The organism is Mesorhizobium subarcticum (assembly GCF_055456085.1).
Genome location: NZ_CM144237.1, coordinates 3,626,379 through 3,678,871, shown reverse-complemented (window position 1 = coordinate 3,678,871; position 52,493 = coordinate 3,626,379). Strand labels below are relative to the sequence as shown.

Annotated in this window: 59 protein-coding genes and 1 tRNA gene (2 of these 60 cut by a window edge); 34 read left to right on the top strand and 26 right to left on the bottom strand. The window is 63.5% G+C overall.

The features are described 5' to 3' along the window. From ACZYHG_RS18005 to ACZYHG_RS17995, 3 genes are all read left to right on the top strand, one after another. On the top strand, window positions 1-191 hold the 3' portion of the coding sequence (locus ACZYHG_RS18005; RefSeq protein WP_464609704.1) for a GFA family protein. It extends 265 nt beyond the left edge of the window; the window shows 191 of its 456 coding nt (coding positions 266-456); the start codon falls outside the window, past its left edge; its stop codon occupies window positions 189-191. A gap of 126 nt (window positions 192-317) precedes the next feature. Further along, window positions 318-554: a DUF982 domain-containing protein gene (locus tag ACZYHG_RS18000; RefSeq protein ID WP_464609703.1), complete on the top strand. Its 237-nt coding sequence runs from the start codon at window positions 318-320 to the stop codon at window positions 552-554. Window positions 555-565: 11 nt separating this feature from the next. Further along, window positions 566-811: a DUF982 domain-containing protein gene (locus ACZYHG_RS17995; RefSeq protein ID WP_464609702.1), complete on the top strand. Its 246-nt coding sequence runs from the start codon at window positions 566-568 to the stop codon at window positions 809-811. 83 nt (window positions 812-894) lie between these two features. On the opposite strand, the gene ACZYHG_RS17990 is transcribed toward ACZYHG_RS17995, so the two are convergent. After that, a complete protein-coding gene (locus ACZYHG_RS17990) occupies window positions 895-1,029 on the bottom strand; it encodes a hypothetical protein (RefSeq protein WP_464609701.1) in 135 nt (44 codons plus the stop codon). A gap of 83 nt (window positions 1,030-1,112) precedes the next feature. Further along, on the bottom strand, window positions 1,113-1,415 hold the full coding sequence (locus tag ACZYHG_RS17985) for a hypothetical protein (protein WP_464609700.1): 303 nt from the start codon (window positions 1,413-1,415) through the stop codon (window positions 1,113-1,115). A 124-nt stretch (window positions 1,416-1,539) separates the two neighbouring features. Between ACZYHG_RS17985 and ACZYHG_RS17980 the strand changes: the two genes are divergently transcribed. Beyond that, complete coding sequence (locus ACZYHG_RS17980; protein WP_464609699.1) at window positions 1,540-2,436, top strand: alpha/beta fold hydrolase; 897 nt, start codon at window positions 1,540-1,542, stop codon at window positions 2,434-2,436. 1 nt (window position 2,437) lies between these two features. Here ACZYHG_RS17980 and ACZYHG_RS17975 read toward each other — a convergent pair whose 3' ends face one another. Then, window positions 2,438-2,974 carry an MgtC/SapB family protein gene (locus ACZYHG_RS17975; RefSeq protein ID WP_464609698.1) on the bottom strand — a complete coding sequence of 179 codons (537 nt, stop codon included), beginning with the start codon at window positions 2,972-2,974 and terminating at the stop codon, window positions 2,438-2,440. Window positions 2,975-3,130: 156 nt separating this feature from the next. On the opposite strand from ACZYHG_RS17975, the gene ACZYHG_RS17970 reads away from it, so the two are divergent. The 4 genes from ACZYHG_RS17970 to ACZYHG_RS17955 all read left to right on the top strand — a co-directional run bounded on the left by ACZYHG_RS17970 (window position 3,131) and on the right by ACZYHG_RS17955 (window position 4,919). Then, window positions 3,131-3,613: a pyridoxamine 5'-phosphate oxidase family protein gene (locus tag ACZYHG_RS17970; RefSeq protein ID WP_464609697.1), complete on the top strand. Its 483-nt coding sequence runs from the start codon at window positions 3,131-3,133 to the stop codon at window positions 3,611-3,613. Between the two features lie 532 nt (window positions 3,614-4,145). After that, on the top strand, window positions 4,146-4,442 hold the full coding sequence (locus tag ACZYHG_RS17965) for a hypothetical protein (RefSeq protein WP_464609696.1): 297 nt from the start codon (window positions 4,146-4,148) through the stop codon (window positions 4,440-4,442). 92 nt (window positions 4,443-4,534) lie between these two features. After that, a tRNA-Gln gene (locus tag ACZYHG_RS17960) sits at window positions 4,535-4,608 on the top strand. A 104-nt stretch (window positions 4,609-4,712) separates the two neighbouring features. After that, window positions 4,713-4,919, top strand: a complete 207-nt coding sequence (locus ACZYHG_RS17955; protein WP_464609695.1) for a hypothetical protein — start codon at window positions 4,713-4,715, stop codon at window positions 4,917-4,919. Window positions 4,920-4,951: 32 nt separating this feature from the next. Here the strand turns inward: ACZYHG_RS17955 and ACZYHG_RS17950 are convergent, their stop codons facing one another. Both ACZYHG_RS17950 and ACZYHG_RS17945 read right to left on the bottom strand, forming a co-directional pair. Further along, the gene (locus ACZYHG_RS17950) at window positions 4,952-6,043 is read right to left on the bottom strand and encodes a sensor histidine kinase (protein ID WP_464609694.1); all 1,092 of its coding nucleotides are present in this window, start codon (window positions 6,041-6,043) and stop codon (window positions 4,952-4,954) included. A gap of 106 nt (window positions 6,044-6,149) precedes the next feature. Then, entirely contained in the window at window positions 6,150-6,380 is a 231-nt protein-coding gene (locus ACZYHG_RS17945) for a hypothetical protein (protein WP_464609693.1), read from the bottom strand. A gap of 269 nt (window positions 6,381-6,649) precedes the next feature. Here ACZYHG_RS17945 and ACZYHG_RS17940 point away from each other — a divergent pair, with 269 nt between their 5' ends. Next, window positions 6,650-6,955, top strand: a complete 306-nt coding sequence (locus ACZYHG_RS17940) for a hypothetical protein (protein WP_464609692.1) — start codon at window positions 6,650-6,652, stop codon at window positions 6,953-6,955. A gap of 135 nt (window positions 6,956-7,090) precedes the next feature. Continuing rightward, window positions 7,091-8,092, top strand: a complete 1,002-nt coding sequence (locus tag ACZYHG_RS17935) for an aldo/keto reductase (RefSeq protein WP_464609691.1) — start codon at window positions 7,091-7,093, stop codon at window positions 8,090-8,092. A gap of 436 nt (window positions 8,093-8,528) precedes the next feature. Here the strand turns inward: ACZYHG_RS17935 and ACZYHG_RS17930 are convergent, their stop codons facing one another. Both ACZYHG_RS17930 and ACZYHG_RS17925 read right to left on the bottom strand, forming a co-directional pair. After that, a complete protein-coding gene (locus ACZYHG_RS17930) occupies window positions 8,529-9,059 on the bottom strand; it encodes a dihydrofolate reductase family protein (RefSeq protein ID WP_464609690.1) in 531 nt (176 codons plus the stop codon). 100 nt (window positions 9,060-9,159) lie between these two features. Further along, a complete protein-coding gene (locus ACZYHG_RS17925; RefSeq protein WP_464609689.1) occupies window positions 9,160-10,074 on the bottom strand; it encodes a LysR family transcriptional regulator in 915 nt (304 codons plus the stop codon). Between the two features lie 201 nt (window positions 10,075-10,275). On the opposite strand from ACZYHG_RS17925, the gene ACZYHG_RS17920 reads away from it, so the two are divergent. Further along, window positions 10,276-11,013, top strand: a complete 738-nt coding sequence (locus tag ACZYHG_RS17920; RefSeq protein WP_464609688.1) for an SDR family NAD(P)-dependent oxidoreductase — start codon at window positions 10,276-10,278, stop codon at window positions 11,011-11,013. Window positions 11,014-11,165: 152 nt separating this feature from the next. Beyond that, complete coding sequence (locus ACZYHG_RS17915; protein ID WP_464609687.1) at window positions 11,166-11,804, top strand: glutathione S-transferase family protein; 639 nt, start codon at window positions 11,166-11,168, stop codon at window positions 11,802-11,804. Between the two features lie 391 nt (window positions 11,805-12,195). On the opposite strand, the gene ACZYHG_RS17910 is transcribed toward ACZYHG_RS17915, so the two are convergent. Then, window positions 12,196-13,047 (bottom strand): MEDS domain-containing protein, encoded by an 852-nt coding sequence (locus tag ACZYHG_RS17910; protein WP_464609686.1) that lies wholly within the window; start codon window positions 13,045-13,047, stop codon window positions 12,196-12,198. Window positions 13,048-13,231: 184 nt separating this feature from the next. Between ACZYHG_RS17910 and ACZYHG_RS17905 the strand changes: the two genes are divergently transcribed. The 5 genes from ACZYHG_RS17905 (at window position 13,232) to ACZYHG_RS17885 (ending at window position 17,283) form a co-directional block, all read left to right on the top strand. After that, window positions 13,232-14,950 (top strand): putative bifunctional diguanylate cyclase/phosphodiesterase, encoded by a 1,719-nt coding sequence (locus ACZYHG_RS17905; RefSeq protein WP_464609685.1) that lies wholly within the window; start codon window positions 13,232-13,234, stop codon window positions 14,948-14,950. A 283-nt stretch (window positions 14,951-15,233) separates the two neighbouring features. Continuing rightward, complete coding sequence (locus ACZYHG_RS17900; RefSeq protein ID WP_464609684.1) at window positions 15,234-15,698, top strand: Hsp20 family protein; 465 nt, start codon at window positions 15,234-15,236, stop codon at window positions 15,696-15,698. Between the two features lie 73 nt (window positions 15,699-15,771). Then, complete coding sequence (locus ACZYHG_RS17895) at window positions 15,772-16,251, top strand: hypothetical protein (RefSeq protein WP_464609683.1); 480 nt, start codon at window positions 15,772-15,774, stop codon at window positions 16,249-16,251. 13 nt (window positions 16,252-16,264) lie between these two features. After that, window positions 16,265-16,540 (top strand): SDR family oxidoreductase, encoded by a 276-nt coding sequence (locus ACZYHG_RS17890; protein ID WP_464609682.1) that lies wholly within the window; start codon window positions 16,265-16,267, stop codon window positions 16,538-16,540. A 137-nt stretch (window positions 16,541-16,677) separates the two neighbouring features. After that, window positions 16,678-17,283 (top strand): TetR/AcrR family transcriptional regulator, encoded by a 606-nt coding sequence (locus ACZYHG_RS17885; RefSeq protein ID WP_464609681.1) that lies wholly within the window; start codon window positions 16,678-16,680, stop codon window positions 17,281-17,283. Between the two features lie 62 nt (window positions 17,284-17,345). Here the strand turns inward: ACZYHG_RS17885 and ACZYHG_RS17880 are convergent, their stop codons facing one another. From ACZYHG_RS17880 to ACZYHG_RS17855, 6 genes are all read right to left on the bottom strand, one after another. Next, complete coding sequence (locus tag ACZYHG_RS17880) at window positions 17,346-18,179, bottom strand: SGNH/GDSL hydrolase family protein (protein WP_464609680.1); 834 nt, start codon at window positions 18,177-18,179, stop codon at window positions 17,346-17,348. Between the two features lie 322 nt (window positions 18,180-18,501). Continuing rightward, window positions 18,502-19,599, bottom strand: coding sequence for a hypothetical protein (locus tag ACZYHG_RS17875; protein ID WP_464609679.1), 1,098 nt, complete (start codon window positions 19,597-19,599; stop codon window positions 18,502-18,504). Between the two features lie 103 nt (window positions 19,600-19,702). After that, window positions 19,703-21,664, bottom strand: a complete 1,962-nt coding sequence (locus tag ACZYHG_RS17870; RefSeq protein ID WP_464614722.1) for an AI-2E family transporter — start codon at window positions 21,662-21,664, stop codon at window positions 19,703-19,705. Window positions 21,665-21,869: 205 nt separating this feature from the next. After that, window positions 21,870-22,943, bottom strand: coding sequence for a D-alanine--D-alanine ligase family protein (locus ACZYHG_RS17865; protein WP_464609678.1), 1,074 nt, complete (start codon window positions 22,941-22,943; stop codon window positions 21,870-21,872). Between the two features lie 15 nt (window positions 22,944-22,958). Beyond that, on the bottom strand, window positions 22,959-23,576 hold the full coding sequence (locus ACZYHG_RS17860; protein ID WP_464609677.1) for a C39 family peptidase: 618 nt from the start codon (window positions 23,574-23,576) through the stop codon (window positions 22,959-22,961). A 100-nt stretch (window positions 23,577-23,676) separates the two neighbouring features. Then, window positions 23,677-24,192 carry a hypothetical protein gene (locus ACZYHG_RS17855; protein ID WP_464609676.1) on the bottom strand — a complete coding sequence of 172 codons (516 nt, stop codon included), beginning with the start codon at window positions 24,190-24,192 and terminating at the stop codon, window positions 23,677-23,679. Between the two features lie 157 nt (window positions 24,193-24,349). Between ACZYHG_RS17855 and ACZYHG_RS17850 the strand changes: the two genes are divergently transcribed. Continuing rightward, on the top strand, window positions 24,350-24,862 hold the full coding sequence (locus tag ACZYHG_RS17850; RefSeq protein WP_464609675.1) for a hypothetical protein: 513 nt from the start codon (window positions 24,350-24,352) through the stop codon (window positions 24,860-24,862). 194 nt (window positions 24,863-25,056) lie between these two features. After that, the gene (locus tag ACZYHG_RS17845; protein WP_464609674.1) at window positions 25,057-25,965 is read left to right on the top strand and encodes a protein-L-isoaspartate O-methyltransferase family protein; all 909 of its coding nucleotides are present in this window, start codon (window positions 25,057-25,059) and stop codon (window positions 25,963-25,965) included. Window positions 25,966-25,980: 15 nt separating this feature from the next. On the opposite strand, the gene ACZYHG_RS17840 is transcribed toward ACZYHG_RS17845, so the two are convergent. From ACZYHG_RS17840 to ACZYHG_RS17830, 3 genes are all read right to left on the bottom strand, one after another. After that, window positions 25,981-27,150 carry an aminotransferase-like domain-containing protein gene (locus ACZYHG_RS17840; protein WP_464614721.1) on the bottom strand — a complete coding sequence of 390 codons (1,170 nt, stop codon included), beginning with the start codon at window positions 27,148-27,150 and terminating at the stop codon, window positions 25,981-25,983. Between the two features lie 169 nt (window positions 27,151-27,319). Continuing rightward, on the bottom strand, window positions 27,320-27,772 hold the full coding sequence (locus tag ACZYHG_RS17835; RefSeq protein WP_464614720.1) for an N-acetyltransferase family protein: 453 nt from the start codon (window positions 27,770-27,772) through the stop codon (window positions 27,320-27,322). Window positions 27,773-27,974: 202 nt separating this feature from the next. Continuing rightward, window positions 27,975-28,730: a pyridoxamine 5'-phosphate oxidase family protein gene (locus ACZYHG_RS17830; protein ID WP_464609673.1), complete on the bottom strand. Its 756-nt coding sequence runs from the start codon at window positions 28,728-28,730 to the stop codon at window positions 27,975-27,977. 35 nt (window positions 28,731-28,765) lie between these two features. Between ACZYHG_RS17830 and pdxR the strand changes: the two genes are divergently transcribed. Next, a complete protein-coding gene (gene pdxR / locus ACZYHG_RS17825; protein ID WP_464609672.1) occupies window positions 28,766-30,184 on the top strand; it encodes a MocR-like pyridoxine biosynthesis transcription factor PdxR in 1,419 nt (472 codons plus the stop codon). 206 nt (window positions 30,185-30,390) lie between these two features. Here the strand turns inward: pdxR and ACZYHG_RS17820 are convergent, their stop codons facing one another. Beyond that, window positions 30,391-30,885 (bottom strand): hypothetical protein, encoded by a 495-nt coding sequence (locus tag ACZYHG_RS17820; protein ID WP_464609671.1) that lies wholly within the window; start codon window positions 30,883-30,885, stop codon window positions 30,391-30,393. Between the two features lie 111 nt (window positions 30,886-30,996). On the opposite strand from ACZYHG_RS17820, the gene ACZYHG_RS17815 reads away from it, so the two are divergent. Further along, complete coding sequence (locus tag ACZYHG_RS17815; RefSeq protein ID WP_464614719.1) at window positions 30,997-31,596, top strand: DUF922 domain-containing Zn-dependent protease; 600 nt, start codon at window positions 30,997-30,999, stop codon at window positions 31,594-31,596. A 12-nt stretch (window positions 31,597-31,608) separates the two neighbouring features. On the opposite strand, the gene ACZYHG_RS17810 is transcribed toward ACZYHG_RS17815, so the two are convergent. Then, window positions 31,609-32,142, bottom strand: coding sequence for an RBBP9/YdeN family alpha/beta hydrolase (locus tag ACZYHG_RS17810; protein WP_464609670.1), 534 nt, complete (start codon window positions 32,140-32,142; stop codon window positions 31,609-31,611). Between the two features lie 108 nt (window positions 32,143-32,250). Between ACZYHG_RS17810 and ACZYHG_RS17805 the strand changes: the two genes are divergently transcribed. Next, window positions 32,251-32,730 (top strand): Lrp/AsnC family transcriptional regulator, encoded by a 480-nt coding sequence (locus ACZYHG_RS17805; protein WP_464609669.1) that lies wholly within the window; start codon window positions 32,251-32,253, stop codon window positions 32,728-32,730. Window positions 32,731-32,740: 10 nt separating this feature from the next. Here the strand turns inward: ACZYHG_RS17805 and ACZYHG_RS17800 are convergent, their stop codons facing one another. Continuing rightward, window positions 32,741-34,273, bottom strand: a complete 1,533-nt coding sequence (locus ACZYHG_RS17800) for an acid phosphatase (protein WP_464609668.1) — start codon at window positions 34,271-34,273, stop codon at window positions 32,741-32,743. 241 nt (window positions 34,274-34,514) lie between these two features. Here ACZYHG_RS17800 and ACZYHG_RS17795 point away from each other — a divergent pair, with 241 nt between their 5' ends. Then, entirely contained in the window at window positions 34,515-35,738 is a 1,224-nt protein-coding gene (locus ACZYHG_RS17795) for a cytochrome-c peroxidase (protein ID WP_464614718.1), read from the top strand. 213 nt (window positions 35,739-35,951) lie between these two features. Then, on the top strand, window positions 35,952-38,354 hold the full coding sequence (locus ACZYHG_RS17790; RefSeq protein ID WP_464609667.1) for a putative bifunctional diguanylate cyclase/phosphodiesterase: 2,403 nt from the start codon (window positions 35,952-35,954) through the stop codon (window positions 38,352-38,354). A gap of 22 nt (window positions 38,355-38,376) precedes the next feature. On the opposite strand, the gene ACZYHG_RS17785 is transcribed toward ACZYHG_RS17790, so the two are convergent. Beyond that, window positions 38,377-39,081 (bottom strand): SDR family oxidoreductase, encoded by a 705-nt coding sequence (locus tag ACZYHG_RS17785; RefSeq protein ID WP_464609666.1) that lies wholly within the window; start codon window positions 39,079-39,081, stop codon window positions 38,377-38,379. A gap of 127 nt (window positions 39,082-39,208) precedes the next feature. On the opposite strand from ACZYHG_RS17785, the gene gcvA reads away from it, so the two are divergent. Both gcvA and ACZYHG_RS17775 read left to right on the top strand, forming a co-directional pair. After that, window positions 39,209-40,108 (top strand): transcriptional regulator GcvA, encoded by a 900-nt coding sequence (gene gcvA / locus ACZYHG_RS17780; RefSeq protein ID WP_464609665.1) that lies wholly within the window; start codon window positions 39,209-39,211, stop codon window positions 40,106-40,108. Window positions 40,109-40,217: 109 nt separating this feature from the next. Continuing rightward, on the top strand, window positions 40,218-41,348 hold the full coding sequence (locus ACZYHG_RS17775) for an NAD(P)/FAD-dependent oxidoreductase (protein ID WP_464609664.1): 1,131 nt from the start codon (window positions 40,218-40,220) through the stop codon (window positions 41,346-41,348). Window positions 41,349-41,497: 149 nt separating this feature from the next. Here the strand turns inward: ACZYHG_RS17775 and ACZYHG_RS17770 are convergent, their stop codons facing one another. Further along, window positions 41,498-41,971 carry a MarR family winged helix-turn-helix transcriptional regulator gene (locus ACZYHG_RS17770; RefSeq protein WP_464609663.1) on the bottom strand — a complete coding sequence of 158 codons (474 nt, stop codon included), beginning with the start codon at window positions 41,969-41,971 and terminating at the stop codon, window positions 41,498-41,500. Between the two features lie 126 nt (window positions 41,972-42,097). On the opposite strand from ACZYHG_RS17770, the gene ACZYHG_RS17765 reads away from it, so the two are divergent. Both ACZYHG_RS17765 and ACZYHG_RS17760 read left to right on the top strand, forming a co-directional pair. Beyond that, window positions 42,098-42,913: a p-hydroxycinnamoyl CoA hydratase/lyase gene (locus ACZYHG_RS17765; protein WP_027057723.1), complete on the top strand. Its 816-nt coding sequence runs from the start codon at window positions 42,098-42,100 to the stop codon at window positions 42,911-42,913. A gap of 29 nt (window positions 42,914-42,942) precedes the next feature. After that, window positions 42,943-44,463: an AMP-binding protein gene (locus ACZYHG_RS17760; RefSeq protein ID WP_464614717.1), complete on the top strand. Its 1,521-nt coding sequence runs from the start codon at window positions 42,943-42,945 to the stop codon at window positions 44,461-44,463. Window positions 44,464-44,468: 5 nt separating this feature from the next. On the opposite strand, the gene ACZYHG_RS17755 is transcribed toward ACZYHG_RS17760, so the two are convergent. Next, window positions 44,469-45,188: a 3-keto-5-aminohexanoate cleavage protein gene (locus ACZYHG_RS17755; RefSeq protein WP_464609662.1), complete on the bottom strand. Its 720-nt coding sequence runs from the start codon at window positions 45,186-45,188 to the stop codon at window positions 44,469-44,471. 177 nt (window positions 45,189-45,365) lie between these two features. Between ACZYHG_RS17755 and ACZYHG_RS17750 the strand changes: the two genes are divergently transcribed. After that, window positions 45,366-45,554, top strand: a complete 189-nt coding sequence (locus ACZYHG_RS17750; RefSeq protein WP_027057719.1) for a hypothetical protein — start codon at window positions 45,366-45,368, stop codon at window positions 45,552-45,554. A gap of 14 nt (window positions 45,555-45,568) precedes the next feature. Here ACZYHG_RS17750 and ACZYHG_RS17745 read toward each other — a convergent pair whose 3' ends face one another. Next, a complete protein-coding gene (locus tag ACZYHG_RS17745) occupies window positions 45,569-47,662 on the bottom strand; it encodes an EAL domain-containing protein (RefSeq protein WP_464609661.1) in 2,094 nt (697 codons plus the stop codon). A 327-nt stretch (window positions 47,663-47,989) separates the two neighbouring features. Between ACZYHG_RS17745 and ACZYHG_RS17740 the strand changes: the two genes are divergently transcribed. After that, a complete protein-coding gene (locus ACZYHG_RS17740; protein WP_464609660.1) occupies window positions 47,990-48,439 on the top strand; it encodes an ester cyclase in 450 nt (149 codons plus the stop codon). A gap of 70 nt (window positions 48,440-48,509) precedes the next feature. Here the strand turns inward: ACZYHG_RS17740 and ACZYHG_RS17735 are convergent, their stop codons facing one another. Together ACZYHG_RS17735 and ACZYHG_RS17730 are read right to left on the bottom strand one after the other, a co-directional pair. Then, window positions 48,510-49,046: a hypothetical protein gene (locus tag ACZYHG_RS17735; RefSeq protein WP_464609659.1), complete on the bottom strand. Its 537-nt coding sequence runs from the start codon at window positions 49,044-49,046 to the stop codon at window positions 48,510-48,512. A 115-nt stretch (window positions 49,047-49,161) separates the two neighbouring features. After that, window positions 49,162-49,488 (bottom strand): DUF1330 domain-containing protein, encoded by a 327-nt coding sequence (locus tag ACZYHG_RS17730; protein WP_027046421.1) that lies wholly within the window; start codon window positions 49,486-49,488, stop codon window positions 49,162-49,164. 177 nt (window positions 49,489-49,665) lie between these two features. Here ACZYHG_RS17730 and ACZYHG_RS17725 point away from each other — a divergent pair, with 177 nt between their 5' ends. The 4 genes from ACZYHG_RS17725 to ACZYHG_RS17710 form a co-directional block, all read left to right on the top strand. Beyond that, window positions 49,666-50,358, top strand: coding sequence for a winged helix-turn-helix transcriptional regulator (locus tag ACZYHG_RS17725; protein WP_464609658.1), 693 nt, complete (start codon window positions 49,666-49,668; stop codon window positions 50,356-50,358). Between the two features lie 65 nt (window positions 50,359-50,423). Continuing rightward, window positions 50,424-51,536, top strand: a complete 1,113-nt coding sequence (ada, locus tag ACZYHG_RS17720) for a bifunctional DNA-binding transcriptional regulator/O6-methylguanine-DNA methyltransferase Ada (RefSeq protein WP_464614716.1) — start codon at window positions 50,424-50,426, stop codon at window positions 51,534-51,536. A 12-nt stretch (window positions 51,537-51,548) separates the two neighbouring features. Further along, window positions 51,549-51,776, top strand: coding sequence for a hypothetical protein (locus ACZYHG_RS17715; RefSeq protein ID WP_464609657.1), 228 nt, complete (start codon window positions 51,549-51,551; stop codon window positions 51,774-51,776). A gap of 324 nt (window positions 51,777-52,100) precedes the next feature. Next, window positions 52,101-52,493, top strand: partial view of a methylated-DNA--[protein]-cysteine S-methyltransferase gene (locus ACZYHG_RS17710; protein ID WP_464609656.1) — the 5' portion only. It continues 153 nt past the right edge of the window; only the first 393 of its 546 coding nucleotides appear in the window; its start codon is at window positions 52,101-52,103; its stop codon lies beyond the right edge, outside the window.

Sequence of the window (52,493 nt, the reverse complement as noted above, 5' to 3'; positions counted from 1 at the left end):
GCAGCCTCGATGTCGCGCCGACCGACCTCGCCCCCGAATACGAATTGTGGATCACCCGGCGCGAGACCTGGCTGCATGCTCTGCCCCGCACCGAGCAGTTCGAGCATGACCGGCCCCATGATCGGACAATGCCGAATGACGCCGATTCGCCGGCGCCAAGACCTTTGTCGGACGCCGTCGCGCACGATTGAAAATTCATCTTTCGGGCCCGGAACCCTCCCCTGTCGGCGACGTTATCCGGCGGCTCTTCAGTGCACCGTTCTCCCGAACAGGCAGCTCGCTCAGGGGCCAACCTCTATCCGTTACGGAGACGACCGTTGAACGACAAGATGTTTCCCCACCCCGTCCGCCTGAAATTCGCCGCCGAGCGCGAGCGCGTCGTGCGCAGCGCTTGGGAAGGTCTGGAATGCCTCGGCGACTGGCCGGCCGGCCAAAGCCGCCAATACCGGGCGGCGCTGCGCTGCTGCCGCGACGCGCTGGATGGCTGGACGCCGCCGAGAAAGGCGATGCGGGCGATGATCGACGCCGCACGCGAAGCACACATCCTCCAATAGCGGGAAAGCGAATGGCCGATTTGATGCTGTCGACGCCAATGCGGATCAGGCCGCACGGCTCGGACACAATCCGGGACCTCGTCACGCTCAGGGACGCCGGCGAAATCCTGATCGATTGGCCGCATGCAAAGCGTGGTCCCTTCTATCAGGCAGCGCGCGAGCAGATAGAAGCGGCGCTGAATGGCGATGGCGGCGCGGCGCAGGCACAGGAAGCCTTCGCCGCCCTTTGCAACCATGCCGGCGTGTTGGTTCGCTAGGTCTCCGATTGCAATGGACACCGACCAAAAAAGAAGGGCAAGGCGCGTGGCGCCTTGCCCTTCTTTTTTACGTGGACGGCTGCTTATTGCGCGGGCTGCTCGCCATGGACCAATGGGCTTTCGTTTCCCATGCCAAAATTCTTCGGGGCCATCAGCATCAGCACGATGACAATGGCGATCGAGGCGAGAAATGTGGCGGTGCTGGCGATATCTCTCACGGTGCCGTCCTTTCAGAATTCGAAGTCCCGACAGAAACGCCCTCGACAAATCGAAGTTCCGGCGAATTAATCTCTATTAATCTTTATTGAGCCGGCGGCTGAACCGGCACCTCACCCGGCTTGATCACGGGCGTCTTGCCTTCGCCGGGCGCCGGCGCGGCGATGCCCTGGTCGCCGGTGGCCGGCGGCTTCAGCACCCCGCCGCAATCGCTGAGCTTGTCGGTCAGATTGCCGCCGCCTGGCTGCTTTGCGCCGTCTTTCGTTTGAGCCTGGCACTTCTGCGTTGGCTGCGCCTGACTGTCCGATCCCTGTTGATCGGTCTGCGCCGATGCCGGCATTGCAACAGCCAACACCAGGCTGAACGGCACGATGGCGAGGATTTTCATCTCGGCCTCCTTCTTCCTGGCCGTCCGCGACGGCCTTCGTTTCGGAGGGACAACGCCTGTCGTCCAAAAAGGTTGGCGGCAACCAAATCCGGCCCGCGCCGTTGCGCGGTGCGGAGGTACGATCATGTTCGATGGTTTTCAAAGCGCGACGATCGACACCGGCGATGCCAGCCTGTTTGTCTGCCGCGCCGGCAATGGCCCTGCGGTGCTCCTGCTGCACGGCTTTCCGCAAACCCACCTGATGTGGCGCGACGTGGCACCAAGGCTGATGGATCGCTACACCGTCGTGTGTGCCGATCTACGCGGCTATGGCGCCAGCTCCTGCCCGGCTTCGGCCCCGGACCATGCCCCCTATGCCAAGCGCGCCATGGCCGCCGACATGATGGCCATGATGGCGAAGCTCGGCTTTGACGCATTCATGGTCGCCGGCCACGACCGCGGCGGGCGCGTCGCCTATCGCATGGCGCTCGATCATCCCGCAAGCGTCAGGAAACTGGCCGTGCTCGATATCATTCCGACGGTCGATGCATGGGATCGCGCCGATTCGAGGTTGGCGCTCGGCTACTGGCCGTGGTCGTTGCTGGCGCAGCCCGAGCCTCTGCCGGAAAAGATCCTGGCGAGTGCCGCCGAAGCGATCGTCGACAATGCGCTGAGCGGCTGGGGGTCGACGCCCCAGGCGTTTCCAGACAACGTGCGACAGGCCTATGTTGACGCCTTGCGTGAAACCGCCCATATCCATGCGATCTGCGAGGAATACCGTGCGGCGGCCACGCTCGATCGCGAGCATGACCATACCGATAGGGCTGCCGGGCGAATGATCCGCTGCCCCGTGTTGGCACTGTGGAGCGGACAAGGCGCGCTTGCGGAGTGGTATTCGACGGAAGGCGGGCCGCTGTCCCTATGGCGCGGCTGGGCCGATGACGTGCGCGGCCAGGCGATGCCTGGTGGCCACTTCTTTCCAGAGGAGAGGCCGGCTCAAACCGCGCGGGCGTTGGCCTGCTTCTTCGGCGCGGAAGGCTAGTCTAGCCGCGCCGCTTTGCCGGAGACGGTGCCTTTGTCGGAGCCGTTTTAGCCCGGTCATTGGCAGCCAGGTCCGTTCCGGGCTGGAACCGATGCAGCAACCCGGCAACGATCAGCACGATCAGCGTGCCAAGCCCGGCCACTTGCCACAGGCCGAGCCCGCAGGCGACGCCGATCGCGCCAGCGAGCCACATGCCGGCACCTGTCGTCAGCCCGTGCACCTCGCCTCGCGAAAACATGATCGAGCCGGCCGCCAGGAAGGCAACGCCGGCGGTCACGGCTTCGACCACGCGGATCGGATCGACCTTGACCGAGTCCTGCGCGAACATCGGCGCATGGATGATCTCGATTGTCAGGATGCCGAAAGTGGCGGCGGCGACGCAGACGAGAATATGCGTACGCAGTCCGGCGGGGCGGTTGCGCCATTCGCGCTCGAAGCCGATGACCGCACCGTAAAGCGTTGCCAGCAACAGGCGCGCGGCGATGACCGGAAACGAGGTGTAGGTGGGGTGGCCGAATTCCTCGACGAGCTGTTCCATGATTTTCCTTTGAATGCCAGAAGCCCACAACGTGAACGGCGTGCGGGAGTTCCGTCCAACAGGGGCACCTGAAACATCCCGGATTTTCGACCTGCGACAGGGAACCTTGCCAAGGGGTCGGAGTTGCGACCTTGACCTCTAGAACAGGAGCAACTGATGACCAGCGACAAAAACGATCTCGACCGCGTCTGGAAGCTGATGGACAAGATAGGCTTCTGCATGCTGGCCACCCGCCAAGGCGAGGACATTCGCTCACGGCCCATGGCAGCGCACAATGTGCGCGAAGAGAACACCATCTATTTCCTGACCGACGCAGACAGCCACAAGGATGATGAGATCGAGGCTGAACCGAATGTCGCCCTGGCCTTTGCCGATTCCAGTGGCCAGAAATATGTGTCCGTCAGCGGCGTGGCTGAGGTTTCCAATGACCGCGCGAAGATCAAGGAATTGTGGTCGACCCCGGCGAAAGCCTGGTGGGACAGCGCCGACGATCCGTCGATCCGCGTGCTCAAGGTGACGCCGAAGGACGCCCAGTTCTGGGATAGCCCAGGCACCGTCGTCAGCTACGTTAAAATGCTGGCAGCCGCGGTCAGCGATATCAGGCCGGACATTGGCGATACCGGCAAAGTGCGGATGTAGTGGAGATCGGCCGGTCCGCCCCCTCATAGGGCACAGAACTCAATCTCAGCGAGATGGATCGGGCTCATCGAAATGAAACGGGGCTGGCGCCGCCCTTGCCGTGCCAGCCGCTTCGCCCTTGGGAGCTTTCCTCACGAAACTCCTGGCCGCGCGACAACGGGGTCAGCGAGGCGTCTCTGCCTCGCCCTCGGACGGGACATCTGGCGGATCGGCCCTTTGCGGGCAATCCTCATAGCGGTGGTCGCGTCCACCACAGAAAGAACAGCACATGGCCTCGCGGCCCCCGTCTCCGGGCCACCATTGCGGTGTTTCATAGGGTTTCCTGCTGTCCATGCCCAGCAATGCGCGACGCGCGATTTGGTTGCGCGGCCCCGCGCCGCGTCTCGCCACGCACACGGCACAGCCTGTCGCGGAACCGGCGGACCGATTGTGAGTTTTGTAGAATCACGCCCGGGAGCAATTCCAGAAAAAGTGAATCGGTTTTTATCCGCAATTGCGCCAAGACAGAGAAACAAGACAGAGAGAAACCGCCATGTCCGCTCGTGTTCGCATCCTGTTGATGACCCTTGGCGCCGTGCTCGCGGCGACCGGTCTGGCCGAGGCGCGGCCTGACAGCCGCAGCATGAGCTGCGCCGCGATCCAGGCCGCGATCCAGAGCCACCGCGCCGTGGTGCTGACCACCGGCCCGAACACCTATGACCGCTATGTCAGGCAGTTCGGCAATGAATGCGACTGGCCCGAAGTGCCGATGTCGGCCTACATCCCGGCCCGCGACGGACACTGCCCGGTTTACCGGTGCGACGAACCGGTCAGCGACTTCCCGGATTGACGGCAGCGGCCTGCGCCAAATTTGCCTTTGGATGCGGACCACGTTGATCCTGCCGCCCGAACCGGCTAGGGGTGATGCGCCCTGCCCGCTTCTCCCGCTTCGTCTAATGGTAGGACAGCGCCCTTTGAAGGCGTGAATCGTGGTTCGAGCCCATGAGCGGGAACCAGCCCTTCGACAGGGAATCTGCCGGTTTTTGAGCCGGCCCTCCTGAAACCATTTCATCGACCCTGCGTTGACGACCGGGGCATGGCCAGACACAGGAGATATTTCATGACCGTCAACTGCCGCATATCCATCGACAATCGCCCCGACGCCGCCGACGCCATTTTCCAGGCAGTGCCGCGGATCGGAGAAAGCGTTTCGCTGTCGGTCGACGGAAGTCAACAGGACCTGCGGGTCTCACGCGTGGTGCATGTTCCCGGCGGCGCACCGGAAGGTGCCGCCATCATCGTTGAGGTGACGACCAATATTCTCTAGGTCGTCGGTTTCGCACTTTCACCGAATTTGCTCTAAATGCCGAAGCCCAACGCGTCGTCGTCTACCTCGACGCCGGCTTGCGGCACGATGATCGACGCCAGCGGCGCGTTGAGGCTCCAGCTGAGATGGCCGGGCGACCTTTCCAGGACGGCGGTCCCGCCCATCGACTGCGGCGCCACCCGCTGCAGGACGACGGTGCCGAACCCCTTGCGCGTGGCCTCGTCGCGCCTGTCGTCAGGACGAGGCGTGGATGTCTCGTTCCAGAGCAGCTGGAATTCGCGCCCGCCCGAAGCAGCAGAGCTCAAACCACCTGATTCCTGGGTGCCGGGATTTATCGTCCAGGTGACCTCGACACGGCCGTCTTCGCTGCCCAGTGCGCCATATTTGGACGAGTTGGTGCCAAGTTCGTGGAAAGCCATGCCGAGGTTTTGCACCGCATTCGACTGCAGCGTCAGCACCGGGCCGGAGAGCAGGATCTGCTCCTCGCGGCCGAATGGCTTCAAATGTTCCTGGATCAGGTCGAACAGGCTGGCGCCCGCCCATTCCGAGGTGACCAGCAGATCGTGCGAACGCGACAGCGCCATGATGCGGGCGCGGATCAGCTCCTCGAACTCGCGCGGATCGCTCGAACGCTTGCTGGTCTCCCTGACCATCGACAGGATGACCGCGAACTGGTTCTTGACGCGATGGTTGACCTCGCGCATCAACAGCCTGATGCGGCGCTCGCTTTCCTTGGCGGCGGAAATGTCGCGGGCGATCTTCGACGCGCCGACGATCTCGCCGTGGGCGTTCTTGATCGGCGACACCGTCAGCGAGACGGAGATCAGCGTGCCGTCCTTGCGCTTTCGGATCGTCTCATAGCTCGCCACCCGCTCACCGGCGCGGACCCTGCCGATGATCTCGGTCTCCTCGCTCTTGAGGTGATCGGGAATGAGCATGAGTATCGATTGGCCGACTGCCTCCTCGGCGCTGTAGCCGAACATGCGTTCGGCCGCCAGGTTCCAGCTCATGACGATGCTGTTCAAATCCTTGCTGATGATGGCATCGAAAGAGGAATCGACGATCGCGGCGAGCCGCCCATCGGCGAGTGTCTCCAGCCTGTCGCTGCCCTTGCTGTCGGCCATCACCGTCTGAAATTCCGCCATCCCCGCTAGGTAGCGCGCTTGCGGCGCAAGGCAATTGCCCGGGAAAGAATTGCTGCAGGCAAAGCGCCGCTCAGCGAACGCCTCATCAACCTGTCGGCTTCGCGCCCTCGCCGTCAGGCAGCACGCCGAAATCCTGGGACTTGACGCCTTGCTCTGCCGTCAGGAACCCATCCGAGGCGAGGCCGCGCCGCAACAGCTCCCTGACCGCGGCCGAGCGGCTTGGCATGCGTTTTTCGAAGCGCCAGTTTTCCAGAGCCGCCAATTCGTCGGCGGTCAGCATGATCTGCAGCCGTTCCGGGCGTTCCAGTTCAGCCATCGCGCTTCCTCGCCCAAGACCAAAATGCGCTAAGTTAGTATTTTACTCACTCGTCTTATAGTTAGGACAACCCTCATAAAGCGTCAAGGTCGGCCATTACGTGGTCCACACATCACGCTCATGATGAGGATCAAGCGTCGGCCGCGCATTTGTGTAATTCTGCTAACTAATTGATTTATTTATGTATTTAACAGATGTTTACTTGTCGTTGATCGACATCGGGCGCATGGTGCAGCCTGAACAGAAAACCGTTCCCCCGGGAGGTTTCTATGCGGTACGAATACTCCGCGCAGCTGCGCGACGACGTCAATTCAGCGGTTCTGGACGCCTTCAACAAGACCGGTATCGTCAACATTGCGGTCGTGGCAGAGCGTGTCCGGATCAGCAATCTGGCCGAGAATGTCGCCCTCGAGGATATTGAATATCTGGTCCTCCAGGCCGCCCAATTGCTTGGCGCGGCAATCGAATTCGACGGTCTGAACAGTGGGCTGGCTTTGCCTGGAGACGGCGACTGCGAAGATGACGACAGCACGATCGCCTCGTTCGATCTTCGTCAGCCGGCCTCGCTGCAATAGACACCCTCGCGCCGCGCCGGCCAGCCGCCGAAGGCATCCGCGCGCGAAGCGGTCCGCAAAGACGGCGCCGAACGCTATGGGAATCGAGCCGGCGCCCTATATAGTTCCGGAAGCCCCAACCGGAGACCAGCAGCCATGACCCTCGCCACACGAAAACTCGGCAGCCAGGGACTGCAGGTCTCGGCCATTGGTCTCGGCTGCATGGGCATGAGCCAGTCCTACGGCCACGCCGACGAGGCCGAATCCATCGCCACGCTGCACCGCGCCATCGAGCTTGGCTGCACCTTCCTCGATACGGCGGAAGTCTACGGCCCGCACACCAACGAGGCCCTGCTCGGCCGGGCGCTTAAGGGCAAGCGCGACAAGGTGACCATCGCCACCAAATTCGGCTTCCGCATCGAAAACGACAAGCAGGTCGGGGTCGACAGCCGGCCGCAACACATCCGTGAGGTTGTCGAAGCCTCGCTCGGCCGGCTCGCCACCGACCATATCGACCTGCTCTACCAGCACCGTGTCGACCCTGAGGTGCCGATGGAGGATGTCGCCGGCGCTGTCGGCAAACTGGTCGCCGAAGGCAAGGTCCGCTTCTTCGGCCTGTCGGAGGCAGGTAGCACCAACATCCGCCGGGCGCATGCCGTCTTTCCCGTCTCGGCGGTGCAGAGTGAATATTCGCTGTGGGAGCGCAATCTGGAGCCGCAGATCATTCCGCTGCTGAAGCAACTCGGCATCGGCCTGGTGCCGTTCTCACCGCTCGGCCGCGGCTTTCTCACCGGCGACGTCAAGCGCGCCGAGGACTATCCCGAGGGCGACTACCGCCGCCACGACCCGCGCTACCAGGGCGAGAATTACGACGCCAATGTCGAAGCGGCCGCCACGGTGCGCGCCATCGCGGCCGCCCGGGGCGTCAAATCGGGCCAGGTCGCACTGGCCTGGCTGCTCGGCAAAGGCAGCGATTTCGGCATCGACATCGTACCGATCCCCGGCACCAAGCGCAGACAATATCTGGAAGAAAACGTCGCCGCCGCCTCGCTGAAACTCGACGCCGCCGAAATGGCAGCACTCGACGAGGCGCTCGCGCCAGGAAAAATCGCCGGCCCCCGCTATAATGAGCGCGGCATGGCGATGGTGGATCGGTAGCGCGCTCCCGTTCGTTCGATCCATGGGAACGAGCAGGGCAAGCCTCGAATGCAAAAGCCCGCCGGCCAAAGCCGGCGAGCTCTTAAAGATTGCCTTGGGAGACGATCAGGCTTGGTTGTTCGTCGGAGACACAGGGATGAGCTGCGCCGTGATTGACGGGAGTTTCTGACGCTTGGTCAGGACCGGCTTTTCGTAAGTCTTCTTCACATTGTCCTCGCTTTTCCCTCGACTGGAATTTGTTGAAGCTACTGTTTTTTGTCAACCCAGCGATTTCGTTAGTCGCCGGCACCCGACGCCGCAGAGATGGCGACGCTGGACGAGGCGCTCGCGCCAGGAAATCTCCGCCCCCCGCTATGACGAGCACGGCGTGGCGATGGTCGGCCAGCAGATGCCGGAGCTTGATCCCGGAGCCCGATCCCGCCGGTCAGTCGCGGGATCAAGCAGGGACGTAGGTCAACCTGATCACGTCCCCACCCATCCGATCATGGGCCACGAGGCGGAGCGGCGGCCGGGGTCCGGCGAAATATGGCTTGCCGCCACCAAGCACGACCGGGTGCAGGTAGATTCGATATTCATCGATCAGGCCAAGGTCTGTGAGGCTTCGCGCCAGGTTCGGGCCGGCAACTTCGACCTCCCCGTCGCGCTCGGCCTTGATCGCACGGATCGCGCGCTCCAGATCACCCTCGACAAGCCGCGCGTTGGGGCCGACCGATTTCAACGTGCGCGAGACGACCCATTTCGGCTGCTTGCGCCACGCCGCTGCGAAGGCGCGTTCATCCGCCTTCCATTCAGCATGATCATCGTCCCAGTAACGCATGACCTCATACATCTGGCGGCCGTACACACTGCCCGCCAGCCCCTGAGCTTCCTTGACGAAGTGGCGAAACAGCGCAGGGCCTGGCGCGAATCCCGTATGGTCGACGTAGCCGTCCAGCGACTGGTTCATCCCGAACACAAGCTTGGCCATGCTCACTCCGTTTCCCTGCCGCGAAATCCGATTGCATTATGCAATCAGTTATAAGCTATTTCATTGGATGTTCGCAATCGGTTTTGGCGCGCACAGACGCTCAGGATCCGGAGACCTCCCTGCCCCCAAAATCCGCCCGCAGTTCCTGCTCGATGAAGCTCGCGAACGCCCGCGCCTTCATGCTGGCATTGCGACCGGTCGGGAACACGATCCAGAGGTCGACCGGCGGAAGCTCCCAGTCCGCGATCACGCGCCGGACCCTGCCGGACGCGAGCTCCGGAGTGAACATCCACTCCGACGCGACGGCCAATCCTATTCCTGCAAACACCCCTTCGCGAACGCCTTCGGCCGCGTTGCTGCGCATGCGGCCCTTGATCGTCACCGAACTCTCCGATGTGCCTTTCGTAAATAGCCACACCGTGCCACCAGCCCGTTGATCGTAGATAACGGCCTCGTGGTCGACCAGCTCGGCAGGTGTCAGCGGCTCCCCCCTCGCCTCGAAATAGCGCGGCGCGCCCACGACGATGCGCCGACCTCGTCCAATCTTGCGTGCGGTCAGCGAGGAGTCCTGCAGATCGCCCATGCGCAGCGCTATGTCGATTCCGGCCTCGATCAGATCGACGTTGCCGTCATCGAGGAACATTTCGACTTCGAGCCCGGGATGCAGCTCCATGAACTTCGGCAGTCGGGGCACTATGTGGAGCCTCGCAAACGTCACCGCGCCTGAGATGCGCAACCTGCCGGTCAGCGCGGCCCCGATCCCGCGTGCCTGCAACTCGGCTTCGTCAGCCTCCTCCACCGCACGCTTTGCGTGTTCGTAGAAGTTCTCGCCCGCCTCCGTTGGCTTGAGACCCAGCGTCGTGCGCAGGAGAAGCTTTACCCCGACGCGTTCCTCGAGCTGCGCGATCATCTTCGAGACCGCCGGCTGACCGACACGGAGTTGGCGTGACGCAGCCGTGAAGGAACCGGTGTCGACGACGCGAACAAACGCATCCATGGCGACAAGGCGATTCATTCTCATTCCCTCGTGGAATACTTATTTGACGACGCGACAGTTTTCGCTGTCAAGACTTAGCTGCCACGCTTGGCGGTATTCCGAACGGGAATATGGCTTAGTCCAATCCTCCGTCTACTGCACGCCCGGCCATCCTTCTACCTCTGGCGTTGCAAGCCGCTACCAGCCGTTGGGCGGCACAACCAGAATCGAAGGACTGAAATGAGCAAGAAGCTTGAAGGCAAGATCGCTGTCGTGACCGGCGGCAGCGCGGGTATCGGCCTTGGTATAGCCAAGGCCTTTGCCGCCGATGGCGCGAAAGTGGTCATCACCGGCCGCCGCCAGGAAGAACTGGACAAGGCCGTCGTCGAGATCGGCAAAGGCGCCATCGGCGTCCAGGCCGACGCGTCGAACCTCGCGGACCTCGATGGCGTCTACGACGCCGTCAAGGCGCAGCACGGTCGCATCGACGTGCTGGCGCTGAACGCGGGCTTCTACGAATTCATGAAGCTTGGCGAGATCACCGAAGCCCACTTCGACAACAGCTACGACACCAACGTGAAGGGACTGTTGTTTGCATTCCAGAAGGCCCTGCCGCTGCTGCCGAAAGGCGCTTCTGTCATCCTGACCGGCTCGATCGCCGGGTTCCGGGGCATTCCCGCGATGTCGGTATACTCCTCGACCAAAGCGGCAATCCGCAGCCTGGTGCGTGCCTGGATCCTCGACACCAAGGGCCTCGGCATCCGGATCAACGTCCTCAACCCCGGCCATACCTCGACACCCGGCTTCAACAACCTGCTGCCTGCAGCGGCGCATCCCGGCGTCATCGAGACGATCCCGCTCAGCCGCCTCGGTACCCCAGAGGACCTTGGCAAGGCAGCTCTGTTCCTGGCATCCGACGAAAGCGCCTACATTACCGGCATCGAACTGGACGTTGACGGGGGCGCGGCGCAGTTCTGACCGATTTTCCGTCCGGAATTGCGTTAAGTCAAAGAGATAGAGCGGTTTCCGTTTCTGTGGACGGTGAACGCTTCAGACCGCGCTCACGCAACGCTCGCCTGTATCCGGCGAGCGTTGCCCCGCGCCAACCGTCCAGACCCAGGAAGCAACCCATGATCGAAGTCTACGCCTTCGCGACGCCCAACAGCCTCAGGGTCCCGATCGTGTTGGAGGAGCTGAACCTCCCCTACGAGTTGAGGCCGGTCAACGTCCGAAAGGGCGAACAAAAACTCCCGGAATACCTGGCCCTCAACCCCAACGGCAAGGTGCCGGTGCTTGTCGACCCGGACGGTCCTCGCGGCGAGCGTCTGGTGCTGATCGAATCGGGAGCAATACTCGTTTATCTCGCCGAGAAGACACGCCGCCTGCTGCCGGCCGAGGGCATCGAGCGCGCGCGGGTCTTCGAACAGCTGTTCTTCCACATGACCGGGATCGGTCCGATGTTCGGGCAGGCCGGCTACTTCCAGAAGCAGGCGCCCGAGCAGATCCCACTTGCCCTCACACGTTTCAACACCGAGGTGGCGCGGGTCATGAAGGTGTTCGACGGCGTGCTGGGCGAGCATCCTTTCGCCGCTGGCCACAATTTCACGATCGCCGACATCGCCCATTTCGGCTGGATTTGGCGTCGCTCGTTCGCCGACGTCGACCTTGAGCGCTATGCCAACGTCAATACTTGGTACGAGGGGGTCGCGAGCCGCCCCGCGGTCGAGCGGGCGATCGAGCGCGTAACCGCGCTCATCCCGCCGGACTAGCGGCCGAGCGCAACCGAGCTTTGGCTTTAGGCTCGAACGGTGAACTCGGTATCTCCGGCCCGCGCTGTCGCGAGCGCGGCATAGCGAGATATGGCTCGGACCATGATCCCCGAAACCCGACATCCGGCCCCGCCGGCCAGTAACGGAATCAAACAGGAACGTAGGTCAACCTGATCACGTCCCGCCCATCCGATCATGAGCCACGAGGCGGAGTGGCGGGCGGGGTCCGATTGCATTATGCAATCAGTTGTAAGCCATATCGCCTGAGCTTCGCAATTGGTTTTTGGCGTGCATGGAGCTGCGCCCCGTGGTGGCAGCCGCAGTCGAACCTTTGCAGTTGCAATCAGCGACAACGTCCAGCTTTCCCTCGCAAGAGCAACCCGGACTTGTGCTACTCGCCAAGAACCATGTGCAAGAGGTGGACCGTGCTTCGTGCGTTGGTTTTCTTGAGAAGATTGGCCCTATGAAACTCGACCGTTCGCGGGGCAATTTTCAAGGTGCGGGCAATCTCCTTGCTCGAATAACCCCTGACGATCTGGGCGAGCACGACACGCTCGCGAGCCGTGAATGCGGCATGGCCGGTGTCCGCTAGGATATCCAGTGCGCCATTCAGCTTCCTGATTTCCTGCTTGGCGGCCTGGAGTTCCGGGGTCTCTAGAAATTCCCATTCCCCCTTTCGCCGGGTGATGGTGAATTGATGGGCACGCGCGACATCGAGCAAATCCACCGCCCTGCTTTTCGACAGGGAATACGTGCACAACACGAGCATCTTCTGACCCGCAAGCGAGCGGTCGAGTTCATGCTCATATTGGCAAAACTCCTTCCAGTGACTGGTCCCGATCCAGAAGGCGTTACCGCTGATCCTGATCCCGGCATAGCCCCGTTCCAATGCCGCGCGCAGCTTCTCATTCCAGCCGCCAGTGATGTGCTGCATGTCGAACTCGCCGCCCGGAAGGTACCAATCCGTGGCAGCGATCATCTCCATCTGGCCGGCCAACACGCGTGCATCGATGTCGGGGATGGATTGCCGCAGTGCATCCTTCGCCGCCTCTGCGTCGATCGGATCGGAGACCGCCCAGATGCAGAATTCGTTGTCGTCCAGGCCGGCCGCGAAATAGGAAGCGTTTGTGGCAAGCAGGTCCTGTTCCGCTTCATAGAAGACGCAGATATGCGTGCCCCAGGATATCTCGCCCATGACGCGGATGCCGGACTTGCGGGGCGCGTGGGCAGGCTCATCGTTCATGTCGATGCCGCTTTCCGGATGCACGAGTCCTTCACTGAGCCACTAAGTCAGTCGCAGTCGATGGCGGCGTACGCTACGTCGACCATTCCGTTACGGAACCTGTTGATCGTGCCAGTAGAATGTGCGCGATAGCTGGCCATTTATGGGGCTTGCATCTCCGGAGACTATCAGCCGTGGCCCCAACATGACAGAGGTTTTCAAGGCCGGGTTCGGTAATCTGATCCGCACCACTGCGGTCGCCAATCCGCGCCGCTCAGGTGTGCCCGAAGCGATCGCGGCCCGGCTGCCCGATCTATCGAGGGATGGCCTGGCCATCAGCGACCTGCGCGAAAAAGGTATGGCGCTAGTCTACGTCAACAGCGCTTTCCAGGACATCACCGGCTATTCCAGTGACGAACTGATCGGGAGAAACTGCCGTTTCCTGCAAGGCAGCGATCGCCTTCAACCCGAAATCCAGTCCATTCGCGACGCCATCGCCCGGCGTGCGGATGTTGCCGTCACGCTGAAGAACTACCGCAAGGACGGTAGCTGGTTCTGGAACGAACTCCGTCTCTCGGCCATAAGCATCGCTGGTGGCGAGCCAACGCACTATATCGGACTGATCCGGGACGTGACGGCGAGCAGGTCCGCCGCAGCCCAAATTGCCAAGAGCACCCGCGCCGACATGCTGACCGGTGTGCTCAACAGATATGCCTTCGTCGAGGACGTCGACATCCTGCTAGGCAAAAAGGAACGGCCGATCCTGATCGCGAAGGTCGACATGGCCCGGTTCCATGACATCAACGAAGGTTACGGATATGACGTTGGCGACCAGGTGCTGATGCAGATTGCCCGACGCCTGACCAAAACTGGCGCAGCTTTGGTCTGCCGCACGGGATCCAACGAGTTTGCCCTTGCCAAGCCTCTAAGCCATGTCGACGAGGCTCGAGCAACAATCGAAAGGATCCGGCAGTCCCTGGCGCCGCAATATCTCCTTGCGGGCGCAACGATCAGGATACGTTTCGCGATGGGCTATGTCGTTGGCAACGAAACGACAGACGCCATAACGCTGGTTCGTCGTGCCGGTGCCGCCTTGCATCGGTCGAAGGCATCTGCGTTCCTCGATGTTTGCGCATTCAGCTCCGAGGACGATAGGCGCGCCCGAAACCGACTGCGCATGACCAGCGAAATGCAGCAGGCCCTGGAACATGACGAGTTCGATTTTCACTACCAGCCTCAAGTCGACCTCGCCACGGGAACTATTGTGGGCGCCGAGGCCCTGTTGCGATGGCACCATGGCCTGTTTGGGGTGCAGTCGCCGGACAAGTTCGTGGGCCATGCCGAAGACACGGGGCTCATACTCGACATTGGCGCCCGCGGTCTTCGCACCGTCGCCGACTTTGCCTCGCGTGTGAACAGGGACCGACAAGTCCCGATACGCTTCTCGTTCAATGTTTCGCCGCTCGAATTCAAGCTTCGTGACATGCCGAAATTTGTCGCCGACGTTCTCGCGGCCAGCGGCGCTGATGCAGCATGGATCAAGCTGGAGCTGACCGAGAGCTTGATGGTCGAGAGTTCCACGGAAATGCTGTCGATCATGAGACACCTGCGCGAACTGGGTGTGGGCCTATCCATCGATGACTTCGGAACCGGCTACGCCAATCTGCGCTATCTCGAGGATTTCCCCCTCACAGAGATCAAGATCGATCGCGGTTTTGTCAAAGGGTTGGCGCAAAGCCGATCCAAGCGGGTCATCATTGAGTTGATCATCAGGATTTCCAGAGAACTGGGCTTTCACGTCGTCGCCGAAGGAATAGAGACAGAGGTGGAACGCACGCTGTTGCGCGACATGGATTGTAATTTCGGGCAAGGATTTCTGTTCGGTCGGCCTGTTGACGCAGCAACATTTGAATCGCTGGTTTGAGGGCTCGTACGACCACATCAGGGCGGTACCCTCGCGTGGGTTTGAGGTCGTGCGACGCGGCTGAAGAAGGCATATGGTCAAGCTGGCGTAGTCGCCTCGCTGCTCTCCGTCGGCAGCGGGTTTTTTCGTGCCATCAAGAGGCTCGAATTTTTTTGCGCAGGGGTCTTGAAGCCGTTTGCGAAGCTTCCCAAATCGTTCGCCGTCGAGGCTGTATGGCTCGACGACGGGCGACGCCGTTGGGCGGCGCACCTTGTACCCATGTTGCTTCAAGGAGAATGTGGCTATGAGAACCTTTGACTCGCTTTATCGAACCACCGTCGGATTCGATCGTCTTTTCGACATGCTCGAAAACAGCGCCAGGACCGACTGGCCGCCTTACAATATCGAGAAGACCGGTGAAAACGACTACCGTATCGCCATGGCTATAGCCGGCTTCAGTTCCGAAGAGGTGGAGTTGACGCAGAATGGCCCCGATCTTGTGGTTGTCGGCCAGAAATCAACCGACACGGAGGGGCGTCAAGTGCTGCACCAGGGCCTTGCCTTGCGCAACTTCAGACACGTTTTCAAGCTGGCCGATCACATGAAGGTGGTGGCTGCGTCCCTGCAGAATGGCTTGCTCAGCGTCGAGATCGTGCGGGAAATCCCCGAGGAACTGAAGCCTCGCCGCATCAACATCGGCCCTGGCGACGCTATGGCGGTCAGCAAGCAGATCATTCAGGACGTCGAGAAACCGCGCAAGGTTGCCTGACGCGATACTTCAACACGAACACTGCGGTCGCCTCCCGGCTTCGGTCGGGAGGCCTTGATTGCGGAGATTGGAGATGAATCAGCAGATTGAAACAGTCCGCGCCGCAACCCGGCGCACCGGACGTTTCGAGGGTCTTTTTTGCCTTCTCGACAGTCCGAGCGATGTGCTCAAGCATCCACGCATGGGTTTGGACGAAAAGCGGGCCTTGCTCGCATCATGGGCATCGGATTCGCATGCCGTCGAAAATCACCCCACCTTACGAAAACTGGACAATGGCAAGATCGTCCCTGTCGACGATATCTTGCGATGCCTGAAGGCGCTGGATCAAGTCGGCTCCGCCGGCCAGGGTCTTTCGCGCTGGGCAATGCCATGGATGATGGCATTTGATCGTCGCGGCCGGCGCATCAATGGATCGCCGCGCAGACGGCGCTTTACCGGTAGGGACGACGACGATGATCCGCCGCCTTGCCCGGCGGCGGTATCGCCACGTGTACCTGGCGGGGGCCAAAGTGGCGCGTATATGATGGTTGAGCGCGAGCCCGCTTATGCCTGACGGATCGCCTCGATTGCGTTATGCAATCAGTTGCAAGCTATTTCATTGGATGTTCGCAATCGGTTTTGGCGCGCATGAACACCTCACGGGCTCAGGTCACCGTGTTGGCCGTATCCTGAAGATTGGCAGTTCCCAGCCGCCGGTGCACCGGCGTCATCGAGACGATCCGCTCAGCCGCCTCGGTACCCCAGAGGACCTTGGCAAGGCAGCTCTCTTCCTGGCATCCGACGAAAGCGCCTACATTACCGGCATCGAACTGGACGTTGACGGGGGCGCGGCGCAGTTCTGATCCCGCACCGCGATAACGGCACGCTCGCCTGGATCCCAGGGACAGTCCGACGACCTGGCGAGCGTTGCCCTCGGGCGTGGTCGCTGTTACGGTCCCGTGTCGGGGTTCGGCACGGCGACGACATACAGCAAGGCAGCATGACCACGCTCGAAAGAACCTTTACGCGGCGCGAGCCGAAGCAGCAACGCTCGCGGCAGACCGTGGACGCCGTGCTCGAGGCAGTCCAACTCGTGGTGAAGCGCCACGGGACCCAGGCCATTACCACGAACCGCATCGCGGAGGCCGCCGGCGTCAGCGTCGGGTCGCTGTATCAGTACTTCCCCGACAAGCGCGCAATCTTCACCGCCCTTCATGACCGACACGTCGACGATGTACGGCAGGTCATCGGGCGGACGACGGCTGCTTGCGCCTCGGCTCCGCTGGAGGAATTCACGCGCGAACTCGTCCGAGGTCTGGTGAATGTGCACGCGGAAGCTGGCGAACTGCACGAGATTGTTTCGTCCGCTGTTCCGGAGGGCGCTCTCGGCTTCAAGAACGCGCTGCATCACACCTTCGGGCGGGTGCTGTCACAAGCCGACCAGAAGCGATACAGCCTCGACCAGACGCAGCGAATGCTTTTTGTCCTTCCGCGCATGGTGGAATCGCTCGTGCACGGAGCGGTCCACCCGGCGCGCGCGCTCTCGCGTGATGGCGCCATGAGCGAGACGATCCGTACCGTAATGGTCTACGTGAATTCTTTTTAGGGCACCGCACCGAAACACGACTGAAACGACGATGTTTCCCATCGCGCCGATGACGAGATGTTTCACTTGAGCCTGCTCCAGCCACGGATCACCTCGAGTGCCATTCGCTTCTGGCCCTCCAGAGTGAAATGCAGACCATCGCCCATCAGCAGGTTAAAGGGCGGCGGGCTCCCCAGCGTTGAGTAGGCGTCGACAACCGCCCCGTCGCTCTCGCGGACGATCTTGGCCACTCGCTCCAGGTCTTCGTTGCGGAACCGAACCCCGAACCTGGCCAGGCCTGGATGCGCCGCCACCTGCGCTTCATTGACCGCGGGCGGCGTAATCCAGACGCAGTTCGCCGTGGTCTCTCCGGAAACGCGCTGACGCAGCTCGGCAATGTTGCGCGCGGTCTCCTCATGATGGACGAGTGTCTTGGTGGGGCGCGGGCCCTGCGTGCGGGCGTCATTCGTACCGACGAGGAAGAGGATCCAGTCGGGCCGGGAATTGATCATAACCGCGACCCGCACGAGACCGTGCGTGGTCGTCTCGCCTGCGACTGCGCTGATGGTCAACGAAATCCCGTCGGCGCCGCGGCGCCTCGCCAGCACTTCCCTCAGGATTACCGCCCAAGATTGGGGATCGGACGTCAAGCTGTCGCCGAACGCCACGACCTTGGCCCCTTTGCGCAGGGGAAGGCGATCGACCATCGATGCCACGGCCTGGTCGGCAAGCAATGCGCCGGCCGCTTCCGAGGCCTCCTGTTGCATGCGGCCAAGTTCGGTCGCGTAGATCTCAACCGGGAGGCCGAGGAGCCCGGCATGGACTTCCGGGCCAAGGCTGGCGCCTCCGGGAAGAGAGGCCAAGCTTCGCTCGGGCTGGATGACCTTCAAAAGCCAGCGCACTTGCTCGTCCGACATGGTTCACCTCGTATCCGTCTGAAGGAGGCGAAGGATAGTCGCACCTTGGGAACGTCGCTACTCGCGTTTCCGATTCATTAAATTATTGAAATCGCTTTGAAATTTGGCATGATCCAGAACCTTCATCAGATTCAGGGACCGCCTGGGAAAGCACCTCTCACGGCTCGGCGCCTGGTTCGATACGATCTCCGCCGAGAGTGAAAAACTGGCGAAGCTCGACGCCGCCAAAATGGCTGCGCTGGCCGAGATGCCCGCACCGGGAAAAGTCTCTGGCCCAGCTGCGAGCGCGGCATGGCAATGGTCGACCAAGCGGGGCCGCGTTCTACGGCTTGTCTTTTGCTGGAAGCGGAATAGGTTTTGTCGGCGTCAGCAGAAATCCGTGCGCCTCTCCCGACGGCGCGCGGCCAAATCCAACGATCTGGCCGCTCGAATTGATGTCTCGCGCTTCGAAGAGCGTCCAGCCGCGACCACTGGAGTCCAACAGATCGTTGAGGTCGTAGATCGCCGTCCCGATCCACAAGGCGGCGTGAGTTGGGGAGTTGCCCTTGAGCGCCGCGTTTCCGACCACAAGGCCCGCTTCGTTGATCCCGAGCGCCATGCTGAACTCGCCGCCAAGCGTACGCAGATCGACGATTTTCGAATCGACCCACACGGTCGCATGGGTTTCCGTATTGGCGTAGAGCATGGAATAGCCGGCGACCATGCCGCGATTGTTGATGGCCATGGCAAAGCTATAGTCGCCACCGGAGAGAGTGCCGAGGTCGGTTGGAACCCCTCCCTTCCAGAGCGCCGCATGGATCTTAAAGTCGCCGGTCATGTCAGCAAACCCGACCACCCACCCGCTGTCGTTGATCCCAGTGGCTGAGCTGGTGCGTCCACCGAGGGTGCCGAGGTCGGTCGCGGTGCCGCCGCTCCAGAGCGCGGCGTGTTCGATGTGAGTGTCACCGATCGTCGAATCTCCGGCCACCTCACCCTTGGCATTGATGCCCACGGCGATGCTGCTGTCGCCGGCGACAGTGCCGAGGTCGGTCGGGGCCGTGCCGTTCCAAAGCGTTGCATGGACCTCGGATGTGCCCGCGATAAGCGAATAGCCGGCCACCTGCCCGGCATCGTTGATCCCCTGGGAACAACCGGGGGCTCCTCCTATCGCACCGAGGTCCACGGCCGCCTTCCCCACCCACTTGACGGTGTGGGCGTTTCCCGCCGAGTCCGAACCATTGTCCTTCGTGGTGGCGTAGCCGGCGACCTGGCCGCCGTCGTTGACCGCGCAGGCATAGCTTTCGGTTCCGTCGAGCGTGCCAAGGTCCGTCAGCGTGAAAGTGACGGGGGGCGGCGGTCCGCCCGAACAGCCCGACATTGCGCCCGCGAGCCCGAGGGCGAAAAACAGCAGTATCGGTGCGCAATGGTCGGTCATCCGCATCCCGGCTCCCGGAATGAAAAGTATCAGCCGCGGGGTGTTGCGGCCGCCCTGCAGCATACGCCGCTGGCGCTCGAGCGGCTAGTGAGCCGCGCCGGCGCGTCTGCTAACCCGCCGCCGCTTTCCTTGGCGCAGCCCGTGGCCGGCGCCGTTTGGCGACAAGCTTCAGCGCCACCGCCTTCTCCTTCGACAACGCGCCCGTCACGGCGTCGACCATGCCATGCGCGACGAAGTCCGCGTTGATGTCATGGGCGAGGCTGGCGGCCGCTTCCGTGTCATCATTGCCGGTCTCCGACCAGAACACGATGCCCACCCGCAGTGCGGCCTTCGCCCGCTTCAGCCGCCGCACCAGGAAGCGGGCGTGCTTGACGGAATCGCGGTTCAGGAAACCGACCACCACGGTGTCGACGGTTCCGAGATCAAGGCCGCGGATGCTTGACGGCTCCATGTCGGCAAAGCCTGCCTTCGACGCGGTCGCGCCCTGGACGTGCAGCACCTGCGCCAGCATCGCGGCGGCGGCATCGTCGAGTTCGCCTCGTCCGCCGGCGCAAAGCACCGATATACCGGTGCCGTCGGGCAGGTCGACCTCGTCCTCGCCGGTCGCGTCGGCTTGATCGCCGGCTTCGGCCACATCAGGTGCATCGTCCTCGTCGGCTTCTTCCTGCGCATCGTCGTCGAGGTTGGCCACCAGCGCGAGTGCACTGGCCGCCACCTGTCGTCTCTGCAGGTCGCCCATGACGCCGCGCACACGGTCCCGCTCGCCCAGAAGAAGGGCCGGAATGGCGACCTTGTCGTAGAATTCGACCAGATATTTTTCTTCCAGCATCTCCTCGGCATGGTCGGTGGCCTCGTCCGGATCGCCGGCCAGCAGCCGCTGGTAGAGCCGCGCATGCGGTTCGAGCACCGGCTCGTTGCCGAACAGCACGTCGAGGAACTCGAACTGCGGCACGTGCCTGCCCAGCACCACCAGGCACACAGTGAGCGGCGTCGACAGCACCAGCCCGAGCGGCCCCCACAGCCAGGTCCAGAAGATTGCCGCGACGATGATCGCCAGCGGCGACAGCCCGGTTCGCGACCCGTAAAGCCAGGGTTCGATGACGTTGCCGGTGACCAGTTCCATCACCACAAACAAGGCGGCTGTCCACAGCACAAGCGACCAGCCGGGCGCCACCGCCAGCGCCAGGAACAGTGGCAAAAGCATGCCTATGGCCGGGCCGATATAGGGGACAAAACGCAGCGCCAGCGCCAGCAGCCCCCACAGCAGCGCATTGGGAATGCCGAGGACCCACAGCCCGATTGCAATCGGTATGGCATAGACGATGTTGACCACCAATTGCATGAGCAGGTAGCGGCCGACCCTTTTTCCCGCATCGCGAAGCGCCTCGGTGGTGCGGTGGAGGTCGCCGTAGCCGACAAGCCTGATGAAGCGGTCGCGCAAATCCTCGCGCTCGAGCAGCATGAAGATGACGACGATGATGATCAGCCCTGCCGATCCGAGCGGGCTGATCAGCGGCCCGACTATGTTCTGCAGGACTTCGAGCGGCCTCTCTCGCGACACGATCTCGACCGGCACCGGCTCGCGCGGCGGCTTGTCGGGCGTGGCGGCCGGCACCGTGGCGTCTTGCTTGTCGATCTCCTGGCCGACACGCTCGACCACGCTGCTCAATCTGGCAATGAACCCGCCGCCGACCCCGGTTTCCTTCAGCGAGCGGATCTTGGCCAGGATGTTGGTCTGGTAGGTCGGTATGTTCTGCGCCAGTTCGCTGACCTGCGAGGCGACGATGAAGCTGAACAGGGCAAGGGCCGCGAAAGCCGCCAGCACGCTAGCGATGACGGCGGCAATCCGAGGAATGCCGATCCGCTTGAGCGCTGACACAAGCGGCGCCAGCGCGAAAGTCAAAAGCAGCGCGATAGCGATCGGCAGGAAAACCTCACGCCCGAAATACAGCGCCGCCACCGTCGTGACGATGGTTGCCACATTGGGCAATGACGTTCGCGGGTGGGAGGAGGCGGAAAGAATGACCTCCAGCCCGGACGACGCTGTGCCGCTTCGACGATTGACCACTATTTGCTGTCTCCCCCTGCCGACGGCCATGGTCTGATATATTGAGCCGGCGTGCAACCTTCGCTGACGACCCGCCGGTTACCATTCAATACCGGGCGGGGCGGTATGTTCCGCGACCAGGGGTAATGGAGAGAAATGACTTTATCCGCTCATGCGGATCCGCGTTCCAGGGCCGCAGAAACCCTGGCATGACGAGTTATGGAGCGGATCACCGCGCCCCATGCCTCGCGAGTGCGTGCTCGATCAGCACGTCAATGACCTGGCTGTAGCCGATGCCGATCGCCGCCAGCGCCTTGGCGTACATCGAAATGTCGGTGAAGCCGGGCAGCGTGTTGACCTCGTTGACGAGCAGCGAACCGTCGGCGCGCAGGAAGAAGTCGACGCGCGCCATGGCCTCGCAGCCGAGCGCCCGGAAAGCCTGCGTGGCCATCGCCTTGGTCTCGGCAACGATTTCAGCTGGAACATCGGCGGGCACCTTCACCAACGCGCCGTCGGCATCGATATACTTGGCTTCATAGGTGTAGAAGCCATGCTTGCCGGCCGGGATGATCTCGCCCGGCGGCGACACCGTCAGCGAGCCATCGGCCCGCTCCAGCACCGAGCACTCGATCTCGCGGCCGGCGACGAACTCCTCTACCAGAAGCTTGCTGTCGTGCCGGAACGCCGCCTCGATGGCCGTGGTGAAGCCGGCGCTGTCGGCCGCCTTGCTCACCCCGAACGACGAGCCCTGGCGCGCCGGCTTGACGAAGACAGGCAGGCCGAGCCTTGCCGCGATATCCTCGAAGACCACGGGCTCGCCGCGCCGCACGGTGACCGAGCGGGAAACGGCAAGGCCGGCCTCGCGCATCAGCCGCTTGGCGGCATCCTTGTCCATGGCGGCAGCGGAGGCCAGGATGCCGCAGCCGACATAGGCGACATCGGCGACTTCGGCATAGCCCTGCACCGAACCATCCTCGCCGAACGGCCCGTGCAGCACGGGAAAGACGACATCGACGGGGTCAGGCTGTTGCCCCCCCTTGGTGACAGCCACCAACCGGCCCTTGCCGCCGGGCAGCAGGGCGACCTCGATGCCATCTCCGGACACCGGCGCCCCTGCCCCGTCGCCGCCAGCCTCGGACGACTTTTGCAGCAGCCATCTGCCATCCCTGGTGATGGCGATCGGAACCACCTCGTAGCGCGTCCGGTCGATCGCCTTCAGCACATTGGCGGCCGACAGCCGCGACACGTCATGCTCGGCCGAGCGCCCGCCATAGAGGATGGCAACCCTTGTCTTTTCAGTCATTGAAATCCCTCTAAATCAAATGGCGACGGCAATACCGCGATTGGCAAAGAAACGATCGAAATCAGCTGGCGCCAACACTGCGTTGGCCTGTGTGGCGCTGTTGTGGCCGGAGGGATTGTGGAAGCGGAAATGCTCGTGCGACGCCGCTGTGACCAGCACCAGATGGCCGCCCTTCGACGGCGGCTCACGCTCGGGCCAGCGGATCGCGCTGCTGACCGAAGCGATGAAGAAACGCGACCGCTCCAGGATCGCCGGAATGTCGGATGTCGCGACATTGGTCATCACCTGCGCCTGCAAGCCGAAATCCTCTTTCACGAAGGTGGCGAAGGGAGCGTAGATCAGGCCCTTGATCGCGCCTTCATTGACGACATAGCCGCCATGGCCAGTGCAGCGCCTTGCCAGCTCGATCGTCGGCACGATCTCGCCACGGCTCGCCAGGACCATTTTCAGGCACGCCATGCCGCAGATGTTGGCGGCCCAGACCGCGTATTCGTCCAGCGTTTCCGCGCCCGACCCTCGCCACAAGGGGTCTCGCCGGAGCGCGACATCGGCGCCGTCGGCGAGCACGGCCAGCGTCATGTCGGGCGTCTCCCACTGGCTGAAAAACGGCACGGTTTCAGTCAACGGGTCCATAGAACGCCTCGGGCTGCTCACATCAATCTCGTATACGAGAATACGAGATTGATGAAAAGTGGCTTAAGACCGTCGAAATTTGATGGCGCCGTGGCCCCGCCTACTCGGCCTTCGTCCAGCCGAAGACCTGCCAGGCGTATTTCGATTTTTCGTAGGATTCGACCGTGTAGGTCATCTGCATATCGCCGTCCTTGGCGTAGATGTCGAGCCTCGGCGCCGTATCGAGCTCGAGCCATAGCGAGCTCTTTTTGAAGGACCACGTTCCGCACCAGACGCAAGGCCCCGATGTCGGGTCGCCCGGCTGATGGAAATTGTAGCGGCCGTCCGCGGTGATCTCAAGATAGTCGAACGCTCCGTAAAACGCCGTCAGCGTCTGCTGGAATTCATTGGCCGCCGCTTCCTGTTCCGGCGTCGGCGCATCCGTCATGTCGCGCGGCGGCCGGATGGCCGAGCCGCTGAGTGTCCATTTGCCGACGAAATCCTTCTCGGTCGGGAGGTATTCCTCTTGAGCTTGCACTGGGCGGACATAAGAAACTGATAATATATTAGCCAGACCAATGGTCCCGATCGCAAGGAACAGCGTGGTGGCGCAGATCGCCCTGGTAGATCTCTGCATAAAGTGTATTTCTCCGCGACGGGGTAAAGATATTCTGTTTGGGAGTTACATTGAAAAACCGCGGCGCGCTTTGCCTCGATGCCGATTCCCGCCCGCCACATGCACGGTTAACATTGAGGCGACCAATCTGGCAACGCAGGGCAACAGGCCTTGAGACTTGCAAACGAAAGCCCGCCGGGAGGGGGATCCGACGGGCTTTGGGAAAGCTTGGAGCTTTCAGATGTCTGACGGGGGATCAGACGTGGGAAAACCCTTGCGGGCCGAGAAGGTTCCGGCGCAACGAAAAAAATCTAGCGGCAGAACCCCGAACTTGCGCGATTCGACGGTGGAGCGATTTGTTTGCGTTGGCGACTGGCTCGAAGTGGAACCTTCCGCGTCCAACGAGGTTTTGTGGCGCGGCCGGGAGGAATGGCGATTGGACCTTTTTCAAAAGCTCGAGGCGCTCATCGATAGCGCCGGCGTCGACGATGTCGAGAAAGCAAATGCCTTGCTGCGCCGCTTCAAGGGCAAGTCGCAGCCTGTCGCGACGGCCATCGACGAGTTCATGCTCGACTTCATGACATTGGTCTTCGTCGTCGAAACCGGCGAGGACGAGTTTGAAAAGCCGATGCGACAGCTGGCGCGCACCAGGCTTTCGAACATTCGGCAATTGGTCAACGTGCCGGCGTAGCAGGTTTAAGTCCGGTCACCCATCCGCGAACGTGGTTCCCAGGAGCCTCCATATCGCTGCAATCGCGGCCTTCTGCTCGAAGCGTCGCTGGATAGACGGAGGCCGCATTACCGAATTGTATGGACCGCCCGATTGTCAAACCGTCGGATCGGGATGAAGCTTGGCGGAGCCTGTCAGCCGCAGGATACGCTGCCATGAAGGATCGACCCATACGCATCGAAGTCAGGCGCAAACGCTTGCGCATGGACCGCCGGCAAGTCCTGCTCGGCATCGCCGGCACGCTGCTGACCAGGCCCGCCATGGCCAATGTGCCGACAGCCTATGATCCCAACGCGATGCCGGCGATGGACAGCCGAGCCGGCTTCATCGACTGGATGAAGAAGAACCGGGGCGAGGATGCCGGCTTCCTTGGCCAGCGCTGGGACCGCTTCCAGGCCCTGCTCGCCCACAAGGATGTCTGGGACCAGGGCGACAAGCGCGCCTATCTGATGACGCCGCGCGAGGAGTTCGTCACCAAGGCCAATCTCGACCGCGCCTATGAATGGCACTATCTCGATATCGGCTATGGCGTGACGATCACCGGTCCCCACAGCGTCGCGCGCATGACCAATTCACTGGAGATAAAGCCCGGCGACAAGGTGCTCGAGATCGGCACCGGCTCGGGCTACCAGTCGGCCTATCTGTCGAACCTCACCGACAAGGTGTTCTCGATCGAGATCATCAAGCCGCTGGCGGCAAGGACGCGCGCGCTTTACGACGCGCTGATCGCCAAGGGCTATTCCGAATACAAGGCGATCCACACCCGCAACGCCGACGGCTATTATGGCTGGCAGGAAGAAGCGCCGTTCGACAAGATCATCGTCACCTGCGGCATCGACCACATCCCGCCGCCGCTGCTGCAGCAGCTGAAGCCGAACGGCATGATGGTCATCCCGGTCGGCCCGCCTGGCGCCCAGCATGTGCTGAAAGTCACCAAGCATCAGGAAGCGGATGGGACGTTCCAGGTTACGCGCGCCGACATCTACAATGGCGGCACGCTATCCTTCGTGCCGTTCACCAAGCTTGAAGGCGACGCCATCAAGGGCACGCATAACGGCCCTTGAGTTCATGGACGGGCCTTACCCCTTCAGCAACGCCGCCAGCCGCGGAATGCCCTCGGTCACCGCGCGGCGGTCGGCCAGCGTGAAGGACAGCCGCAGCGTGTTGCGCCCGGTGCCGTCGGCGTAGAAGGCATTGCCGGGCACGAAGGCGACACGCGCCTCCTTCACCGACCGCGCCAGGAGTTCGGTGGCGTCAACCCCTTCCGGCAGCGTCGCCCAGACGAACATGCCCCCTTCCGGGCGGCTCCAGGTCACACCCTCCGGCATGTTTGCCTCAAGTGCCGCGAGCAGGCCATCGCGGCGCTCGCGATAGGCGCCGATGAGTTTTTCGACCTGGCCGTCGAACACCGCTTCGGCGACGCGGTGCATGACGAGCTGGTTGATCGACGGGCTGTGCAGGTCGGAGGCCTGCTTCATCAGCACCAGTTTTTCCACCACGTGGCGCGGCGCACAGACCCAGCCGACGCGCATGCCTGGCGACACGATTTTCGAGAACGAGCCGCAATAGAGCGTGCGTGCCTTGTCGATGCCGCCGGACCGCGCACAGTCGAGCGCCAGGATCGGCGGCACGCCTTCGCCGTCATAGCGCAGCGCCCGATAGGCGGCGTCCTCGATAACGGCGATGTCAAGTTCGCCGGCAAGGTCGAGCACCGCTTCGCGCTGTTTTTTATCCAGCGTGTTGCCGGTCGGGTTGGCGAAATCGGGCACCAGATAGGCGAACTTGACCTTGCCGCCATTTGCGGCAGCCGCCGCGCGATAGGCATCGGGCGTCATGTTGCCGCCTTCGGGCCGCAGCCGGTCGTAGCGCGGCTCATAGGCGTTGAAGGCCTGCAGCGCGCCCAGATACGTGGGCCAAGTGACCAACGCCGTGTCACCCGGCGACAGGAACAGTTTGCCCAGATAATCCAGCGCTTGCTGCGAGCCGGAAGTGATGAAGATATTGCCTTCGTCGCAGGCGACGCCCAGCTTGCCCATCTGCCCGGCCAGCCACCGCCGCAGCGGCAGATAGCCTTCCGAAACCTGATACTGCAGCGCCGCGCCGGCCTCCGCGCCACCCAGCACCTCGGCATAGGCATCGCGGATCGCCTCGGCCGGAAACAGCGCCGGATCGGGAATACCACCTGCAAACGAGATGATATCAGGCTGGTCGAGCAGCTTCAGCAGCTCGCGGATTTCGGAGGCCTTCATGCGCGACGAGCGCGAAGCCAAGAGGTTCAAAAGGGTCAAGTCACGCCTCCCCAGACGATTTATATAGGTCAACCTGGCTGACCTATATCCGCTTTGTCAGGCAATTTGAATAGTGCCTGAAAGTCTTCGGCTATACGCCAGTTGCCACCGGCCGGGAACGGAGTTGTGTCTAGAGGCTCTTCTTGTAACCGAGATGGCTGCCGGTAAAGCCAAGGTTCTCATAGAAACGGTGCGCATCCGCCCGCCCCTTGTCGGTGGTGAGCTGAACGAGGCTACAGCCACGTGCGCGGCATTGATCGATAGCCCATTCGAACATCAGCCGACCGATACCGCCCGAGCGCCGATGGCTGGCGACCCGAACCGCTTCGATCTGCCCGCGCCAGGCACCCTTGCGCGACAGGCCGGCAAGGAAAGTGATCTGCAAGGTGCCGATCACCTCCGCACCATCCACGGCTACCGCCAGCAACTGGTTGGGGTCGGCATCGATGGCGTTGAAGGCATCGAGATAGCCTTGCGCCAGCGGCAAAGAGGCGTCCTCGCGGGCGGCACCTAGCGGATCGTCGGCCAGCATGGCGACGATGGCAGGCAGGTCGGCGGCTTGCGCCTTGCGGAAGGTGATCATGATGCCGGGATAGCGCGAGGCGGTGGGTGGCGGCAAGGTGAGCCCTTCCTTCCCCCTTGTGGGGGAAGGTGGATCGGCGCGCAGCGCCGAGACGGTTGAGGGGTGTTCCAGCGGAGTGAGGCGTTGGCGTTCCCTGGAGCACCCCTCATCCGGCCTCGCTTCGCGAGGCCACCTTCTCCCCCAGGGGGAGAAGGAAGAGGCGCTACTTATCCTCGCCCTCATACACCGCCTGCGCCTGCGTCAGCGCCCGATCTAACCTTTCACCCTCGGCATACCCAGCCAGGTTCTGCGGCCGCTCGATGCCGGGCATTAGCCTCGGGCACGGTTCGGCCGCACCGATCACCGTCCGCACCGGGATGACACCGGCCCAGACCGGGTGCCCATAATCTTCCTCATCGTCGGCGACGCCCTTGGCGCGCACTTTCGCCGATGCCTCCTCGATGCGCATGCCGATGACCGTCGTCGCCTTGGCTTCCTGCCCCGAGATCGGCCGCAAGGTCTCGCTGCGGCCGGGATAGAAGCGATCGACCACACCGGCCAGCGCCTTCATCTTCTCGTCCAGGTCATCGACGATCCGCGCCGTGCCGAAACACATCGCCGAGCGGTAGTTCGCCGAATGGTTGAAGCCGGTGCGCGCCAGTACCAGCCCGTCGAGATGCGACACGGTGAGACAGGCCGGCGTGCCGCCGCGCAACTGCCGCAGCATGCGGCTTGCGGACGAGCCGTGCCAGTAAAGCATGTCGCCCTCGCGCCAGTGGATGGTCGGCGTGCAATAGGGCTGGCGGTCGAATGTATAGGCGACATGGCAGAGCAACCCGGCATCCAGCACCGCGAAGACGGCCGCGTGGTCGTAGCTGCCGCGCTCATGCAGGCGCTTGACCCGGTTGCGGCTGGTGGTCGGAAAGCTGGCGGCGACGTCGTTCACGGCTTGCATCCTTGTTGCTTGTCCGCCAACCATGCACTGTGATATTGGTTGACAAAAGAACCAATCCCATGGATAAAATTCAGACCAATTCTCCTGACTGGTCGGCGCTGATCCCGGTCCTGCCGGGCGACGGCCCACGCAGCCGCGAGCTTTACGCGGCGCTGCGGCGGCTGATCGAGACCGGCGCGCTCCCCGCCGGCGCCAAGCTGCCGACCACCCGCGATCTCGCCAAGCGTTTCGGTCTGTCGCGCTCGGCCGCCGTCGCCTGTTTCGAAATGCTGATCTCGGAAGGCTTTGCAACAGCCAAGGTCGGCGCCGGCACCTTCGTCGCACCGGATGTGCCCTATCTGCCGACAACACTCACCAAGCCGCGCCCGCCGGAGATCGATGTCGTCGCCGCCCTGCCTTGCGGCCTTGGGGTGGCGGTGTCGGACCCGCGCACGCTTGATGTGTTCCGCATCCTGTTGTCGCGCCACCTCGCCCGCCCCGGACCGGAGCATTTCCGCTATGGCGATCCGCGCGGCGGCATCGGCTTGCGCACCGCGATTGCCACGTACTTGCGAACGGCGCGCGGCGTGCGCTGCGATGCCGGGCAGATCGTGCTGACCTCGGGCACGCAGCAGGGGCTGGACCTTCTGGTGCGCGCCGCCATCCGGCCCGGTGACGCCGTGTGGATCGAGAATCCCTGCTATCCGATGGCGCATGCAGCACTTGCCGGCAGCGGCGCCGGTATTGTCGCCGTGCCGGTCGATGCCGAAGGGCTCGATCCCGAGATCGGCGAGCGTCTCTGTCCAAGGGCACGCGCGGCCTATGTCACGCCCTCGCACCAATATCCGCTCGGCGTGACGATGACGATGCGGCGGCGCCTTGCCTTGCTCGACTGGGCACGGCGCAACGATGCCTGGATCATCGAGGACGATTACGACAGCGAGTTCCGCTATGCCGGCCCGCCGCTGACCTCGCTGCAAGGCATGGATGGCGCCGGCCGCGTTGCCTATCTCGGTACCTTCTCCAAAGTGCTCTTCCCCGGCCTGCGCATCGGCTACGTCGTGGTGCCCGAAGCGCTGCTCGACGCCGTCATCGCGGTCCGGGCGCGCTCCGACCGCTACCCCTCGACACTGGCCGAAGGCGCGCTGACCGACCTCCTCAACGAAGGTCACTTCGCCGCGCATCTCAGGCGCGTGCGCCGCCGCGTGCAAGCTGCGCGCGATGTGCTGGTGGCGGGTCTCGAGGCGCATTGTGGCGATGCGCTTGATGTGACGGTGCCCGAACAGGGCCTGCATTTGATGGCGATGCTGAAGCGCGCGGGACCCGACACGGCGATTGTCGAAGCGGCAAGGGCTGCAGGCGTCGGCGCACGGGCACTGTCCTCGATGTTCATCGACGGTCCGCCTCGCCATGGCCTGGTGCTGGGTTTCTCCGGGTTCTCGGGCGAGGAATTGATGGCCGCGACGGTGCGGTTGGGTGAGGTGATGGGCATTGAGTGACAATGGCGAGCGCGGCGCCGCCCCTCATCCGCCTGCCGGAACCTTCTCCCTGTATAGTGACGGGGGGCAGAATGCTGCCGCAACCCTCGGCGCGTTTTCTACAACGCCGACATCAGGCGAAATCATTGGTCGGGGCGTCTTTCTCCCCGTCACTATACGGGGAGAAATGTCCGGCAGGACAATGAGGGCAGCGCAACCCTCAGAGGTCAATCCCCGTCAGCAGCGGGCTTCGCCTTGCCGCACTGCGCCAGCACCTTGCCGATGGCGCCGCTCGAGCCCTTCAGCGGAAAACTGATCGCGCCAAATTTGGCAGCGCTGACCGTCACATCGCCCTTCGAGCGCAACAGGTCCAAAAGCGGATCAGCCTTCGCCAGATTGACCACGAAATAACCGTACATTTCCTCGAGCTGCAGCGTCTTGGTCACTGTCTTGCCGTCGGCCTTGAAGTCGAACGCGCCGCTCATGCCGGGCTCCGTCTGCTGGCCGCTGGCGCCCAGATCGTAGCTCAGCACCGGCGTGTCGAAACAGGTCAGCATCAGTTGCGCATCGCCCTTCGGTCCGCCGCAGACCGAGGCGGTCAGCACCTTGCCGCCTTCGTCTTCCTCCATCTTCGCGCTCCAGCCGCTGCACGACGCGGCAAAAGCCGGCTGCGCGGCCTGCAAGACCGCCACGGCACCGGCGACGACGAGATATCTTCTCATGACTTCCCCCATTGTCTCTCTCTAAGACCCATTTGCAGCACCGGCCGGCAGCATATAGGAAAAGCCTTCCGCTGGCATTGCCTGTTCGGTTCCGGTCTGGAGAGAGTGGTGTTGAGAACCTGTGTTCGTCTGTTTCTTTTGACGGTCGCGCTGATAGCCTTGCCGCTCACCGCCCATGCCGAATGGAAGCCGGTCGAGAAGGTCGAGACCTACGCCATATCAGGCCAGTCCGGGCTGGAACTCTACCGGTCGATCGGCGAGAACGGGCCGAATGTCGGCATTACCCGCGCCATCGCCTACACCAACTTCAAGCTCACCTGGGGGGTCAGGGACTACAAGCCCAGGGGCAAGGACTGCGTGCTGACGGCGAGGAATCCGAAACTGGTCATCACCTACACCTTGCCAAGCCCTTCCGCGCCGCTGCCGCCGGCCGTCCAGAAGAAATGGGAAGTGTTCATCGCCGGCGTCAGCGCCCATGAGAAGGTGCATGGCGCCAGCATGATACAGATGGTCCATGACATCGAAGCCGTGACAGACGGCCTGACCGTCACCGATGATCCCAAATGCAGCAAGACCAGGGCCGAGGTGGTCCGCCAACTCGACGCGATATCGAAGGCGCGCATACAGGGCAGCCGCGATTTCGACCGTGTCGAACTCGGCCAGGGCGGCAATTTGCAGAAGCTTGTCCTCGCTTTGGTGAATGGCGGCTGAGCGCCACCACCTTCAGGCCTCGGACCCCAGCCCCTCGAGCAGCGCAAGGCCTTCCGGCCAGTCGCCCAGACCGCTCGCGGCATTGATGTGTCCGAACGGGCCGATGACGGCAAGGCGGCTGCCCCACTGCGTCGCTCTCGCTTGCGCATAGTCCGCCGAGCCATAGGGGTCGTCGGTGCTGGTCACCACCAGCGAGGCAAAGCGCAGCCGTCCTTGCGGAATCTTGGCGAAAGCCATGCCATATCCGGGAAAAACAACGGATGTCGGATCGGGGACGCCGACCAGCAGGGCAGCCTTGACAGGCCTTTGCGAAATCTTCTGCCAATGCGCGATCAGCAGGCAGGACAGGCTGTGCGCCACCAGCACCGGCGGCTCCGGCGCCGCGATCACCGCGCCCTCCAGCGCCGCCAGCCAGTCGGTGAAATCGGGCAGGTCCCAGCTTGACGGCTGGAAGCGCCGCATCGCGGGATTGCCGCTTTCCCAGCGCGATTGCCAATGGCCGGGACCTGAACCGCCGCTGCCCGGCAGGATGATGAAATGCGTCATGTCGCCTTGCTCCTATCGATCGATGGTGCATGGTGGCGTCTTGCAATGGCGTCGAGAATGGGAAATCATCGGAAAAATCACCGCCTTGCCGATGGATTCAAGGTCGCCGTGAAAAACAGCGAGGAGCGCGCGTCGCTCGACCCGACCGATATCGCCATTATCGAGGTCATGCAGGAGAACGGCCGCATCGGCATATCGGAGCTCGGCCGGCGGGTCGGCCTGTCGCAGCCAGCCACCTCCGAACGGGTCAAGCGGCTGGAGGAGCGCGGTGTCATTGCCGGCTACACCGCCGTGATCGATCCCGCCGCCCTTGGCCTTGGCATGATGGCGATCATCCGCGTGCGCACCACGCACGAGCATATCCGTCCGTGCCTGAAGCAGTTCGCCGAAATGCCCGAGATCACCGAGGTGCACCGGCTGACCGGCGAGGATTGCTTCGTCCTGAAAGTGGTCGTGCCCTCGCCCGCCCACCTTGAAACCATCGTCGACGCGGTGGCGCGCCATGGTGCTGTCACCACGGCGCTGGTGCTGCGCAGCGAGACACCGAAGCCGATCGGCCGCGACCTCATCCGCAGATCAGGCGGTTAGCGGCCCAAGCCTACCGGCTGAGATCAAGCGCGGCGCTCAGATCGCCCATCGGCGGCTCGCCATTGCCGGCAAGCGCCTTGTCGCGGGCGACGATGCCGGAGAGCACAGGCAAATCGTAGCGCGCGGTGATGAAGCGCAGGATCGACGTCGTGTCGTATTGCGTGTGGTCGACCGTGCCCGCCTTCGCATAGGGCGAGATGATGAAGGCCGGGACGCGGTTGCCCGGCCCCCAGCGGTCGGCCTTCGGCGGCGCGACATGGTCCCAGAAGCCGCCGTTTTCGTCATAGGTGACGACCACCAGCATGTGACCCCATTGCGGGCTCTTCTCCAAATGCCCGACGAGGTCGGCCAGATGCTGGTCGCCGCTCGCCACATCGGTATAGCCGCCGTGCTCGTTGAGATTGCCTTGCGGCTTGTAGAAAGTGACGGCCGGCAGCTTGCCGTCGTCGATCGCCTTGATGAATTCGGTGCCTTCCAGGCCGCCATCCCTGAGATGCGCGGTCCGCGCGGCCGTGCCGGGTGCGTAAGCAGCGAAATAGTTGAACGGCTGGTGATGGAACTGGAAGTTCGGCACCGGCGTGGCGTTCTTGCCGTCGAGCGTGGCCTGCCAGGCGCCGGCATACCAGGCCCAGTCGATCCCCTTCAGCGACAGCAGGTCGCCGATGGTGATGTCATGCTGCGGCGGCAGCGTGCTGGCCACGGACGGATCGGCCAAGGCCGGGTCGCCGCCCGCGGCCGGCTTGTTGTTGCTCGGCTGATAGGGCGGCTGCATGGTGTTGACGGCGTAGAAATCGGGCGTGATGGCGCCGTCATTGACGAATTTCGGCGCGCCGCCAAGGGCCGAGGCCGGCGAGTTGTCGGCCACTTTCAGCGTCTTGCCATCGGCCTCGACGACGGCGATCTGCCCCTTCACCGGGCTGGTGTCGGCGTTGGGATAGGCCGGCACGCAGGCGCAGGCGAGCTGGAAGTGGTTGAGGAAAGAGCCGCCAAAGGCACCCTGGAAGAAATTGTCGGCCAGCACGTATTTCTTCGCCACCGCCCACATCGGCAGGCCGGAGCCGTCATAATGGCCCATGACAAGACCGCCGGAATCGGCCCAGGCGACGAACTTGTCGTTCTTGCCACCATCGATCTGCATCTGTTCCTGGTAGAAGCGATGCCAGAGGTCGCGCGTGACGACCGAGGTCTTCTCGTTGAAGCCGCTGGCATCGTCGATGGCGAAGCTGGCATTGGCGAGATGCGCCGACTGCGCCTCGGTCACCGGTGGCGTCACTCCTTTAGCGGTCAGTCCGCCCCAGGCCGGCGGCAGTTCTGTGAGTGGGTTGCCGTCACGGTCGAGCTGGCGCACCTGGTCGGCCGAGACATTGGCCAGCCCATTGGCGCCGGGAAAGCCGCCATAGAGATTATCGAAGCTGCGGTTCTCGGCATAGATGACGACGACGGTGTCGATCTTGTCGTAGCCGGGAGGAGCGGCGTGGGCCGCGCCGACGAACGATGCCAGCGCCGTCGAGGCGAGGCAAAGCGAGAGAAAGGACCTTGTCATGGGGATGCCTCGTGGCTGGCTGGAGGACGGCACGCATGGGCAACGAAAATACAGCAATGGAGCTACTTCCATGCCTTGTCACCTTTGTGACATTTGCCGACCCCTCGAACACGGTTTCGTGAACGTCAGGCTGAGTCATGGATCCGTTGCACAGGATACTTAGTTGCGGGATCGAAAACGGACTGCAGCTATGGCAATGGGACGATGGAAAAGGCGGGCGGCAGTGGTCGCCGCGGCATCGATGGTAAGCTTCGTCGCGCCCGCAAACACGGCGGAACCCGATGGCGTCCACCCCGGCCCGATGTCACGCGTGCAGGCCTATGCACGCGCCGAGGCGCTGACCGCGCTTGGCAAAGAAATGTTCTTCGACCCGGCGCTGTCGGCCTCGGGCAAGCAGGCCTGCTCGTCCTGCCATGATCCGCATCATGCCTTCGGCCCGGCCTCGGCCTCACCCGTCGAAATGGGCGGTCCTAACCTCGACCAGCCCGGCATGCGCGCCGTCCCCTCGCTGCGCTACCTCCAGGCAGCGCCCGCCTTCACCGAGCATTTCTACGATTCAGACGACGAGGGTGACGAGAGCGTCGACAATGGCCCGACCGGCGGCCTGACCTGGGATGGCCGCGCCGACCATGGCAAGGACCAGGCGAAGATCCCCCTGCTCTCGCCCTTCGAGATGGCCAACAAGGATGAGGCCGCCGTCGCAGCCGCCTTGCGCAAATCAGCCTATGCCGGTGAGTTCAAGGCAGTCTTCGGCAACAACGTGTTCGACCACCCAACCGATGCCTTCGACGCCGCCGCCGAAGCGCTCGGCACCTTCGAGCAGAGTGCCGCCGACTTCTACCCCTACTCCAGCCGCTACGACGCCTTCCTCGCCGGCAAGGCGCAGTTGTCAGCGCAGGAAATGCGCGGCCGCGCGCTGTTCAAGGACGAGACCAAGGGCAATTGCGCCAGCTGTCATCTGAGCGAACCCGCCAATGACGGCGAGCCGCCGCAATTCACCGATTTCGGCCTGATCGCCATCGCCGTGCCACGCAATGCTTCCATTCCGGCCAATGCCGATCCCGCCTATATCGATCTCGGCCTGTGTGGCCCACTGCGCACCGATTTTCGTGGCCGGACCGAATATTGCGGCCTGTTCAAGACGCCGACGCTGCGCAATGTCGCGCTGCGCAAGAGCTTCTTCCACAATGGCACTTTCCACACGCTGCGCGACGCCGTCGCCTTCTACGCCAGCCGCGACACGGATCCAGGCCACTGGTATTCCAGAAATGCCGATGGCACGGTCAGAAAATATGACGATCTGCCAAAGGCTTACTGGCCGAACTTGAATCAGGACCCGCCCTTCAACGGCAAAAAACCCGGCGACAGGCCGGCGCTGAACGATGCCGAGATCGACGACATCGTCACCTTCCTCGGCACGCTGACCGATGCGGACCAGCAGTCTGGGGCGGCACCGGTGAATTGAACCCTGGGTGCAGGCCTCGGTCTCGGCTCGCCCGCACCCGCGAACGCAGGTTTCTGGATCACGCCCGACGTGGTGCTCGGCAGCGTCGGGGCAGTAAAGAAGACGTTCTCATTCGTGCTTCCTCATTAGCGCTTCCTAAACCGCTCTGGAGTATCCCTCACCAATTGATGGTGGGAGCCGATGAACGCATTCAGGCGAGCAGTCGGATTTGCTGTGATCCTTGTGACCGGCGCGGTGATGCTGGTGGCGCTGCGCATCGACAGCCAGCGCGACTACGCGCTGGCCAGGCAACGCTATATCGAAAACTCCCAGGCGGCGGCCAGGACGACAGCCAAAACGGTGGAAGACGCCTTGCGGGCCGTCTACGAGAATGTGCGCACGCTGAGCTACCTGCCAAGCGTCCGCAACCTCGACCGGCATGGCACGAACCTTGGCGACGAAGGCCGCGCGACGATCCAGCAGATCTACAACAACCTCGCCAACAACGTCTCGATTTCCGAGGTCTACTTCCTGCCGCTGGATTTCGATCCGGATCGCTTCGATACCGCGACCGGCAAGCTCGAGGAGCCGATCCTTCAGTTCGACCAGCTGATCGTGAATGCCAAGGCGCGATCCGATGCCGCCGGCGGCGCCAAGCACGCGAAGCTCGACGACAATGCGCTGACCCGGCCCCCAGAAGAGGTCGAAACCTATGAGTACCATGAACTGGCCAAGCAGCTTGCCTGGCTGAAGGCGAACTATCCGAATTCAAGCGCCATCGACGGGCTCAACGTGCCGATCATCGGCACCAAGGAGCTCATCACCTGCGACAACACCGATTTCATCCATACCGGCAATGATGCCGATCGCTCCGGCTTCATCCTCTCGGTTCCGGTGTTCGGCCAAGACGGCAGCCTGCGCGGCTCCGTCTCGGCGATCATGCTCACCTCGGCGCTGCGCAAACTCTTGCCGAGCACCGACTACGTCATCGCCAATTCGGGCTACGGCTTTGAATCCGACCAGCACAAGATGTCGACGGCGCTTGCGGCCAATTCCCGTGCCTTCACGGCGGCCGACCCCAATCTGATCTATTCCGAAGTCATCCCGCTCTCGCTCAACGATCCCAGAAGCGCATGGCGTCTTTGGGCCGGTTTTCCCAACAGCCGGTTCGACACCAACATGGACGCCCAGTCCGTGCGGGGATTCGAGCTGGCCGGCTATGCGGCGGTAGCCGTGGTCACGTTGCTGGCGCTGGCCTGCTGGTATGCGATCGGGCGTGCAATGATGATGCAGGCGAATGCCGCCGAGACGTTGGAACTGCGGGTCGAGGAACGCACCGCCGAGATCCAGCACCTCGCCACGCATGACATTCTCACCGGCCTGCCCAACCGGGGCCTCCTGGCCGACACCATGGACGAGGCGCTGAGAAGCCTCAGGGATGGCGAGAAGCTGGCGGTCCATTGCGTCGACCTCGACCGTTTCAAGCCGGTCAATGACACGCTTGGCCATCCGGTTGGCGACGAGCTTCTCGGGGCTGTGGCGAAGCGGTTGAAACAGCATGCCGGCGAAACCGCCATGGTGGCGCGAATAGGCGGCGACGAGTTCGTCATCCTTCAGCTCCTGCTCGACGGCAACGACGAGGCCGGCGTGCTGGCAAGCCGCGTCATTCATGCCCTGTCCGACGAATTCTCCATCCAGGGCCACAAGATCAACATCGGCGGCAGCATCGGCATCGCCGTCTTCCCCGACGACGGGCAACGTTCGGAAACCCTTATCCGCAATGCCGACCTTGCACTGTACAAGGCCAAGATGGAGGGTCGTGGTACCTGCAGGTCGTTCGAGCCGGGAATGGATGCAAGGCTGCAGGAGCGGCGCCTGCTGGAATCCGAACTGGCTCTCGGCGTGACCAGAGAGCAGTTCGTGCTGCACTATCAACCGCTGCACGACGCAAAAACCTCCAAACTCACCGGCTTCGAAGCGCTGGTGCGATGGAACCATCCGCGCCTCGGTCTGCTGGCGCCGTCCGAGTTCATCCAGTTGGCCGAGGAAACGGCTGTCATCGACGCGCTTGGCGAGTGGATCCTGCGGCGTGCCTGTGCCGACGCCGCGAAATGGCCCCTGCACGTCAAGGTCGCGGTCAATCTCTCGCCGGCCCAGTTCAAGCAGCAGGGGCTATCGCTTCAGGTTGCCTCGGCGCTCGCGGCTTCGGGCCTGCTGCCGTCGCGCCTAGAACTGGAGATCACCGAGTCGGTGCTGCTGGCGAACAACGAAAACACGGTGAGAACGCTGCACAGCCTGCGTGACCTCGGCATCTCCATAGCCATGGACGATTTCGGCACTGGCTATTCCTCGCTGAGCTATCTCAGGTCGTTCCCGTTCAACCGCATCAAGATCGACCGCAGCTTCGTCAGCCTGATGTGCGAGAGCAGCGAAAGCCGGGCGATCGTCAAGGCCGTCGCCGAACTCGGCACCACGCTCGGCATGACGACGACCGCCGAAGGCGTCGAGATAGAGGATCAGTATCGCCTGGTCCGGGAGAATGGCTGCACGGATGTGCAGGGCTGGTTGTTTGGGCGCCCAATGCCGGTCTCCGAGCTTCATGCGCTTTTTGACCAGCCAGAGGCCTTGACGGCTTAAGCTCGGTCCTTCCTCGCCTGCCTCACAGCGCCCGGATAACACCCCCATCGACACGGATGTTCTGCCCGGTGATATAGCCAGCGCCTTCCGAAGCCAGAAAAGCAATCGTCGCCGCCACTTCCTCGCTCGTGCCGTAGCGCTGCATCGGCACGTTGTCGCGGCGCTCCTCGGTCGCCGGCAAGCTGTCGATCCAGCCGGGCAGCACATTGTTCATACGCACATTGTCGGCGGCATAAGTGTTGGAGAAGATCTTGGTGTAGGCTTGAAGGCCGGCGCGGAACACGGCCGAGGTCGGGAACATCGCGTTCGGCTCGGCGACCCAGGCGGTCGAGATGTTGATGATGGCGCCGCCCTTCTGCTTGACCATCTGCGGCGCGACAATGCGCACCGGCCTGACGACGTTGAGCAGGTAGACATCCATGCCGGTGTGCCACTGCTCGTCTGATATCTCGAGGATCGGCGCGCGCGGGCCGTGGCCGCCGCTGTTGACCAGCACGTCGATGCGGCCCCACTTTTCGAGCGTCTGGTCGACGAGCCGCTGCAGATCGTCGTTCGACTGGTTGGAGCCGGTGACGCCGAGCCCGCCCAACTCCTTGGCCAGCGCCTCGCCCTTGCCCGAGGAGGACAGGATGGCGACCTGAAAGCCGTCCGCCGCCAGCCGCTTGGCAGCCGCCGCGCCCATGCCGCTGCCACCGGCCACGACAACGGCTACTTTTTCTACACTCATCGGATTTTCCTTTTCGAGTTGGCGGGCACCGCAAGCGGCGTTTTCGGGATCTGAGCAGTGATATAGCTGGTTTTTTCAACCGGTTCGAACCAGAATGCCTGAAATCAACCAGTAGAAAAACTCCTGCATGCCCGAAGCCTTCCTCAGCCTGCCGCCGTTGAATGCGCTGCGCGCCTTCGAGGCCTCGGCGCGCCATCTCAACTTCCGCATCGCCGCCGAGGAGCTGAACGTCACGCAAGGGGCGGTCGCCCAGCACATTCGCGGGCTGGAGGCCGATCTCGGCACAAAACTGTTCGAGCGGCTGCCGCGCGGCCTGGCGCTGACCGACGAGGGCCGCGCCTATGTACCCAACATCCGCCGCGCCTTCGACCTCATCTCGGAGGCGACGCTGCTGCTGTGCCCCGAGCCGGCGCGGCTGACGATCAGCGTGACGCCGAGCTTCGCCACCAAATGGCTGATCCCCAGGCTGCAGGATTTCGTGGCGCACAATCCACTTGTCGACCTGCGCGTGCTGGCCAGCGAGAGCCTGTCGAGTTTCCAGGCCGATGGCGTCGACATCGCCGTGCGCCAGGGCCGCCCGCCCTTCGGCGCCGGCCTGATCGTCGATCTTCTGTTTCCCCAGCAGATCATCGCCATCTGCAGCCCGGCCCTGCTGCCGGCCGGCACAGGCGAAATCGCCGCGGCCGAAATCCACCATCATGTCCTGCTGCACGATGCGCACAATCTGTGGCCGGAATTCATGGAAAGGGCTGTCGGCCTGAAGATGACGACCGAACTGAAACGCATGCGCTTCAACCAGACCAGCCTCGCCATCGACGCCGCCATCGCCGGCCAGGGCATCGCACTGGCCAGCCGCTTCCTCGTAGCCGCCGATCTCGCCGCCGGCCGGCTGGTCCAGCCGGTCAGCGGTGAAATGCGCGGCACGCAGGACTTTTATGTCGTGATGCCGAGAAAGCAGCGCCATCCCGAACCGACGCAAGCCGTGCGGCAATGGCTGCTCGATGCGGGGGAAAGGCCGCCGGTCTAGACCGGCGGCAACGCGTCCGGCTTCACATTGGCGATTGAGGCGCAGACAATCACCAAGGTTCGGTTGCTCCGACATTGTCAGCTCCATGGCGCGGCGATACGAGAGATGGATGCAGTCGAATCCCTCCAAAAGAATCATCGTCATCGGCGGCGGCATTGCCGGGCTTTCCCTGGCCGCGGCCTTGCGCGACTGGGGTGATGTCACCGTCATCGAGCGCGAGCCGCATCTCGGCTATCATGCCAGCGGCCGCTCCGCCGCCTTGTTCACCGAGACCTATGGCAACCGGCTGGTGCGCGGGCTGACGCTGGCCAGCCGGCAGCAAATATTCGAGGGCGGGTTTGTCGCTCATCGGCGCGGCGCGCTGCATGTCGGCTGGCGCGGCGACGACGCGGCAATAGACAGACTGGCCGGCGAATTGCAGGCGCTGGTGCCCAGCGTGCGCCGCCTGTCGGCGGCCGAGCTGCACGCGCTGGTTCCGGTCATTGCCACTGAGGCCACCTGCGGCGGCGTCTATGAGCCCGACGCGGTGGATGTCGACACCGGCAAGATGCTGGCCGCCAGCGCCTCGGCGCTGAAGGCCAGCGGCGGCTTGATCCGCACCGGCGAGGAAGTCCGCGAGATCGCTCGTACCGGAAACGGCTTCCGCGTCATCACCAATGCCGGCACCCATCAGGCCAACATCGTCGTCAACGCCGCCGGCGCCTGGGTCGATGTCGTCGCCGGCCTGGCCGGGCTCTCCGGCCTCGGCTTTCAGCCCAAACGCCGCACCGCCTTCCTGTTCGATCCGCCTGGAGGCACGGACATATCCAACTGGCCGCTGGTGGTCGATTTGCACGAACAATTCTACTTCAAGCCCGATGCCGGCAGGCTGATCGGCTCGCTTGCCGACGAAACGGACTCCGAGCCTTGCGACGCATATCCCGAAGACATCGACGTCGCCATCGCCGTCGACCGCATCGAACAGGCGACGTCGATGCGCATCGGCCGTCCCTCGACGCCATGGGCGGGCCTGCGCACCTTCGCGCCCGACCGCACGCCGGTCGCCGGCTTCGACCCGCGCCTGCCCGGTTTCTTCTGGCTCGGCGGCCAGGGCGGCTACGGTTTTCAGGTCTCGCTGACACTGGCACGTCTCAGCGCGGCGTTGATGCGCGGCGAGCCCCTGCCCGGCGATGTCACGGCGCTCGGGGTCACCGCCGCGGCACTGGCGCCCGACCGCTTCCTGGCCCTTGCGGCGGCGTGAATTTTGGGCCCTTCGCTCGACGTCGTCCATGCCGCGCTCGTGACCAGCTTCCGACAGCTATTTCACGTTCTCAGGCGGTTTCTGAAATAAGCAGCACGCTTGTTTCAGAAACTTTCCACACCACGGCTTTCCGCTGACGGAAGATACCCTCAGTCTTCGTCCGTCCAGATCAGGCGCAGCATGCGCAGCAGCGTCGCCCGCTCCTTTTTCGTCAGCCGGTGCAGGAACCGGTCCTCGTGCCTGCGAACCTGTCGCCGCCATCCGGGCATCGCTTGTCTGGCTGCCTGCGTCAGCGTCAGCACCCGCACACGCTTGTCCTGCGCATGGTCGTCGCGCTCGACCAGCCCGCGCTCTTCCAGCTCGGCCAGCAGCGGCGCCATGTTGGCGCTCTTCATGCCAAGCAGGCGGCAGAGTTCGGCGGCGCGGATCCCGGGCTTCTCGTCGATCAGTGCCAGCATGCCGTAGGTCACCGGGCGCAGCGCCGCATCGGCCAGTTCGATCGCGAAATCATTCAAGGCACAGGCTGAGGCGCGCCTCAGATTGTAGCCGATCTGCGCGTCGAGCGCGTCCTCAGTCATCGCACCTTGGGCGACAGTACTGGCGTGAACCTTTGTATCATCCATGTTGCAACCGATCGCCGCGATCACCCCCTCTTGTCAAGCGAAAAAGACTATGCGACATAGCAATCACTATAGCTATGCACCATAGCGATTTCACCAACACCAATACGGAACGGGAGGACGCCGACCATGACCGAAGAGACAGTTGCCTTCGATGTCGAGAACGGCATCGCCTGGGTGCGCTTCAACCGGCCGGACAAGCGCAATTGCATGAACCCGGCGCTCAACCGGCGCATGATGGAGGTTCTCGACGAGCTCGAGTTCCGCGACGATGTCGGCGTGCTGGTGCTGTCCGGCGAAGGCAGCGCCTGGTCGGCGGGCATGGACCTCAAGGAATATTTCCGCGAAACCGAGGCCAAGGGGCTGGGCGCCATCCGCAAGGCCCAGTCCGAAGCCTATGGCTGGTGGCGGCGGCTGCGCTGGTACGGCAAGCCGACCATCGCCATGGTCAATGGCTGGTGCTTTGGTGGCGGCTATGGTCCGCTCTTCGCTTGCGACCTCGCCTTCGCCGCCGACGAGGCACAGTTCGCTTTGTCCGAGATCAACTGGGGCATCCTGCCCGGCGGCGGCGCCACCAAGGTGGTGGTCGACCTCCTGTCGATGCGCGACGCCATGTACCACGCGCTGACCGGCGAACTCATCGACGGCCGGAAGGCCGCCGCCTGGAAACTGGTCAATGAAAGCTTGCCGCTGGCGGAGTTGAAGGCGCGCGTCACCGAGGTCGCCAACATCCTTTTGAAGAAGAATCCGATTGCGCTGAAGGCGACCAAGGACGCCATCCGGCGCGTCGCCGAGATGACCTACGACAATGCCGAGGACTATCTCGTGCGGGCGCAGGAGGCGGCGAACTTCCACGACAATTCGGGCCGCAAGGAAGGCATCCGCCAGTTCATCGACGAAAAGAGCTACAAGCCCGGTCTCGGGGCTTACGACAAGGCAAGGTGACGCGAGCCACCGACGCAATCTGGGAGGAGATGCGAATGCCGGACTGGACAACACCTGATCCAGTGGTCCTGCATGCCGGCGCGCAGCCGGATCGCCTCGCTTGTGTCGACCTTGCATCCGGCCGGCGCTGGACCTATCGCGCCTTCGACGAGGCCATCCAGCGCACGGTGGGCGTTCTCGAAAGCGGCCACGGCGTCGAACCGGGACAGCGGATCGCCACGCTTGCCCGCAACAGCGCCGATCTGCTGATCCTGCAGCAGGCGGCGATGCGGCTCGGCGCCATCTTCGTGCCGCTCAACTGGCGGCTCGCCGGCGCCGAACAGCAGGCGATCCTGGAGGACTGCGACCCGGTGTTCCTGCTGCATGACGCCGCCATCGACCTGACGCTGACCAGGCGCTGCATCCCTGTTGAAGTCGCCAGTTTCACGAAAGCGGTTGAGGCGCAGGCACCGGCACCGCGTCGTCCCCTGCCCGCCGGCGATGCGCCCTCGATCATCCTCTACACATCGGGCACGTCGGGCCGGCCGAAAGGCGTCATCGTCACCGAGCGCAATGCCTTCGCCACGGCGGTCAATTTCGGCGTGCTGGGCCGGGTCGGCAATGCCAGCATCTTCCTCTGCGACGCACCGATGTTCCATGTCATCGGCCTCATCACCAATCTGCGTCCGCCGCTGCTTCAGGGCGGCACGGTGCTGATCTCACCCGGCTTTGACGCCGGCGCCACCAATCGCCGCCTCGCCGATCCCGCGCTCGGCGTCACCCACTATTTCTGCGTACCGCAGATGGCTGGGATGCTGCGCGACCACCCGGATTTTGCCCCGGCACGCTGGAGCTCGCTGACCGCCATCTTCACCGGCGGCGCGCCAAATCCGGCCGCCGATATCAACTGGTGGCTGGCGCAGGGCGTCCGCATGGTCGACGGCTTCGGCATGACGGAGGCCGGCACCGTGCTTGGCATGCCGGTTCAGGCCGACCGGATCGCAGGCAAGGCCGGCTCGGCCGGCCTGCCGGCACCGATGATCGGTCTGCGCATTGTCGACGAGGACGGCCGTGACGTCGCGGCCGGCGTGCCTGGCGAGATCTGGCTGTCCGGTCCCTCGATCACATCAGGCTACTGGAACCGGCCGGAAGAGACGGAGCGGGCCTTCACCGCCGATGGCTGGTTCCGCACCGGCGACATCGCGCGGCAGGATGAAGAAGGCTTCGTCACCCTCGTCGACCGCCGCAAGGACATGTTCATCTCCGGTGGCGAGAATGTCTATCCGGCCGAAATCGAGACAGCGCTGCTCGATCATCCCGACATCACAGAGGCAGCCGTGATCGGCATCGCCGACGAGCGCTGGGGCGAAGTCGGGCGCGCCTTTGTCGTGGTCAAACCCGGTTGCGTTGTCGAGCCGGCCGATCTGGCAAACCATTGCCGCGCCCGCATCGCCCGCTACAAGGTGCCAAAGGAGTTCCTGCTCACTGATGCGCTGCCGCGCACCGCGTCCGGCAAGATCCAGAAACACATCCTTCGCACATGGACAGCACCAGCCGGCGGGCAGGACTGAGCCGTTCAGCCGGCCGACCGGAACACCGAAACAGCCGCCGCAACGATTTCCGCATTGTCCTTCGCCGCTGTACCATCGGCCAGCGTCTTGCCGTCTTCCAACCCGACGCGCGTTGACCAGCGTTTGTTGTGGGCAAGCTCCACGAACGGCCAGACGGTGGCATCGACGCCATGCAGCAGGATCGGCCGCCGCACTCCGGTGCGTTCGAGCACGGCGGCGATGCCTTGCGCTTCCTCAAGTGCGGCGGACAAATCCTGGATGTCGATCTCGATCAGGATGCGTAGAACTCGGTCGTGGTCGGCAAGCGCCACGAAGCGCTCGGCGTCGGCGATTGTGGCAAGCCCCGCCTCGATGCCGACGCCACGCTGGCGCAGCAGCTCCATCACGGCAGGCGCATCGGCCTCCGACAGATTGACCGAGGCATAGTCGGGCAGTTCGCGCCAGCCGGCGATCGCCGCACGGGTCCGCGCGACATCGCTCTCGATCCAGGCGCCGGTCGAGACGCCGACGAATGTGCCGGGGCAAGCCCGGCGCACGGCAAGCACGGTTCCGTCGACCGCAGCCAGGCTTTCGCGTCCGTCCGCGCCGCGCGGATGGATGTGCAGTTCGGCCGCACCAGCCGCCAAGCACGCCGCCGCGTCGCCGGCCATCGCCTGCGCCGTCAGCGGCAGCCTTGGGTGGAAATCGCGCGGGCGCGCGCCATTGATGCAGGCCTGGACGATCATGATCCCTCCTTCGGCTGGTGAACGGGCAGCCTAGCCGTGCCGCAAGCCACGGCAAAGCCTCGGCCGCGTCACTCCTGACAGGTCCGGCGGCATTTGAATAAAACCCGACTGTGGATATTTACCCCGCGTTCCGCCAGGCAGGCCAAGATACATTAGGGCGGGATCATGGAGGGACCATTGACCAGCGATTTTTCAGCTGCCCGCATCCATCTTGAGCGCGCCTATCACTATCTGCGCGGCAATGACGAGGCCAGCCGCTCTGCGTGCGAGGTCCTCGACCAGTTGATCGAAACCGTGGTGGAGGCCCAGCACAGGCGGCCCGAGACCGGGGTGCTGGAATTTCCGCGCTCGGCAGCGCGGCAATGATGACGATGCCTTGATTACGATGCCTTGCGGACCGCGCCAGCCGTTGCGGTGGCGCGGGTGACAACCTGCTCCAGCGGTTCCGGCCGATGCAGCAGGAACCCCTGGCCGAAGGCGACGCCCATGTCGCTGAGCATGCCAAGCGTGTCCTGACGCTCGATCTTCTCGCCGACCACATCGCAGCCGAGGCTGCGGCCGATGCTCGTGATGGCCAGCACGATTTCGCGGTCGAAGCGGCTTTCGGTGATGTGCTCGATGAAGGAACCATCGATCTTGATGGCGTCGACCGGAAAGCGCCTGAGATATTCGAACGAGCTCATGCCGGCGCCGAAATCGTCGAGACTGACCCGGCAGCGCCGCTCGCGCGCCTTGCGCACGAACGTCTCGGCGGCGTCGAAATTGGTGACGGCGGCGGTTTCGGTGATCTCGAAGCCGATGCCGGAATGCGGCGCTCCGGTTTCCTCGATGATGCTGTCGACGAAGTCCCACAGCCCCGGATCGCTCAGCGTCTGCGCCGACAGGTTGAAGCCGAGCGTGATCACGCCGGACTTCATCGCCGCGCCGTGCAGCGAGAGCGCGGTGCGGATGATCCAGCGATCGAGCCTGGCGGCAATGCCGAAGCGCTCCGCGGCCGGGATGAATTCGCCCGGCGGGATCAGCCGGCCGCTGCGCCCGACAAGCCGCGCCAGCACCTCGACATGGCGGCTTTCCTGCCAGGGCCGGCCCAAGCGGTGGATCTCCTGGCCGAACAGTTTCAGCCTTCCGTCCTCCAAGGCGTCGACCGTGTCGGCGGCGAGCCGCGCCGCATTGAGGCCGCCGGAATTGGCCTCGGCCGAGAATACCGCGAAACGGTCGCGCCCCGCGGCCTTGGCCGCGTAGCAGGCGTCGTCGGCGCAGGCGAGCGCGTCGGCGACCGTGGTGGTGTGGTCATGGACCATGGCAATGCCGATGCTTGCCGCCAGCCGCCGCGAGGTCGCGGCAAGGCCGAGATCCGCACCGCGCACGGCCGCCAGGATTGCACCGGCCAGCCGCTCGGCCTGCTCCGCGTCGCAATGCGGCACCAGCAGGGCAAACTCGTCGCCACCCAGGCGCGCCGCATGCGCCGATGGCGGCAGGCAGCGGCCAATGCCCGTGGCCACGCTCTTCAGCGCCAGATCGCCGGCGGCATGGCCGGCGAAATCGTTGAGCGCCTTGAAGTAGTCGAGATCGACATAGAACACGGCCAGCGGCACGCCCGTGGCGATATGCTCGGCAAGCAGCCTGTCGAAGGCGGAGCGGTTCCACAGGCCGGTCAGCGCGTCGTGGCGGGCGGCGAAGGCCAGTTCCTGTTCGCGCAGCTTGTCCTCGGTGATGTCGCGCACCGTGCCGAGGATCTGGCCGGCGGCACCCGCGGCGGCGACGAAACGCACCAGCGATTCGACATGGCGGATCTCGCCGTCGCGCTTGACGATGCGGTATTGCGAGGCGGTAACCGCATCCGATCCGGGTGTCGGCTGGTGCGCGCGCTCGGTGGCTTCCTTGTCATCGGGATGCAGAAAACTGTGCCAGAGGTCGCCCGTCACCTCGTCGGTGTCGGCAACGAGGCCGAATATGTCCCTGGTACGGGCGTCCCAATAGCTCTTGTTGGTGGCCATGTCATAGTGCCAGATGCCGGTGCCGCTCGCGGCGAGCGCCAGGCCGAAGCGCACATTCACCTGTTCAAGCGCGGCTTCGGCCGCCTTCTGCTTCGAAATGTCCGTCTGCACGCCCATCAGCCGCAGCGGCTTCCCGTCCGCACCACGCTCGACGATGCCGCCGCGGTCGAGCACCCACACCCAATGGCCATCCTTGTGCTTCAGCCGCAGTTCGGTCTCGATGGTATCGGTCAGGCCGGCAATGTGGCGGTCGCCGCTGGCCAGCGCCCGCTCGCGGTCGTCGGGATGCGTCAGTTGCAGCCAGAGATCGGCCGTGTCGGCAAGCTCGCCCTCCTCATAGCCGAGCATGCGCCACCATGTCGGCGAATAGAAGCAGCTGCCGTTGGCAATATCCCAGTCCCAGACGCCAAGATGAGCGCGTTCGAGCGCCAGCGCCCAAAACTCTCCATTGCGACTTTTCTTGCCCTGACGCGCCATCTTCTGTTTCGCTCATCCCCGCCAGGGGGCAATCTGCAGCAAAACCAGAGAAGAAACAGTTACCGGACGCGGCATGGGCGGCGTCCCTGCCTTCTCGTCCACAACCCCGTCTTTCGATTGGCCGGCAAGAACCGGAGTTTTGCGACCGCCGGATCCTCCTAGTGCTTGCCCAGGTCATCGGCGAAGACCGGTGATCCCAGGTCATCGGCAGTTCCGATGATCCCAGGTCATCGGCAGTTCCGATGATCCCAGGTCATCGGCAGTTCCGATGATCCCGGGTCATCGGCAGCGCCGATGACCCCTAGCAAACAGGAAGAGGACCTCCCAATGACCAAGCAAGAAGACAACAAGGCCGTCGTCGTCAGATGGTTCACCGACTTCTGGGGTGAAACCTGCGATCTCAGCGTCGTCGACGACATTGCCGCGCCCGACATGCTGCTCAAATATTCCTTGCACGAACCGCGCAACGGCCGCGACGACATCAAGGCCTTCATGACCGACTTCCGCGCCGCCTTCACGGATCTCAACTTCTGGGCGACCGCCGATCTCATCGCCGAAGGCGACTATGTCGTCGGTCAGTGGGAAGGCGGCGGCACCCACACCGGCCCGGCCTTCAGCGATTTCCTGGCCGGTTCGCTGCCCGCCGCCACCGGCCGCACGATGCGCTTCACCGGCACCACGGTGCTGAAAGTGATCGACGGCCGGATCGTCGAGGAGATCGGCCTCGACGACGGCGTCGCGGCATTGACCCAGCTCGGCTTGATCAAGGCCACCTGAAGGCAGGTCACGCGAAACGACGTCAGGGCCAGGCGGCATAGGCACCGCCTGGCTTCAGTGCTTGCTGAGCTTACTGGCTCGGCGCCATCGCGTGTTCGCATGACACTTTCGGGTTCATGTCGGCGAAAGCGCCCGTCGGGTTGCCCTTCCAGGCCCAGACATGCAGTTCGTAGAATTCACCCAGGCCGTAGCGGTTGGGGGCGCTGTTAAAGTTGAACAGTTGCCCCTCGAGCGAGGCCGGGCCCTTCGAGGTGATGTACTCGACCGCCACCAGCTTAAGCCGGCCGTCGGCCATCGGCTCGTACATCACGGCTTCAGGCCGGGCGATGTCGATCTTGTCGTCCTTCAGATACTGGCCGTTGACGTAGTGGATGCCCATGGCGCCACCGGTGATGCCGCTGGCGCAGGGAATGGGCGCATAGCCCTCGGCGGTCGCCGCCTTGACGTCAAGGAACCGGCTGTTCGCGGCTCGTACCTTGTCGGCCAGCGGGTTGGGGCCGGATGCGGCTTCAGCCGCTTCCTGATGCGCCCATGCGACGCTGGTGCAGACAGCCAGCATGGCCCCTGCCATGACGAGCCTGTTGCGAAGATTTGATCTCATATCCATTCCATTCTTCTTGAAAAAGCACGGCTGGCCGGCCGCCGAAAATACGGAGGCCCGGCAGGCAAGCGCCGTGACTGTTGTTGCTTGGCGACCCCGAATTCGATGTGTCGGGGAAGGATCATCCCTTCGGCAGATACGGGATCGTTCCCGCCAGATCGGTGTCGTCGATCAGCTGGAAGCGGCTGTCACTGCCACCCTGACGCGCCGAAACGAAAGGCGCATAGGCCGGATCGTTGGTGAAGGCGCGCGCCGCCGCTTCCGACGGGAACGCCATCAAGGCGATCAGCGTGGTATCGAGCGGCTTGCCTTCAAGCGTCTTCACATTGCCGCTGCGCGACAGATATTTGCCGCCATGCTTGTGGACGATGTCGTGCACCGAGGCGGCGTAGGCCGGCACCCATTTCGGGTCGTTCATCTTGATGTCCGCGATTACGTAAGCAGTCATGGGTAGTCTCCTGGTTGCGGCGCACAGGGGTATCCCGTGCACCGGCCAAAGGGCTCGCATGGCAGGGCTCCCGCCAACCAGTCCGCGATCTGTACTGGGCCGGTACAGTTTCTGTACTCGCCGCTTCAATCATGAAGGGCTAATGTTCATCCCAGCTTCGAGGGAGGAACACCAATCATGACCCAGCACGGATACAAGCAGTTCTGCCCGCTATCGATGGCCGCCGAGGTGCTGTGCACCCGCTGGACGATGGTGTTGCTGCGCGAATTGGTGGCGGGCTCGACCCGCTTTAACGACCTGCGCCGCGGCGTGCCAAAGATGTCGCCAACCCTTCTGTCGCAACGGCTGAAGGAGCTGGAGCTGGCGGGGATCGTCGAACGCAAGGAGATCCAGGGCGAGAAGGGAATTTTCGACTATCGGCTGACTGAAGCCGGCCGCGATTTGCGCCCGGTCGTCGAGGCGATGGGTTTTTGGGGGCAGAAATGGGTCGAGTCCCGGCTGTCGCTCAAAAACCTCGATCCGTCGTTGCTGATGTGGGACATGCGGCGCAATTTGAACCCCTCGCCGCTGCACGAGGGACGCACGGTGATACAATTTCTGTATCAGGATCTCCCGGCATCCAAACGGTCCTGGTGGCTGATCGTCGAGAAGCATGGCGAGGTCGATCTGTGCTGGTACGATCCGGGCTTCGACGTCGATCTCTACGTCTCGACCGACCTGCACACGATGACGGCGATCTGGATGGGATTGCTCACGGTCGAGAAGGCCGGCACGAAGGTTTCCCTGACCGGCGACCAGGCCATCGGAAAAAAGATGCAGACCTGGCTTGGGCTCAGCCCGTTTGCGGTAGAGCCTAAGCGCGCGGCTTAGGGGCTCTCCTGACAGTTGGCAGGAAACGGGTGGCGGAGCAGACCCGAGACAGCTTCAATACGGCCATGTTCATCACTCTCGCCAAAGATCTGAAATCGACGCCGCTGCCGGTGGCTGACGACCCGCGCTGGGCGCGCATCGTCGCGCGCGACAAGGAGGCCGACGGGCAATTCTGGTATTCGGTGGCGACGACCGGCGTCTATTGCCGGCCCTCCTGCCCGTCGCGGCGCGCCAATCCCGGCAATGTGCAACTGCACGACACGCTGGCTCAGGCGAAGGCGACCGGCTTTCGCGCCTGCCGGCGCTGCAACCCGGATGGCCCCTCGCTCGAGGCCGGCAATGCGGCAATGGTCGCCGAGGCCTGCCGGTTCATCGAGCAGAGCGAGGCGGAACCCTCGCTCGCCGAATTGGCCGCCGCCGCCGGCCGCAGCGCCGGCTATTTCCACCGCGTCTTCAAGGCGATCACCGGCCTGACGCCGAAGGACTATGCCGCCGCACACCGCGCCGCCCGGGTCCGCCAGGGCCTGGAGGACGGCGCCAGCGTGACCGTGGCGATCTACGATGCCGGCTTCAATTCGAGCGGACGCTTCTACGAAAAGTCCACCGGCATGCTGGGCATGACACCGACGCGCTACAGAGCCGGCGGCGCGCATGAAGACATCCGCTTCGCCGTCGGCGAGACCTCGCTCGGCGCCATCCTGGTCGCGTCGAGCCGCAAGGGCGTCGCCTCGATCCTGCTCGGCGACGATCCGGACGTGCTGGTGCGCGACCTGCAGGACCGCTTCCCCAGGGCGCGGCTGATCGGCGGCGACCGCGACTACGAGGCGCTGGTCGCCCGCGTCGTCGGCCTCGTCGAGGCGCCCCGGCTTGGTCTCGACCTGCCGCTCGACGTGCGCGGCACCGCCTTCCAGCAGCGCGTCTGGCAGGCCTTGCGCGACATCCCGGCTGGCAGCACGGTTTCCTACGCCGAGATCGCCGAGCGCATCGGCGCGCCCAGAGCAACCCGCGCCATCGCCGCTGCCTGCGCCGCCAACGCGCATGCGATCGCAATTCCCTGCCACCGCGTGATCCGGAAAGACGGCGCCCTGTCCGGCTATGCCTGGGGCGCCGAGCGCAAGCGCGCGCTGCTCGACCGTGAAGTGGTATCCGGCGAGGCCAACCGGTCTTCGCGGACCTGACGAGGACCGGCGATGCGCACCATGGCAAGGTCCTCCACCGCCGGTGCGAATGTCCAGAACGCCGTCAACGGTGCCGTCAGCCTAGAGGACGCGAAGTCGATGGTGATGGCTGCCATTGGCGAGTTGGTCGATGCCGGTCGAGCCGAGTTGGGCCGCACCGTGACCGGCGAGGTTGAGCTACGGCTGTTGAGCGGCGAGGTTTTTTTGCTGGGCGAGATCTCTGTTACCCGTGTTGCATGACATCCTTGGGCAGTGCGAATGATCCAAATCAGCGCTCTATGTCACCCCTCTCTGTCCTGCCGGACATCTCCCCCTCAAGGGGGGAGATCGGCAGCTTCACCGCCCCACGCATTCCTGCAACGTTGAAGATTGGCGAAAGCCGTGATGACAGCCAATCTCCCCCCTTGAGGGGGAGATGTCCGGCAGGACAGAGGGGGGCGCCGTAGAGCGCTACCTTGGCATCGTTCACCGTCGGAAGCGGCAATTTGAATTTGAAAGCAAGCACCGGAGTGAGCGCCAACCGGCACCTGCCTATGGTTCAGGCACACACAAGGAGTGAAGGCAATGAACCTCATGCAAACTCAAATGACCGCACCGACGGCGCACAACGACACCATCGCCTACGCCATCGGCCAATCCGCGATCGGCAACATCCTGGCGGCGCGCAGCCATATCGGCGTCTGCGCCATCCTGATCGGCGCCGACACCGACGCGTTGGCGCAGGACCTCGCCAACCGTTTCCCCGACAAGGTGCTGGTCGAAGACGACGCTGCCTTGCGCGACGATCTCGCCGCCATAGCGCGCTTCATCGAAATGCCCGGCATCGGTCTCGACCTGGCGCTCGACATGCGCCACGGCACACCGTTCCAGCAGCGTGTGTGGGACGTGCTGCGCACCATCCCGTGCGGCGCCACCATCACCTATACCGCGCTTGCCTGCCGCCTCGGTGAACCGAAC

What these genes read in the sequence shown, in the direction of transcription:
- ACZYHG_RS17840 (WP_464614721.1), bottom strand. Translation starts at nt 27,150, where the DNA reads ATGAAGGCCTCCGAAATCCGCGAGCTGCTGAAGCTGCTCGACCAGCCT.
- ACZYHG_RS17885 (WP_464609681.1), top strand. Translation starts at nt 16,678, where the DNA reads ATGACCACGCTCGAAAGAACCTTTACGCGGCGCGAGCCGAAGCAGCAA.
- ACZYHG_RS17810 (WP_464609670.1), bottom strand. Translation starts at nt 32,142, where the DNA reads ATGACGCATTTCATCATCCTGCCGGGCAGCGGCGGTTCAGGTCCCGGC.
- ACZYHG_RS17920 (WP_464609688.1), top strand. Translation starts at nt 10,276, where the DNA reads ATGAGCAAGAAGCTTGAAGGCAAGATCGCTGTCGTGACCGGCGGCAGC.
- ACZYHG_RS17855 (WP_464609676.1), bottom strand. Translation starts at nt 24,192, where the DNA reads ATGCAGAGATCTACCAGGGCGATCTGCGCCACCACGCTGTTCCTTGCG.
- ACZYHG_RS17875 (WP_464609679.1), bottom strand. Translation starts at nt 19,599, where the DNA reads ATGCGGATGACCGACCATTGCGCACCGATACTGCTGTTTTTCGCCCTC.
- ACZYHG_RS17915 (WP_464609687.1), top strand. Translation starts at nt 11,166, where the DNA reads ATGATCGAAGTCTACGCCTTCGCGACGCCCAACAGCCTCAGGGTCCCG.
- ACZYHG_RS17880 (WP_464609680.1), bottom strand. Translation starts at nt 18,179, where the DNA reads ATGTCGGACGAGCAAGTGCGCTGGCTTTTGAAGGTCATCCAGCCCGAG.
- ACZYHG_RS17910 (WP_464609686.1), bottom strand. Translation starts at nt 13,047, where the DNA reads ATGAACGATGAGCCTGCCCACGCGCCCCGCAAGTCCGGCATCCGCGTC.
- ACZYHG_RS17740 (WP_464609660.1), top strand. Translation starts at nt 47,990, where the DNA reads ATGACCAAGCAAGAAGACAACAAGGCCGTCGTCGTCAGATGGTTCACC.
- ACZYHG_RS17765 (WP_027057723.1), top strand. Translation starts at nt 42,098, where the DNA reads ATGACCGAAGAGACAGTTGCCTTCGATGTCGAGAACGGCATCGCCTGG.
- ada (WP_464614716.1), top strand. Translation starts at nt 50,424, where the DNA reads ATGTTCATCACTCTCGCCAAAGATCTGAAATCGACGCCGCTGCCGGTG.
- ACZYHG_RS17950 (WP_464609694.1), bottom strand. Translation starts at nt 6,043, where the DNA reads ATGGCCGACAGCAAGGGCAGCGACAGGCTGGAGACACTCGCCGATGGG.
- ACZYHG_RS17925 (WP_464609689.1), bottom strand. Translation starts at nt 10,074, where the DNA reads ATGAATCGCCTTGTCGCCATGGATGCGTTTGTTCGCGTCGTCGACACC.
- ACZYHG_RS17845 (WP_464609674.1), top strand. Translation starts at nt 25,057, where the DNA reads ATGAAGGATCGACCCATACGCATCGAAGTCAGGCGCAAACGCTTGCGC.
- ACZYHG_RS17940 (WP_464609692.1), top strand. Translation starts at nt 6,650, where the DNA reads ATGCGGTACGAATACTCCGCGCAGCTGCGCGACGACGTCAATTCAGCG.
- ACZYHG_RS17745 (WP_464609661.1), bottom strand. Translation starts at nt 47,662, where the DNA reads ATGGCGCGTCAGGGCAAGAAAAGTCGCAATGGAGAGTTTTGGGCGCTG.
- ACZYHG_RS17980 (WP_464609699.1), top strand. Translation starts at nt 1,540, where the DNA reads ATGTTCGATGGTTTTCAAAGCGCGACGATCGACACCGGCGATGCCAGC.
- ACZYHG_RS17965 (WP_464609696.1), top strand. Translation starts at nt 4,146, where the DNA reads ATGTCCGCTCGTGTTCGCATCCTGTTGATGACCCTTGGCGCCGTGCTC.
- ACZYHG_RS17820 (WP_464609671.1), bottom strand. Translation starts at nt 30,885, where the DNA reads ATGAGAAGATATCTCGTCGTCGCCGGTGCCGTGGCGGTCTTGCAGGCC.
- ACZYHG_RS17760 (WP_464614717.1), top strand. Translation starts at nt 42,943, where the DNA reads ATGCGAATGCCGGACTGGACAACACCTGATCCAGTGGTCCTGCATGCC.
- ACZYHG_RS17895 (WP_464609683.1), top strand. Translation starts at nt 15,772, where the DNA reads ATGAATCAGCAGATTGAAACAGTCCGCGCCGCAACCCGGCGCACCGGA.
- ACZYHG_RS17865 (WP_464609678.1), bottom strand. Translation starts at nt 22,943, where the DNA reads ATGACTGAAAAGACAAGGGTTGCCATCCTCTATGGCGGGCGCTCGGCC.
- ACZYHG_RS17945 (WP_464609693.1), bottom strand. Translation starts at nt 6,380, where the DNA reads ATGGCTGAACTGGAACGCCCGGAACGGCTGCAGATCATGCTGACCGCC.
- ACZYHG_RS17795 (WP_464614718.1), top strand. Translation starts at nt 34,515, where the DNA reads ATGGTAAGCTTCGTCGCGCCCGCAAACACGGCGGAACCCGATGGCGTC.
- ACZYHG_RS17900 (WP_464609684.1), top strand. Translation starts at nt 15,234, where the DNA reads ATGAGAACCTTTGACTCGCTTTATCGAACCACCGTCGGATTCGATCGT.
- ACZYHG_RS17835 (WP_464614720.1), bottom strand. Translation starts at nt 27,772, where the DNA reads ATGATCACCTTCCGCAAGGCGCAAGCCGCCGACCTGCCTGCCATCGTC.
- ACZYHG_RS17905 (WP_464609685.1), top strand. Translation starts at nt 13,232, where the DNA reads ATGACAGAGGTTTTCAAGGCCGGGTTCGGTAATCTGATCCGCACCACT.
- ACZYHG_RS17725 (WP_464609658.1), top strand. Translation starts at nt 49,666, where the DNA reads ATGACCCAGCACGGATACAAGCAGTTCTGCCCGCTATCGATGGCCGCC.
- ACZYHG_RS17775 (WP_464609664.1), top strand. Translation starts at nt 40,218, where the DNA reads ATGCAGTCGAATCCCTCCAAAAGAATCATCGTCATCGGCGGCGGCATT.
- ACZYHG_RS17995 (WP_464609702.1), top strand. Translation starts at nt 566, where the DNA reads ATGGCCGATTTGATGCTGTCGACGCCAATGCGGATCAGGCCGCACGGC.
- ACZYHG_RS17730 (WP_027046421.1), bottom strand. Translation starts at nt 49,488, where the DNA reads ATGACTGCTTACGTAATCGCGGACATCAAGATGAACGACCCGAAATGG.
- ACZYHG_RS17755 (WP_464609662.1), bottom strand. Translation starts at nt 45,188, where the DNA reads ATGATCGTCCAGGCCTGCATCAATGGCGCGCGCCCGCGCGATTTCCAC.
- ACZYHG_RS17930 (WP_464609690.1), bottom strand. Translation starts at nt 9,059, where the DNA reads ATGGCCAAGCTTGTGTTCGGGATGAACCAGTCGCTGGACGGCTACGTC.
- ACZYHG_RS17970 (WP_464609697.1), top strand. Translation starts at nt 3,131, where the DNA reads ATGACCAGCGACAAAAACGATCTCGACCGCGTCTGGAAGCTGATGGAC.
- ACZYHG_RS17715 (WP_464609657.1), top strand. Translation starts at nt 51,549, where the DNA reads ATGCGCACCATGGCAAGGTCCTCCACCGCCGGTGCGAATGTCCAGAAC.
- ACZYHG_RS17800 (WP_464609668.1), bottom strand. Translation starts at nt 34,273, where the DNA reads ATGACAAGGTCCTTTCTCTCGCTTTGCCTCGCCTCGACGGCGCTGGCA.
- ACZYHG_RS17935 (WP_464609691.1), top strand. Translation starts at nt 7,091, where the DNA reads ATGACCCTCGCCACACGAAAACTCGGCAGCCAGGGACTGCAGGTCTCG.
- ACZYHG_RS17975 (WP_464609698.1), bottom strand. Translation starts at nt 2,974, where the DNA reads ATGGAACAGCTCGTCGAGGAATTCGGCCACCCCACCTACACCTCGTTT.
- ACZYHG_RS17985 (WP_464609700.1), bottom strand. Translation starts at nt 1,415, where the DNA reads ATGAAAATCCTCGCCATCGTGCCGTTCAGCCTGGTGTTGGCTGTTGCA.
- ACZYHG_RS17830 (WP_464609673.1), bottom strand. Translation starts at nt 28,730, where the DNA reads ATGGTTGGCGGACAAGCAACAAGGATGCAAGCCGTGAACGACGTCGCC.
- ACZYHG_RS17955 (WP_464609695.1), top strand. Translation starts at nt 4,713, where the DNA reads ATGACCGTCAACTGCCGCATATCCATCGACAATCGCCCCGACGCCGCC.
- gcvA (WP_464609665.1), top strand. Translation starts at nt 39,209, where the DNA reads ATGCCCGAAGCCTTCCTCAGCCTGCCGCCGTTGAATGCGCTGCGCGCC.
- pdxR (WP_464609672.1), top strand. Translation starts at nt 28,766, where the DNA reads ATGGATAAAATTCAGACCAATTCTCCTGACTGGTCGGCGCTGATCCCG.
- ACZYHG_RS17735 (WP_464609659.1), bottom strand. Translation starts at nt 49,046, where the DNA reads ATGGATATGAGATCAAATCTTCGCAACAGGCTCGTCATGGCAGGGGCC.
- ACZYHG_RS17770 (WP_464609663.1), bottom strand. Translation starts at nt 41,971, where the DNA reads ATGGATGATACAAAGGTTCACGCCAGTACTGTCGCCCAAGGTGCGATG.
- ACZYHG_RS17860 (WP_464609677.1), bottom strand. Translation starts at nt 23,576, where the DNA reads ATGGACCCGTTGACTGAAACCGTGCCGTTTTTCAGCCAGTGGGAGACG.
- ACZYHG_RS17785 (WP_464609666.1), bottom strand. Translation starts at nt 39,081, where the DNA reads ATGAGTGTAGAAAAAGTAGCCGTTGTCGTGGCCGGTGGCAGCGGCATG.